The sequence below is a fragment of the Campylobacter sp. RM10537 genome (assembly GCF_022369435.1).
Classification (GTDB): Bacteria; Campylobacterota; Campylobacteria; order Campylobacterales; family Campylobacteraceae; genus Campylobacter_D; species Campylobacter_D molothri.
In genome coordinates, this window is record NZ_CP059597.1 from 345,212 (window position 1) to 402,882 (window position 57,671).

Annotated in this window: 51 protein-coding genes and 3 pseudogenes (1 of these 54 cut by a window edge); 38 read left to right on the forward strand and 16 right to left on the reverse strand. The window is 28.0% G+C overall.

Annotation, left to right across the window (positions count from 1 at the left end; all coding sequences use genetic code 11):
• Positions 1-9: 9 nt before the first annotated feature.
• The 11 genes and pseudogenes from CMOL_RS01795 to CMOL_RS01840 all read left to right on the forward strand — a co-directional run bounded on the left by CMOL_RS01795 (position 10) and on the right by CMOL_RS01840 (position 12,740).
• Positions 10-234 carry a DNA-directed RNA polymerase subunit omega gene (locus tag CMOL_RS01795; RefSeq protein WP_200282738.1) on the forward strand — a complete coding sequence of 75 codons (225 nt, stop codon included), beginning with the start codon at positions 10-12 and terminating at the stop codon, positions 232-234.
• Positions 218-2,413 (forward strand): RelA/SpoT family protein, encoded by a 2,196-nt coding sequence (locus tag CMOL_RS01800; RefSeq protein ID WP_200282736.1) that lies wholly within the window; start codon positions 218-220, stop codon positions 2,411-2,413. Before CMOL_RS01795 ends, CMOL_RS01800 begins: the two co-directional genes overlap by 17 nt.
• An 11-nt stretch (positions 2,414-2,424) precedes the next feature.
• Positions 2,425-3,633: a tyrosine--tRNA ligase gene (gene tyrS / locus CMOL_RS01805; RefSeq protein WP_239820487.1), complete on the forward strand. Its 1,209-nt coding sequence runs from the start codon at positions 2,425-2,427 to the stop codon at positions 3,631-3,633.
• Complete coding sequence (locus CMOL_RS01810; protein ID WP_239820488.1) at positions 3,630-4,724, forward strand: nitronate monooxygenase; 1,095 nt, start codon at positions 3,630-3,632, stop codon at positions 4,722-4,724. The genes tyrS and CMOL_RS01810 overlap by 4 nt, the downstream gene beginning before the upstream one ends.
• A pseudogene (locus tag CMOL_RS07875) lies at positions 4,721-5,920 on the forward strand (N-acetylmuramoyl-L-alanine amidase); the annotation flags it as partial. The gene CMOL_RS01810 and the pseudogene CMOL_RS07875, both read left to right, overlap by 4 nt.
• Before the next feature lie 84 nt (positions 5,921-6,004).
• Positions 6,005-6,694: pseudogene (locus CMOL_RS07880) on the forward strand (N-acetylmuramoyl-L-alanine amidase family protein); the annotation flags it as partial.
• Entirely contained in the window at positions 6,695-8,539 is a 1,845-nt protein-coding gene (gene mnmC, locus CMOL_RS01820; RefSeq protein ID WP_239820490.1) for a bifunctional tRNA (5-methylaminomethyl-2-thiouridine)(34)-methyltransferase MnmC2/FAD-dependent 5-carboxymethylaminomethyl-2-thiouridine(34) oxidoreductase MnmC1, read from the forward strand. It begins immediately after the preceding pseudogene.
• 98 nt (positions 8,540-8,637) lie between these two features.
• On the forward strand, positions 8,638-9,777 hold the full coding sequence (locus CMOL_RS01825; RefSeq protein ID WP_239820491.1) for a hydrogenase small subunit: 1,140 nt from the start codon (positions 8,638-8,640) through the stop codon (positions 9,775-9,777).
• 2 nt (positions 9,778-9,779) lie between these two features.
• On the forward strand, positions 9,780-11,507 hold the full coding sequence (locus CMOL_RS01830; protein WP_239820492.1) for a nickel-dependent hydrogenase large subunit: 1,728 nt from the start codon (positions 9,780-9,782) through the stop codon (positions 11,505-11,507).
• Between the two features lie 10 nt (positions 11,508-11,517).
• Positions 11,518-12,210 (forward strand): Ni/Fe-hydrogenase, b-type cytochrome subunit, encoded by a 693-nt coding sequence (gene cybH / locus CMOL_RS01835; protein WP_239820493.1) that lies wholly within the window; start codon positions 11,518-11,520, stop codon positions 12,208-12,210.
• Positions 12,207-12,740, forward strand: a complete 534-nt coding sequence (locus CMOL_RS01840) for a HyaD/HybD family hydrogenase maturation endopeptidase (RefSeq protein WP_200282715.1) — start codon at positions 12,207-12,209, stop codon at positions 12,738-12,740. The genes cybH and CMOL_RS01840 overlap by 4 nt, the downstream gene beginning before the upstream one ends.
• Here the strand turns inward: CMOL_RS01840 and recR are convergent.
• Genes recR through CMOL_RS01855 form a run of 3 tightly spaced genes read right to left on the reverse strand, consistent with a single transcriptional unit; the run spans position 12,737 to position 15,223 of the window.
• Complete coding sequence (recR, locus tag CMOL_RS01845) at positions 12,737-13,321, reverse strand: recombination mediator RecR (protein WP_239820494.1); 585 nt, start codon at positions 13,319-13,321, stop codon at positions 12,737-12,739. The genes CMOL_RS01840 and recR overlap by 4 nt on opposite strands.
• Positions 13,311-14,552 carry an ArsS family sensor histidine kinase gene (locus tag CMOL_RS01850; RefSeq protein ID WP_239820742.1) on the reverse strand — a complete coding sequence of 414 codons (1,242 nt, stop codon included), beginning with the start codon at positions 14,550-14,552 and terminating at the stop codon, positions 13,311-13,313. The genes recR and CMOL_RS01850 overlap by 11 nt, the downstream gene beginning before the upstream one ends.
• Positions 14,552-15,223 (reverse strand): response regulator transcription factor, encoded by a 672-nt coding sequence (locus CMOL_RS01855; RefSeq protein ID WP_200282712.1) that lies wholly within the window; start codon positions 15,221-15,223, stop codon positions 14,552-14,554. The genes CMOL_RS01850 and CMOL_RS01855 overlap by 1 nt, the downstream gene beginning before the upstream one ends.
• A gap of 143 nt (positions 15,224-15,366) precedes the next feature.
• Between CMOL_RS01855 and dnaJ the strand changes: the two genes are divergently transcribed.
• Positions 15,367-16,479 (forward strand): molecular chaperone DnaJ, encoded by a 1,113-nt coding sequence (gene dnaJ, locus CMOL_RS01860; protein WP_239820495.1) that lies wholly within the window; start codon positions 15,367-15,369, stop codon positions 16,477-16,479.
• Between the two features lie 129 nt (positions 16,480-16,608).
• Here dnaJ and CMOL_RS01865 read toward each other — a convergent pair whose 3' ends face one another.
• Positions 16,609-17,883 (reverse strand): major outer membrane protein, encoded by a 1,275-nt coding sequence (locus CMOL_RS01865; RefSeq protein WP_239820496.1) that lies wholly within the window; start codon positions 17,881-17,883, stop codon positions 16,609-16,611.
• Between the two features lie 259 nt (positions 17,884-18,142).
• Entirely contained in the window at positions 18,143-19,843 is a 1,701-nt protein-coding gene (locus CMOL_RS01870; RefSeq protein WP_239820497.1) for a protein-disulfide reductase DsbD family protein, read from the reverse strand.
• A gap of 198 nt (positions 19,844-20,041) precedes the next feature.
• Here CMOL_RS01870 and CMOL_RS01875 point away from each other — a divergent pair, with 198 nt between their 5' ends.
• The 3 genes from CMOL_RS01875 to CMOL_RS01885 are packed head-to-tail and all read left to right on the forward strand — an operon-like array spanning position 20,042 to position 24,484.
• Complete coding sequence (locus tag CMOL_RS01875) at positions 20,042-21,202, forward strand: efflux RND transporter periplasmic adaptor subunit (protein WP_239820498.1); 1,161 nt, start codon at positions 20,042-20,044, stop codon at positions 21,200-21,202.
• Positions 21,202-23,133 carry an ABC transporter permease gene (locus tag CMOL_RS01880; protein ID WP_239820499.1) on the forward strand — a complete coding sequence of 644 codons (1,932 nt, stop codon included), beginning with the start codon at positions 21,202-21,204 and terminating at the stop codon, positions 23,131-23,133. The genes CMOL_RS01875 and CMOL_RS01880 overlap by 1 nt, the downstream gene beginning before the upstream one ends.
• Position 23,134: 1 nt before the next feature.
• Complete coding sequence (locus CMOL_RS01885) at positions 23,135-24,484, forward strand: TolC family protein (RefSeq protein ID WP_239820500.1); 1,350 nt, start codon at positions 23,135-23,137, stop codon at positions 24,482-24,484.
• Between the two features lie 184 nt (positions 24,485-24,668).
• Here the strand turns inward: CMOL_RS01885 and CMOL_RS01890 are convergent, their stop codons facing one another.
• Genes CMOL_RS01890 through ftnA form a run of 4 tightly spaced genes read right to left on the reverse strand, consistent with a single transcriptional unit; the run spans position 24,669 to position 28,739 of the window.
• The gene (locus tag CMOL_RS01890) at positions 24,669-25,835 is read right to left on the reverse strand and encodes a GDSL-type esterase/lipase family protein (protein WP_239820501.1); all 1,167 of its coding nucleotides are present in this window, start codon (positions 25,833-25,835) and stop codon (positions 24,669-24,671) included.
• Positions 25,822-26,826, reverse strand: a complete 1,005-nt coding sequence (locus CMOL_RS01895; RefSeq protein WP_239820502.1) for an SGNH/GDSL hydrolase family protein — start codon at positions 26,824-26,826, stop codon at positions 25,822-25,824. Before CMOL_RS01895 ends, CMOL_RS01890 begins: the two co-directional genes overlap by 14 nt.
• Positions 26,826-28,202 carry an MBOAT family O-acyltransferase gene (locus CMOL_RS01900; RefSeq protein ID WP_239820503.1) on the reverse strand — a complete coding sequence of 459 codons (1,377 nt, stop codon included), beginning with the start codon at positions 28,200-28,202 and terminating at the stop codon, positions 26,826-26,828. The genes CMOL_RS01895 and CMOL_RS01900 overlap by 1 nt, the downstream gene beginning before the upstream one ends.
• Before the next feature lie 39 nt (positions 28,203-28,241).
• Entirely contained in the window at positions 28,242-28,739 is a 498-nt protein-coding gene (ftnA, locus tag CMOL_RS01905) for a non-heme ferritin (RefSeq protein ID WP_200283263.1), read from the reverse strand.
• Positions 28,740-28,903: 164 nt separating this feature from the next.
• Between ftnA and CMOL_RS01910 the strand changes: the two genes are divergently transcribed.
• The 9 genes from CMOL_RS01910 to CMOL_RS01950 all read left to right on the forward strand — a co-directional run bounded on the left by CMOL_RS01910 (position 28,904) and on the right by CMOL_RS01950 (position 38,061).
• Positions 28,904-30,220 (forward strand): MATE family efflux transporter, encoded by a 1,317-nt coding sequence (locus tag CMOL_RS01910; protein ID WP_239820504.1) that lies wholly within the window; start codon positions 28,904-28,906, stop codon positions 30,218-30,220.
• On the forward strand, positions 30,196-30,843 hold the full coding sequence (locus tag CMOL_RS01915; protein ID WP_239820505.1) for a M48 family metallopeptidase: 648 nt from the start codon (positions 30,196-30,198) through the stop codon (positions 30,841-30,843). Before CMOL_RS01910 ends, CMOL_RS01915 begins: the two co-directional genes overlap by 25 nt.
• A 52-nt stretch (positions 30,844-30,895) precedes the next feature.
• Positions 30,896-32,416: a hypothetical protein gene (locus CMOL_RS01920; RefSeq protein WP_239820506.1), complete on the forward strand. Its 1,521-nt coding sequence runs from the start codon at positions 30,896-30,898 to the stop codon at positions 32,414-32,416.
• On the forward strand, positions 32,397-34,583 hold the full coding sequence (hypF, locus tag CMOL_RS01925) for a carbamoyltransferase HypF (RefSeq protein WP_239820507.1): 2,187 nt from the start codon (positions 32,397-32,399) through the stop codon (positions 34,581-34,583). The genes CMOL_RS01920 and hypF overlap by 20 nt, the downstream gene beginning before the upstream one ends.
• Positions 34,584-34,655: 72 nt before the next feature.
• The gene (gene hypB, locus CMOL_RS01930) at positions 34,656-35,390 is read left to right on the forward strand and encodes a hydrogenase nickel incorporation protein HypB (RefSeq protein WP_200283280.1); all 735 of its coding nucleotides are present in this window, start codon (positions 34,656-34,658) and stop codon (positions 35,388-35,390) included.
• Positions 35,390-35,671 carry a HypC/HybG/HupF family hydrogenase formation chaperone gene (locus tag CMOL_RS01935; RefSeq protein WP_200283283.1) on the forward strand — a complete coding sequence of 94 codons (282 nt, stop codon included), beginning with the start codon at positions 35,390-35,392 and terminating at the stop codon, positions 35,669-35,671. The genes hypB and CMOL_RS01935 overlap by 1 nt, the downstream gene beginning before the upstream one ends.
• Entirely contained in the window at positions 35,655-36,746 is a 1,092-nt protein-coding gene (gene hypD / locus CMOL_RS01940) for a hydrogenase formation protein HypD (protein ID WP_239820508.1), read from the forward strand. Before CMOL_RS01935 ends, hypD begins: the two co-directional genes overlap by 17 nt.
• The gene (hypE, locus tag CMOL_RS01945) at positions 36,743-37,717 is read left to right on the forward strand and encodes a hydrogenase expression/formation protein HypE (RefSeq protein ID WP_239820509.1); all 975 of its coding nucleotides are present in this window, start codon (positions 36,743-36,745) and stop codon (positions 37,715-37,717) included. The genes hypD and hypE overlap by 4 nt, the downstream gene beginning before the upstream one ends.
• Positions 37,717-38,061: a hydrogenase maturation nickel metallochaperone HypA/HybF gene (locus CMOL_RS01950; RefSeq protein WP_239820510.1), complete on the forward strand. Its 345-nt coding sequence runs from the start codon at positions 37,717-37,719 to the stop codon at positions 38,059-38,061. The genes hypE and CMOL_RS01950 overlap by 1 nt, the downstream gene beginning before the upstream one ends.
• On the opposite strand, the gene CMOL_RS01955 is transcribed toward CMOL_RS01950, so the two are convergent.
• Both CMOL_RS01955 and CMOL_RS01960 read right to left on the reverse strand, forming a co-directional pair.
• On the reverse strand, positions 38,062-39,027 hold the full coding sequence (locus tag CMOL_RS01955) for a DNA polymerase III subunit delta (protein ID WP_239820511.1): 966 nt from the start codon (positions 39,025-39,027) through the stop codon (positions 38,062-38,064).
• Between the two features lie 2 nt (positions 39,028-39,029).
• The gene (locus CMOL_RS01960; protein WP_239820512.1) at positions 39,030-40,955 is read right to left on the reverse strand and encodes an RNB domain-containing ribonuclease; all 1,926 of its coding nucleotides are present in this window, start codon (positions 40,953-40,955) and stop codon (positions 39,030-39,032) included.
• A 215-nt stretch (positions 40,956-41,170) separates the two neighbouring features.
• Between CMOL_RS01960 and CMOL_RS01965 the strand changes: the two genes are divergently transcribed.
• Genes CMOL_RS01965 through CMOL_RS01980 form a run of 4 tightly spaced genes read left to right on the forward strand, consistent with a single transcriptional unit; the run spans position 41,171 to position 44,297 of the window.
• The gene (locus tag CMOL_RS01965) at positions 41,171-42,286 is read left to right on the forward strand and encodes a divergent polysaccharide deacetylase family protein (RefSeq protein WP_239820513.1); all 1,116 of its coding nucleotides are present in this window, start codon (positions 41,171-41,173) and stop codon (positions 42,284-42,286) included.
• On the forward strand, positions 42,276-43,052 hold the full coding sequence (locus tag CMOL_RS01970; protein ID WP_239820514.1) for a DNA-processing protein DprA: 777 nt from the start codon (positions 42,276-42,278) through the stop codon (positions 43,050-43,052). The genes CMOL_RS01965 and CMOL_RS01970 overlap by 11 nt, the downstream gene beginning before the upstream one ends.
• Positions 43,049-43,429 carry a Holliday junction resolvase RuvX gene (ruvX, locus tag CMOL_RS01975; protein WP_239820515.1) on the forward strand — a complete coding sequence of 127 codons (381 nt, stop codon included), beginning with the start codon at positions 43,049-43,051 and terminating at the stop codon, positions 43,427-43,429. The genes CMOL_RS01970 and ruvX overlap by 4 nt, the downstream gene beginning before the upstream one ends.
• Positions 43,419-44,297, forward strand: coding sequence for an RsmB/NOP family class I SAM-dependent RNA methyltransferase (locus CMOL_RS01980; protein ID WP_239820516.1), 879 nt, complete (start codon positions 43,419-43,421; stop codon positions 44,295-44,297). Before ruvX ends, CMOL_RS01980 begins: the two co-directional genes overlap by 11 nt.
• Here the strand turns inward: CMOL_RS01980 and CMOL_RS01985 are convergent.
• The 5 genes and pseudogenes from CMOL_RS01985 to aspS all read right to left on the reverse strand — a co-directional run bounded on the left by CMOL_RS01985 (position 44,294) and on the right by aspS (position 49,267).
• Positions 44,294-45,615: pseudogene (locus CMOL_RS01985) on the reverse strand (Cj0814 family flagellar-dependent secreted protein). The gene CMOL_RS01980 and the pseudogene CMOL_RS01985 sit on opposite strands and share 4 nt — an antisense overlap.
• 259 nt (positions 45,616-45,874) lie before the next feature.
• Positions 45,875-46,378 carry a peptide-methionine (S)-S-oxide reductase MsrA gene (msrA, locus tag CMOL_RS01990; protein ID WP_239820517.1) on the reverse strand — a complete coding sequence of 168 codons (504 nt, stop codon included), beginning with the start codon at positions 46,376-46,378 and terminating at the stop codon, positions 45,875-45,877.
• A 31-nt stretch (positions 46,379-46,409) separates the two neighbouring features.
• A complete protein-coding gene (gene ppa, locus CMOL_RS01995) occupies positions 46,410-46,928 on the reverse strand; it encodes an inorganic diphosphatase (protein ID WP_239820518.1) in 519 nt (172 codons plus the stop codon).
• A gap of 15 nt (positions 46,929-46,943) precedes the next feature.
• Entirely contained in the window at positions 46,944-47,519 is a 576-nt protein-coding gene (locus tag CMOL_RS02000) for an adenylate kinase (protein WP_200283384.1), read from the reverse strand.
• Positions 47,516-49,267, reverse strand: coding sequence for an aspartate--tRNA ligase (gene aspS / locus CMOL_RS02005; RefSeq protein ID WP_239820519.1), 1,752 nt, complete (start codon positions 49,265-49,267; stop codon positions 47,516-47,518). Before aspS ends, CMOL_RS02000 begins: the two co-directional genes overlap by 4 nt.
• An 85-nt stretch (positions 49,268-49,352) precedes the next feature.
• Between aspS and CMOL_RS02010 the strand changes: the two genes are divergently transcribed.
• The 10 genes from CMOL_RS02010 to yihA form a co-directional block, all read left to right on the forward strand.
• A complete protein-coding gene (locus CMOL_RS02010; RefSeq protein WP_200283388.1) occupies positions 49,353-50,210 on the forward strand; it encodes an NAD(+) kinase in 858 nt (285 codons plus the stop codon).
• Positions 50,210-51,733, forward strand: coding sequence for an AAA family ATPase (locus CMOL_RS02015; protein WP_239820520.1), 1,524 nt, complete (start codon positions 50,210-50,212; stop codon positions 51,731-51,733). The genes CMOL_RS02010 and CMOL_RS02015 overlap by 1 nt, the downstream gene beginning before the upstream one ends.
• A 79-nt stretch (positions 51,734-51,812) precedes the next feature.
• A complete protein-coding gene (cbrR, locus tag CMOL_RS02020) occupies positions 51,813-53,057 on the forward strand; it encodes a bile resistance response regulator CbrR (RefSeq protein ID WP_239820521.1) in 1,245 nt (414 codons plus the stop codon).
• Positions 53,048-53,866, forward strand: a complete 819-nt coding sequence (locus CMOL_RS02025; protein ID WP_239820522.1) for a TatD family hydrolase — start codon at positions 53,048-53,050, stop codon at positions 53,864-53,866. The genes cbrR and CMOL_RS02025 overlap by 10 nt, the downstream gene beginning before the upstream one ends.
• Positions 53,863-54,996: a lytic transglycosylase domain-containing protein gene (locus tag CMOL_RS02030; RefSeq protein ID WP_200283414.1), complete on the forward strand. Its 1,134-nt coding sequence runs from the start codon at positions 53,863-53,865 to the stop codon at positions 54,994-54,996. The genes CMOL_RS02025 and CMOL_RS02030 overlap by 4 nt, the downstream gene beginning before the upstream one ends.
• On the forward strand, positions 54,935-55,774 hold the full coding sequence (locus tag CMOL_RS02035; RefSeq protein ID WP_200283431.1) for a septal ring lytic transglycosylase RlpA family protein: 840 nt from the start codon (positions 54,935-54,937) through the stop codon (positions 55,772-55,774). Before CMOL_RS02030 ends, CMOL_RS02035 begins: the two co-directional genes overlap by 62 nt.
• A gap of 2 nt (positions 55,775-55,776) precedes the next feature.
• Complete coding sequence (locus CMOL_RS02040; protein ID WP_239820523.1) at positions 55,777-56,265, forward strand: HAD-IIIA family hydrolase; 489 nt, start codon at positions 55,777-55,779, stop codon at positions 56,263-56,265.
• The gene (locus CMOL_RS02045; RefSeq protein ID WP_200283436.1) at positions 56,256-56,771 is read left to right on the forward strand and encodes a hypothetical protein; all 516 of its coding nucleotides are present in this window, start codon (positions 56,256-56,258) and stop codon (positions 56,769-56,771) included. Before CMOL_RS02040 ends, CMOL_RS02045 begins: the two co-directional genes overlap by 10 nt.
• On the forward strand, positions 56,753-57,214 hold the full coding sequence (locus tag CMOL_RS02050; protein ID WP_239820524.1) for an LptA/OstA family protein: 462 nt from the start codon (positions 56,753-56,755) through the stop codon (positions 57,212-57,214). The genes CMOL_RS02045 and CMOL_RS02050 overlap by 19 nt, the downstream gene beginning before the upstream one ends.
• Positions 57,211-57,671, forward strand: partial view of a ribosome biogenesis GTP-binding protein YihA/YsxC gene (gene yihA / locus CMOL_RS02055; RefSeq protein WP_200283442.1) — the 5' portion only. Its footprint extends 130 nt past the window's final position; the window shows 461 of its 591 coding nt (coding positions 1-461); it begins with the start codon at positions 57,211-57,213; its stop codon lies off the right edge, out of view. Before CMOL_RS02050 ends, yihA begins: the two co-directional genes overlap by 4 nt.

The window sequence follows — 57,671 nt, forward strand, 5'->3', positions numbered from 1 at the left end:
AGAAAATAAATGGATTGTAGAATAGAAGAGATAGCAGCAAAAGCTTTAAGAAAAATGGGAGATGATCGCTATCGTTTGTCTTTAGTGGTAGCAAAAAGAGCAGAGCAATTAGCTGATGGAGCCACACCTTTAGTTGATATTGATAAAAATAAATTAAAATTTGCTGATATTGCTTTATTTGAAATAGCAGAAGATAAAATTACTTTAGAGGGTTTAGGTGAGACCGATCGATGAGGATTTATTATTAGAAAAACTCATTGATGATGTTAAAAATTGCAAGGATTTAACAAGAGCAAAAGAGCTTCTTTTTTGCATTTGTGAAAGCGATTCTACTTTAGAGAAAGCAGTAGAATATTGTATATTTTATCATGAAGGACAGACGAGAAAAAGCGGCGAACCTTATGCTATACATCCTATTTTAGTAGCTACCTTAGTAGGGTTTTTAAGTGATAATAAAGCTGCTATTTTGGCTGCTCTTTTGCATGATGTTATTGAAGATACAGAATGTACAGAAGAAGAACTAAATAAAGCCTTTGGACATGATGTTTTAAAATTAGTTTTAGGATTAACTAAAATAATAGAAATTAGAGAAGATAATCTCATTTCTTCTAAATCAAAAAAAAATTTAACTAAATCTGCTTTAACATTTAGAAATATGCTTTTGGCCAGTACTCAAGACGTAGGTGTTTTAATTGTTAAGCTTTGTGATAGATTACATAATATGTTAACCTTAGATGCCTTAAGAGAAGATAAACAAAAAAGAATTAGTGAAGAAACTTTGGTTGTTTATGCTCCTATAGCTCATAGACTGGGTATTTCTAGTATTAAAAATTATTTAGAGGATCTAAGTTTTAAATATTTGATGCCTGATGAATATAATATAATAGATAATTATATAAATTCTAATGATCAGCAAATGCAATTAGGACTTAATGAATTCATTTCAAAAATAGAAATTTTATTTTTAAGCAATGGTTTTAGGCAAGGAAGTTTTAAAATTCAAAAGCGTATTAAGCATAGCTATTCTATTTATCTTAAAATGCAAAGAAAAGGCATAGGTATAGAAGAAGTGCTTGATTTATTAGGTGTAAGAATTTTAGTTGAAAAGGTAAGCGATTGTTATTTAGCTTTGGGAATTTTGCATACAAATTTTAATCCTTTAATTTCCCGTTTTAAAGATTATATAGCTTTACCAAAACAGAATGGATATCAAACGATACATACAACACTTTTTGATACAAAAAATATTATTGAAGCACAAATTAGAACTTTTGATATGCATAAAATCGCAGAATTTGGAATCGCTGCTCATTGGAAATATAAAGAAGATGGTAGTGTTGTTGCACCAAATTTAGATTGGTTGACCGATATTTCAATACAAAGTGCCAATAATCCTCAAAATGCTGAAGATTATAATGCTATTGAGCTTTATGAATATGCTAAAGATAGCCTTTATGTAGAAGATATAGCTGTATATTCTCCAAAAGGAGAAATTTTTACTTTACCTAGAGGCGCTACAGTTCTTGATTTTGCCTATGAAGTGCATACTAAAATTGGACTTCATGCAAAAAGTGCTTATGTTAATCGCATTAGAGTTCCTTTACTTACAGAATTAAAAAACGGAGATATTGTTCGCGTTGTTACTAGCGAAGATAAATTTTATCGTTGTTCTTGGATTGATAGTGTTAAAACAGGAAAAGCAAAAGCTAGTATTAGAGAATTTTGTAAGCAAAAAATAAGAGAAATTAATCTTGCAAGCGCTATTAATATGCTTAGTTTTGTTTTTAGTGTAGATAAAAATAAAATAGAAGCTTGGATAGAAAAAGAAAATTTAGGAAGACGCATACGAGAAGTAGCTAATGATAATATCTATTTTAAAGATATTGTTAATGGGCTTAAAAAATATGCAAAAAAATCTTATTGGTTTGATAAATATGAAATTCAAGAATATAATATAGGAAATTTTTTAATTTACTCCAATCATAAGATAGCAAATGTAGATTTTGACTATTGTTGCCATCCTAAAAGAGGCGATGCAGTAGTTGCTTTTGTAGAGGGTGGAAACGCTATAGTGCATCATAAGCTTTGTGATAGAGCGGAAAAAATGATAGAAAAAAAAAGAGATATGGTTTTTATAAAATGGGATTCTAATATACCGAAATCTTATAAACTTATTTTTTCTTTGGAAAATAAAAAAGGGGTTTTAGCAGAGTTTTTGGCAGTTTTAGCTAAAATGCAAATTAATTTATTAACAATCAATTTAGCAAAAGATATAAATTCAACTGTGGATTATTTTGAAATAACAATGGAAATACCAGAAAATATAAATCCTGATAGTGTTCGTGAGAGATTAAAAATTCATTGTAAAATCTTAGATTTTGTATCTTTAAATGATGCCTATAAAGAAAGTTAAAGGGATAGATAATGAATATAAAAGATATTTTAGCCGAAATTAAAAGAGGATGCGCAGAGATTATTGATGAAGAAAAAATAGAATCATTAATAAAAAATTATTATGAAAAGGGTGAAAATTTTTTCGTTAAAGCAGGTTTTGATCCTACAGCTCCTGATTTACATTTAGGGCATAGTGTGGTTTTAAACAAGATGGCTTTTTTGCAAAAACATGGAGCGATAGTACAATTTTTAATTGGTGATTTTACAGGTCAAATTGGCGATCCAAGCGGTAAGAATGCTACAAGAAAAAAACTAGATAAAGAGCAGGTTTTAATTAATGCAAAAACTTATGAAAAACAGGTTTTTAAAATTTTAGATAAGGAAAAAACTCAGATTAAATTTAATTCTGTATGGCTTAATGAACTTGGAGCTAGTGGTTTAGTGGAACTTACTTCAACTTTTAGTGTAGCTAGAATGCTTGAACGAGATGATTTTACAAAGCGTTTTAAAGAACAAAGTTCTATTAGTATTTGTGAATTTTTATATCCCTTGCTTCAGGGTTATGATAGTGTTTTTTTAAAAAGCGATATAGAAATGGGAGGGACTGATCAAAAATTTAATCTTTTAATGGGTAGACATCTTCAAAGAATTTATAATGTAGGTAAAGAACAAGCAGTGATGATGATGCCTCTTTTAGAAGGATTAGACGGTGTTAATAAAATGAGCAAAAGTTTAAATAATTACATAGGTGTTACAGAAAAACCTAATGATATGTATGCTAAAATTCTAAGCATTAGTGATGAGTTAATGTTTAGATATTATGAACTTTTGAGTCAAAAAACTTTACAAGAACTTGAAGTTATAAAAAATGATATAAAAAATGCTAAATTGCATCCTAAAAAAGCTAAAGAAAATTTAGCTTTAGAAATTGTTGAGCGTTTTTATACAAAAGAAGATGCAATATTTGCAAAAGAAGAATTTGATAGAATTCATAGTGCTAATGCTTTGCCAAGTGAAATTAAAGAATTTGAATTTAAAGGCGAAAGTATTTGGCTGGCCAAAGCATTGGTATTGTGTGAATTAGAAAGTTCAACTTCTGCTGCAAGAAGAAGTATAAGTGCTAATGCAGTGAGTGTGAATTCTCAAAAAATTAATAATGAACAAATGCAATTAAATACTGGAGAATATATTTTACAAATGGGTAAAAGAAAATTTGCAAAATTAAAGGTTAAAGAATGAGTTTTAAATCTCTTCAAATAGGAAAACATTTAATTAAATATCCAATTTTTCAGGGAGGAATGGGTTTAGGTATTAGTTGGGATAAGCTAGCTTCAGCTGTATCTTTAAATGGTGGTCTTGGTATTATTTCATCTGTTGGAACAGGGTATTATGAAAATCGCTCCTATGTAAACAAAGAGCTTAATGCTAAACCTTATGGTAGTGAGAATTTTTATTCAAGAAAAGGTTTACAAGCTTTAATTGATAATGCTAGAAAAGTTTGTGGAGATGCACCTTTGGGGTGCAATATACTTTGTGCAAGCAATGATTATGCAAGAATTGCTAAAGATGCTTGCGAAGTCGGGTTTAATGTGATCGTTTCGGGTGCAGGTCTTCCGACAAATTTACCAGAATTTACTATGGATTTTCCAGATGTCGCTTTAGTTCCTATTGTTTCATCGGCTAAGGCTTTAAAAATTATTTGCAAAAGATGGCAAAATCGTTATAATCGTTTACCAGATGCTATAGTGCTTGAAGGGCCAAAAAGTGGTGGGCATCAAGGTTTTACTTATGAACAGTGTCTTGATCCAAATTATCAATTAGAAAAATTAATCACTCCAGTAGTTGAAGAAGCAAAAAATTGGGGTTCATTTCCAGTAATTGCAGCGGGAGGAATTTGGGATAAAAAAGATATTGAAAATGCAATCGCATTGGGTGCAAGTGGAGTACAGATGGGAACGCGTTTTATAGGTACTTTTGAGTGTGATGCCAGTGATGATTTTAAAAATGTTTTACTTTCTTGTAAAGAAGAAGATATAGAGCTTATTAAATCCCCAGTAGGATATCCTGCTAGAGGTGTAAGAACCAATTTGCTTGATTTAGTAGATAAAAGAATGGGACCTAAAATAAATTGTATTAGCAATTGTGTAGCTCCTTGTGGTCGAGGAAAAGAGGCTACAAAGGTCGGATATTGTATAGCTGATAGGCTTTTTGATGCATGGTCTGGGAAAAAAGAAACAGGATTATTTTTTACAGGGACAAATGGATATCGTTTGGATAAACTAATCAGTGTTAAAGAATTAATACATAAGCTTGTTAATGGTGAAGAATGATTAAATTTTTATTTTTCTTTTTTGTTTTTGTTAATATTTGTTTTGGAGCATATGAAAAAGAACTTGATAATTTTGATAATAATTTTATTACATCTAAAACTGATATACAAATAAAATTTCATCAGCAATTAAAAAGTCTTTATATTCAAAGCGTTATTAATGAGGATGAAAAAACCAAGATAGAAATTTTAAAAAGATTGATTATAAGTTCAAATGTTTTAAATTTAGACGATCGATCTTATGCAGAAGAGTTAAAAGAAAGTGGAGTTAGTCAATCAAGTATTAATGCTTTAAGAAAGGCTGTTATTAAAGATAAAAAAAGAAATAATTCTTTAGATAATGCTGAAATTTCTACTTTTTCACAAACTCAAAATCAAGAAAATGCTTCAAAGAATGAAAAAAAACATGATACCAATATAAAGGTAGAAAAAAAGCTACAAATACAAAATAATCTTTCAGAAGTAAAAAAAGAAAATGATAAAATTTATATTTTAAATTCAAATAAAATCAATCAAAGCATTGAACTAAGACTTAATGCAAATTTAAGTGAAAAAGATGTTAAAAGTTTTGTTTTAGATGAAAAAGGAAATTTCCGTTATATCAGTGATTTTAGCGGTATTTTAGAGGGAGGAAAAAAAGAATATAAGATGGATGATTACCGAGTAGTCATCTCGCAATTTAATCCAAAGACGATTCGTATTGTTATCTATGCTAAAGAAAGAATTCCTATTGTTTTTGATTTTAATGATAAAAAAATAAAAATTTCAAAACAGTCTAATATTGCTATAAAAAATACAAAAAAAGAAATTCAAGTAACCCAAAAAGATTTACCAAAAAAGCAGGAAATCAAACCAATTAAGGCACAAGTTTCTCAAGAAAAAAAGCCAAGACAAGATAAAAAAGATCCTTTATATGTTTTAGATGTTGATAAAATTTCAAATTCTGTTATACTTAATTTAAGTGATAATTTAAGCGATGATGAAATTTCAATTTTTAGTTCTAAGGATCAAAAATTTTTTAGACAAATTGTAAGTTTTAAGGGAGTTTTAGAGGGAAATCGCAAAAATTTTACTTTTGGTAAAAATAATATTACAGTAACGCAATATAATCCAAAAACGGTTAGAGTTGTTCTTAGTTCTCCAAAAGATTTTAATATTTTTAAAAATTTAGAGGATAAAACTTTAACTTTAGGTTTTCAAAAGGATGTTAAAAAAACATCCAATAGCGATGATAAAAAAAATAAAAATAATAACAATAAAAATATCTTAACTCATAATTTTAAATCAAAAAAAATTATTGTTATTGATGCAGGACACGGTGGAAAAGATAGTGGAGCCTTAGGCAACAAGCAAGGGACTCTCAAAGAGAAAAATGTTGTTTTAAGCACAGCCTTAAAACTTGGAAATGAACTTAAAAAAAGAGGCTATAGAGTTCTTTATACCAGAAGTACTGATCAATTTATCAATTTAAGAGATAGGACTAAATTTGCCAATGATAAAAGAGCAGATTTGTTTATTTCTGTTCATGCTAATGCAGCACCTAATGCAAAAAAAGCTAAAAGCGCTGAAGGTGTAGAAACTTTCTTTCTAAGTCCTGCTAGAAGTGAAAGAAGTAAAAAAGCAGCTGAAAAAGAGAATCAAGGAGATTTTGAAGAAATTAATTATTTTTCTAAACAGAGTATTTTGAATTTTTTAAATCGTGAAAAAATTGTAGCATCAAATAAACTTGCTATTGATGTACAAAAAAATATATTAACTCAAACAAGAAAAAAATATAAAATTGTTGATGGCGGAGTGAGAGAAGCTCCTTTTTGGGTTCTTGTGGGAGCTCAAATGCCAGCAATTTTAATTGAAATAGGATATATTACTCACCCAAATGAAGGTCAAAGAATCGCAAGTAAAACTTTTCAAGATATTTTAGCCAAAGGGATTGCTGATGGAGTTGATAGCTACTTTTATCACAATCGTTAAATGAAAAAAGCAAATATAATTTTTAAAGATAATACACCTTTTTCTCTTGATTTTGATGATTTTTATTTTAATTCACAAGATGGAATACAAGAGAGTAAATATATTTATACAGAAGCTTTTAATTGGGATAATAAAGAGCAATTTGTTATCGCTGAAACAGGTTTTGGAATAGGGCTTAATTTTTTTCTAACTTTAAAAAGGTTTCTTAAGGAACAAAATGATGAAAAAAGATTGTTTTATATCAGTGTAGAAAAATTTTATATTGATAAAGAAAAATTAAGAGAAATTTATCAAAAACTTGGGTTTTATGAGGATTTTAAAGAAGTGCTTGAGCCTTTTTTAAAATTTTATCCCCCTTGTAAAGAGGGATACTATCGATTTTATTTTAAAAATTGTTTTTTAGATCTTATATTTGATGATATTTCAATTTTAAAAAAGCTTGATTTTAAAGCCAATGTATGGTTTTTAGATGGTTTTTCTCCTAGTAAAAACTCAGCTATGTTTGATGATAATGTATTATTTGAGGTGGCAAGATTATCAAAAAAAGGAACTCAGCTTTGTACATTTTCTGCAGCTAGTTTACTGCAAAAAAATCTTCGAAAAAATGGTTTTTGCATTCGGAAAATCAAAGGATTTAGAAAAAGAGAAATGATTCAGGCTTTTTTTGAAAATGATAAAACTGAACAAGAAATGTTTCAAGAAGCATATTTTAAAAGAGTTTCTCAAAAAATAAAAAATAAAGAAGTAGCGATTATAGGTGCAGGTATTTGTGCAGCAGTTTTAGCGTATGAGCTTTTTTTAAGAGGTTTTAAAATTAGTATTTTTGAAAAAAATGCTTGTTTAGGTGAGGGTGCTAGTGGTAATGAAAGCGGAATTTTAAGTTCTTTGATTTTAAAACCAGGTGTTGCTTTAGGTGAATTTTCTCAACTTGCTTTAGTTGAGGCCAATCGTTTTTATCGCCAAATTTTGGATTTAAAATTAGAAGGAGTTATAGAAATTGCACATAATGATTTAATGCAGGAGCGTTTTTTATCTCAAAAAAATAATATTTTATTTAATATTAAAAAAAATCAAGCATTTTTACAAGATGGTGGACACATCCAACCAAAAAAACTTGTTCAAGTTTTATTTGAAAAAAGTAAAGCTAAGATTTATTTTAATCATCAATTTGAGAATTATCAATATAAAAATGGCACCTTTAAACTTTTTTTTAATGGAATGAAGGATTATTATCAGTCAGAAATCTTAATTTATGCTATGGGTGCAGATACTAAAGATTTTATATCTTATGATTTTATGAATTTAAGTAAAGTTCGTGGTCAAGTTACTCATTTAGAGCCTTTTTGCGATATTCAATATCCACTTTCATCTAAAGCTTATATTTGTCCAAAAAATCAAGGAATACAAGTTATAGGTGCGAGTTATGATCGTTTAAATTCCAGTTTTAGTCCTAACAGTGAAGACGATAGAGAAAATATTAGAAATATTAAAGAAATTTTAAAAGGTGATGAAAAATTAATTTTTAAGGGATCTAAAGTAGGATTTAGATCTTATTCTAGTGATCGATTTGCTATTATCGGTGCTGCTTATGATGAAAATTTTTATAAAGAGTGCTATAAAGATTTATTATGGACAAAAAATAAAAAGCAGAAATTGCCTCAAAATATTCCCAATCTTTATTTAAATTTTGCTCATGGATCTCGAGCTTTTTCTACATCTATATTAGCCGCACGCTATCTTTGTGCTCTAATTGGAGATGAGCCTTTGTGTATAGATAAAGATTTTATTTCTTGTATTCATCCAGCTAGATTTTTAATTAGAAAATTAAAAAAAGGTTTAAAATAATAAATATAAAAATATTTTTTTATTATTTTAATTTTATTTAATTTTAAATCGTATTGTTTTATTATTAGTATAACAATTTTATTTTTAAGGAAAATTTCATGGTCGATTATAATCAAATAGAGTCTCGTTTGGTGGCGCTTGAGAAGCTTCCTTCTTTAAATTCTAATTCTTCTATTCCTAAAGCTTTGGAAAAAGCTGGATTTAGCAGAAGGGATTTTATGAAATGGGCAGGAGCTATGACAGCTTTTTTAGCACTTCCGGCAAGTTTTACACCTATGGTAGCAAAAGCTGCTGAATTGGCCGATAGATTACCCGTTATTTGGCTACATATGGCAGAATGTACAGGTTGTAGTGAAAGTTTATTAAGAAGTGATACACCAACAATAGATAGTTTAATATTTGATTATATATCTTTAGAGTATCATGAAACTGTAATGGCTGCTGCAGGTTGGCAAGCAGAAGAAAATTTAGAAAATGCAATTGAAAAATATAAAGGTCAATATGTTTTAATGGTAGAGGGTGGTATTCCATGTGGAGATAAAGAGCACTATCTTACAATAGGACCTCATGCAAAAACTGGATATGAGCTTAGTAAAAAAGCTAGTGAAAATGCTTATGCGATTTTAGCTATTGGAACCTGTTCTTCTTTTGGAGGAATACAAGCAGCAAGACCGAATCCAAGTAACGCACAACCTTTAAGTAAAGTTACTGATAAAACAGTGATTAATGTTCCAGGTTGTCCCCCAAGTGAAAAAAATATAGTAGGTAATGTTTTGCAGCTTTTGCTTTTTAAAGAACTTCCAGCGCTTGATGTTTATAATAGACCAAAATGGGCTTATGGTTTAAGAATTCATGATCTTTGTGAAAGACGTGGACATTTTGATGCAGGAGAATTTGTGCAAAGTTTTGGCGATGAAGGTGCAAAAAATGGTTATTGTCTTTATAAGGTAGGTTGTAAAGGACCTTATACTTTTAATAATTGCTCAAGAGAAAGATTTAATCAACATACTTCTTGGCCTATTCAAGCAGGACATGGTTGCATAGGATGTTCTGAACCAAATTTCTGGGATAATATGGGGCCTTTTGAAGAACCTTTAGCAAGTCATAAATTTGATACAGTTTTTGGTTTGGGCGCTGATAGTGTTTCAGATAAAATAGGCATAGGTGTGTTAACACTCACAGGAGTTGCAATTGCTGCTCATGCAGTGATCGCTTCTATGAAAAAAAATGAGGAGTAAGAATGAGTCAAAAAATAATAGTTGATCCAATTACAAGAATTGAAGGGCATTTAAGAGTTGAAGTTGTTGTTGATGATGATAATATTGTGAAAGAAGCTTATGCAGGTTCTACCTTATGGCGAGGTATTGAAACTATTGTTAAAGGAAGAGATCCAAGAGATGCGGGTTTTATGACTCAAAGAATTTGCGGAGTATGTACATTTTCTCATTATAAAGCAGGTATTGTAGCTGTTGAAAATGCCTTAGGAATTATCCCTCCTTTAAATGCATTACTTACAAGGACTTTGATGAATGCAGCTCTTTTTTTACATGATCATATAGTGCATTTTTATCAACTTCATGGACTTGATTGGGCTGATGTAGTAAGTGCTTTAAGCGCTGATCCTAAAAAAGCGAGTGATGAGGCTTTTAAATATACCTCAAATCCTTATGCAACAGGAGCTGATAAGCTTCTTGAAGTACAACAAAGGCTTAAAATTTTTGTAGATAAAGGCAATTTGGGACCTTTTGCAAATGCTTATTATGGACATCCAACTTATCGTTTGACTCCAGAGGAAAATTTAATTGTTCTTTCTCATTATTTAGAATGCTTAAGAATTCAAAGAATTATTGCTCAATGTATGGCTATTTTTGGAGCAAAAAATCCACATCCGCAAAGTTTAACTGTTGGGGGTGTAACTTGTGTTATGGATCTTTTGAATCCTTCAAGAATGGGAGAATATATGAGTAAATTCCAAGAGGTGCAAGATTTTGTAAATCATGCTTATTATCCAGATCTTGTAATGGCAGGAAAAGCTTATGCAAATGAAGCCAGTGTTTTGAATGATATTGGAGTAAATAATCTATTTACTTTTCAAGAATTTCAACTTGGAAAAAATGAATGGTTATTTGAAAGCGGCATAATTAAAAATGGAGATTTAAGTAAAGTTTATGAAGTAGATGAAAATAAAATTACTGAAGAGGCAACTCATTCTTGGTATGTGGATAATGAACCTTTACATCCTTATGATGGTAAAACAAATCCAAATTATACGGGACTTATTGATGGTGATAGCATAGATCATCATGGAAATAAAGTTAATTCTAAAGTTTTTGATACTAAGGGAAAATATAGTTGGATTAAAGCTCCACGGTATGAAGGAAATCCAATGCAAGTTGGACCTCTTGCAAATATAGTGGTTAATTATGCTAAAGGAAATAAAAATGTTGTTGGGGTTGTTGATGAGTTTTTAAAAGAAACGGGACTTCCTTTAGACGCTGTTTTTAGCACTCTTGGAAGGACTGCTATGCGTTGTTTAGAAGCTAAAATTGTAGCCAATAATGCTTTAAGAGCTTTTGATAATTTAGTTGAGAATTTAAAAGTAGATCAAACTACTTGTGCGCCTTATACTCCAGATACAAGCAAAATGGTTAATGGTGAATATAGAGGGCGATATATGGGTCATGTGCCAAGGGGAACTTTAAGTCATTGGTGTAGAATAAAAAATGGAGTAATTGAAAATTGGCAAGCTGTAGTCCCTTCAACTTGGAATGCGAGTCCAAAGGATGCTAATGGGATAGGTGGAAGTTATGAACAATGTTTAATAGGTCTTAAAATAGCTGATGTTAAACAACCACTTGAGATTATACGCAAAATTCATTCTTACGATCCTTGTATAGCTTGTGCTGTGCATGTTATGGATACCAAAGGAAATAATTTAAGCGAATATAAAGTCAATATAAATTTATAGGAGGCTTTTTATGAGTAATAAAGAGGAAAAATTACAAAGAAAAGCTGAATATGAATTTAGTATCGGTTTACGTTTAACACATTGGATTCGAGCGATTGCTATAGTAATTTTAATAGGAACTGGATACTATATTTCTTATGTATTTCAAAGCCCTATGAGCAGTTTTGAGCCTGTAAATTTTATGCAGGCTAAATATCGTTTAGTTCATCAAGCTATAGGATTTGTTTTAATTGCTTGTATTATTTTTAAATTTTATCTTTTTTTCTGTGATAAAATCAGCCATAAAGAACGTGTTTCTATTTTAGATCTTTTTAGTGTTAAACTTTGGATTCGTCAAATTAAATTTTATATTTTTTTAGGTAAGCACCCGCATTTAAGAGGTGTTTATAATCCTTTACAATTTGTGACTTATTTTTTATTTTATCTTGTAATGTTGGGTATTATTTTAACAGGACTTATTCTTTATACTCATACTTATCATGAAGGTTTAGGTGGGATATTATATGATCTTTTAAAGCCAATTGAAGCAAAATTAGGCGGATTGGCAGAAGTTAGAATTTATCATAGAATTTTAATGTGGGTAGTGATGATTTTTATTCCTATTCATGTTTATATGGCAATTTTTAACGCTGTTAAAGGTAAAAATGGTGCCATGGATGCGATTTTTAGTGGTTATAAATATATTAAAGAGGAGAGAAATTGAATTTCCTTGTGCTTGGCATAGGGAATATTATGTTTGCGGATGAAGGCATAGGGGTTCATGTTTGTAATTTTATGAAAAAAAATTACAAATTTACTCATCCTATTCATACTATAAAATTTATAGATGGTGGAACTTTAGCTTTGCAGTTAAGTTATATCATTGCAAGTTATGATAGAGTAATTTTAATAGACTGTATTGATGCTGATAATGCAAACATAGGAGATGTATTTTTCTTTCCCTATGAAGCAATGCCAAAAAATCTTAATTGGAGCGGAAGCGCCCATGAAGTTGAAATGCTTCAAACTCTTCAATATATGGAATTAGCAGGTGATTTGCCCCAAATTCAAATTTTAGCTTGTATCCCTAAACGTATCAAGCCAATGAGCTTTCAACTTTCTAGTGAAATTGTAAAATCAAGTAAAATTATGGAAAAAACTTTACTTGATTATTTAAAAAAAGAAGGCTTTGAATATAAAAAAATTGGGAATTATTCTTTACAAGAATTAGCAGATAATGCTTATAAAGGTTAAATTTCAATTTTAGTACGGTATTGAATAGCTTTATTTAAAGAAATAGTATCAACATTTTCAAGGTTAACTCCGCTTGGAATACCTTGGGCAATTTTGCTAAATTTTAGATTTAAATTTTTAAATTTATCTTCAATAAAAAAAATAGTTGCATCTGAGTTAATACTATGAGGTAGAGCAAAAATTAATTCTTTGCTATTTTGCCTTAGTATCATTTCTTCTAGCTTTGATATTTTTTCATTATCTAGCCCATCTAGTACAAAATATAAACCTTGATAGCTTTTGCTTTCCTCTATAATAAGAATATCTTTAGGGGTTTCAACGATACATAAAGTGTCTTTATTTCTTTCTTCATCAGTACAAATTCCGCATAGTTCGTTTTCACTTAAAGATCCGCATTGCTGGCAGGGTTTGATAAAGCGTAAAGCATTTTCAATATTGTGTGCAAGTTTCATGCCTTCAAGTTGATTATTTATGCATATATAATAAGCAAGGCGAATAGCAGTTTTTTTGCCTATGGTAGGCAAATTTGAAAAACTTTCAATTAAATTATTAAATTTTTCTAAATCATTTTTATGTTTCATTATGTTTTTTTTCTCCAAAAAAAACTTTAAAACAATGCTTGTTATTTTCATAATAATAAATAATATCAAAATTATGTAGTTTGCATACTTCAAAGACGATATAAAGACCCAATCCCATTCCCTTTACTTTTTCATCTTTTTCCCGAGTGAAAGCTTCAAAATAGTATTCTATAGGTTCGCTTAATTTTCGTCCTGGATTTTGTATAATAAAATATTGATGATGAGAGTATATTTCACAAGTTCCATTACTTGAATATTTTAAAGCATTGTCGATTAAATTTTTTAATATTAAAGGAAAAATTTCCATATCAACATTAATCAAAGCATCGCTTTTTAAATAAATTTTGACAATTTTATTAAAATCATCTCTCATTAAATAATTTTTAGCTTCTTCTAGTATAGTGCTAAAATGGACAGGTTTGAAATGCAAATTATAGTTTTTTGAAAAAAGATTTTCTATCTTTGCAAATTCATTAATTAAAGAATCCATGCGTGAGAATATATCAATAAGTCTTTCTTTTTGCTTGATTTCTCTAACCATTTCTGCAATGATTCTCCCTTTACCTATAGGAGTTTTTAATTCATGCATAATCGTGCGTAAAAAAAGTTGTCTTGATTGTATTAACTCTTGATTTCTTATAAAAGCCTTTTTAAATTCAAAGGCAATTTTTCCTATTTCATCTTCTTGATAATCAATAAAATCAGGTTTTTTTCCATTTGCTGCTTCTGCAACTTGTTTTCTAAGTTTTTTAAGAGGTTCTAAGGATTTTAAAACCGAAAAATACATAAAAACAACTAAAAAAGAAAAAAAGAAAAATCCTATCAATAAAAGATTATAAATTCTGTCATTAATATTTTCTTTATAAAGTTTTTTAAAATCGCCACATTGAATATCAACATAAAGATTATTATGATATTTTAAAGATAAAAAATGACATATTTCATTATTGCTATCATAAAAAAGAATTTCACCATTTTCTTTAATGGCATTTATTAAATCTAAATTTTTTACAATAGAAAAATTATTATTATTAAAGTAAGCATCTATATTAAAATTTGAATTGTAAGAATTTATCATATTCTTAACAAGATTTTTTTGTCTTAAAACCCCTTCTTCGGCGTAAGCATTTTCTTCAATTTTTAATAAAACAATAAAAAGAATACAAACCAAAAGAAAGGTTACAACAAATAAAACAACTAATTTAGTATAAATAGAATATTTTTTTTGAATCATCCTATAAGTTTATATCCTATTCCCCTAACAGAAAAAATATGTTTTGGAGATTTAGAACTATCATTTATTTTAGTTCTTAATCGACCAATAATTACATCTAAACTTTTAGAATCTTTATCTTTAAGATTTTTACAACGATTAACAAGTTGCTCTCTAGATACACTATAGCTGTGTTGTTGAATAAGATATTCTAAAATTTCATATTCAGCTGGAGTTAGAGTTAAAACTTTATCATTATAGCTGATTTCATGTCTTCTTTCATCTATTTTAAAGGCAGAATTGATGTTTTCATTACTAGAAGTTTCAACTCTCTTTGTGCGACGAATAAGACTTGTGATTCTTGCATACATTTCTTTAGGATCATAAGGCTTAGGAAGATAATCATCTGCACCGATTTGAAGCCCCACAACCTTATCGCTAAGATCTCCTCTTGCTGAAGAAATGATAATAGGGATATTGTTTTTTTGTCTGATTTCTCTACAGACTTCAAGTCCATCTATCCCAGGTAAAGTTAAGTCTAAAATCAAACAATCATAGCCTTGCATCCCCATATTTAAAGCCTCTTTAGGTGTTTGAAAATTTGTAATTTTTATGTTAAATTGAGCTAGATATTCGGATAAAAGTTGTGCAAAATCAGGATCATCTTCTATCATTAATACATTAATCATTATAATATTTTCCTTACATTATTATTGTACTGTTTTAATAATATTTACATAATTTTATTTAAATTTTGATAAATTATTGAGCTTATTTTTGCTAAAATTAGCTTTTTTTGATATTTTTTATTACAAAAATTAAGGATTTGGTTATGGAATTAGATTATTATGAGATTTTAGAAATTACACGAAATGCCGACAAAGACGGAATAAAAAAGGCTTATAGAAAAATGGCTTTGAAATATCATCCAGATAGAAATCAAGGAGATAAAGAAGCTGAAAATAAATTTAAATTAGTTAATGAAGCTTATGAAGTTTTAAGTGATGATGAAAAACGTGCTATCTATGATAGATATGGTAAGGATGGGTTAAAAGGGGGAAGCTTTGGAAGCACTTCTGGTTTTGGGGGTTTTGATGACTTAGGAGATATTTTTTCTAGCTTTTTTGGAGATAGTTTTTCAAAACGTCAAAAAAAAACAAGTGATGAAAAATTTGCAAGCGATTTAATTGTTAATTTAAGATTAAATTTTAAAGAAGCTGTATTTGGATGTAAAAAGAATATAGATTTTGCTTATAAAAATTCTTGTAAAACTTGTCAGGGAACAGGATCTAAAGATGGAAAACTTCAAACTTGTCCTAAATGTAAGGGAAGTGGACAGGTAGGAATTTCTCAAGGATTTATAACTTTTGCGCAAACTTGTCCAGAGTGTCAAGGTAGTGGAGAAAGCATCCGTGAAAAATGTAATGATTGCAAGGGTAAAGGTTATGAAGAAATTAAAGATCAGGTTGAAATTAATATTCCAGAAGGCATAGATAGCGGAATGAATTTAAGAGTTAATTCTAAAGGAAATATGATCAAAAGTGGGTCTAGAGGAGATTTATATGTTAAAATTATTGTTGATGAGGATAGAACCTTTATAAGGGATGAGAATGATATATATATAGAATATCCAGTATTTTTTACTCAAGCCATTTTAGGCCAGAGTGTCAAAGTTCCTACTATACGAGGAGAAGCGGTTTTAAATTTACCTAAAGGTGCTAAAGATGGTCAAAGATTTGTTCTTGAGAAAGAAGGAGTAAAAGATGTGCATAGCTCTTACATAGGTAATCAAATTGTCCAAATTTCTATTAAATTTCCCCATTCTTTAAATGATGAGCAAAAAGAACTTTTAGAAAAACTTAGTGAAAGTTTTGGAATTAAAGATGGTATGCATCAAGAGCAAAAAGGATTTTTTGAAAAAATAGCTGATTGGTTTAAATCTTAAAGCCAATCACAAAAAACATTTTATAAATAAAATTAAAAGTGTTTTTTATAAAAATTCAAAATTTTTTAGACATAAAAAAAGCTAGGTTTTATAAAACCTAGCTTTAAAGAATTTAATTCTAAGTGATTTTTAGAATTTGTAAAGAGCTTGAAGTCTCACAGCGTTGTGATCACTTTTACCATTTTTATCTGCATCTATATTTACATAAGAATAGAATGCTGAGAAGTCAAGTTTTGGAGAATATTTATAATCTACTCTTGCAACTGCTTCTAATTTTTTACCACCTGTGTGATCATCTGTTTTAGTTCCACCATATACGAAATCACCACCTACGCGAACTGTTTCGTTGAAAGTGTAACCAGCTGTTACATAACCGAAGATATTTCTACCAAGATCACCATTAAGATTTGATCCTTCAGTATAGAAAATTTCTTGACCAGCTAATACAGATCCAAGATTTCCTTGATCTTCAATTGTAGTCATAGTTGCTTTATTTTTATCACCGTAGTATAAACCACCAAGGCTAGCATCCCAACCATTTAATTCAATGCTACCTTTTAAAGCAAAGAAATTACCATTTCCAGCTCCGTTTTTAGTTTCGTTATCTAAAGAGTTTCCTAAATAAGTACCTTCAAGTGTCCAGTTGATGCCATCAAAAATAGTTGTACTATAAGCTCCGTCTAAAGCATAGAAGAAACCTACTTTATCCCAGTAAGCTAACCATAATTGTGGATTAAGTTGACCGCCAAGAGTTTCATAAGAACCTACAGCAGCAGCACCATACATATTGCCGATTGAATCACCAGCGATATTGGTCAGGAATCCGCCCATATCTCCTGTATAATATTTAACTTTACCATTGTCTATCACAGCATTTGATTGTTCGCTTGTCATAAAGCTATCTACAGCAAAAGCAGCTAGAGTTAAACCATCGATGCTATTATTTACTACTTTAACACCTGTTCCAACTAAACCATCGATTTCATTGTCAGTCCAGATAGTGTTAAGTTGTTGTTTACCAGCAATTACGCTTGTAGCTACATCTTCATTTGTATAAGTTAAATATAATTGGCGAACTGCAAAACCTTTTTTATCATTTTGAGTTTCTTGAACTCCGTATCCACCATCAGTAGCAGCATAATCAAATTGAACAAAAGCTTTAAAATTATCAGCTATAGCAGCGCTGAAATTAACTTGAGCTCTGTATTTGTGTGCTTGGCGATCTTGTATTAAGAAATCTCTATCGCTTTTAAATTTTTTATCAAAAGAACCTGATTCATATCTATATCTTAATACTCCAGATACATCGATATTTTTGATAGCTTCTTCTACTGGAGTAGCACTAGCTACAGAAAAAGCACTTGCAGTAAGAGCTGCAACTAAACTAAGTTTAACTAGTTTCATGAGAATTCTCCTTCTTAAAATTAAAATTAAAACGATGTAATTGTAGCATAAAAAATAAGAGTTTATCTTAAAAAATACTTAAAGTTTATTTTAGGTTTAATTTTGAAGTTTTAAAATAAAGCAAATTCTAGCTAAGCCTAAAGCCTAGCTAGAGTATAATTTTAAGGAGTTTTCTTATGAATGTTTGTATTCATTTGTAAGTATAAAAATTAAAAGTAAATGATAAGTAATTGTAAAAATTTTTACAAAAATTTATTTTTTATGATTTTAACTTTTTCAATAAATCATCAGCATTTATAAAGCCTGTAATTTTTAATTGTTCTTTACCATTTTCAAAAAAAATCAAAACTGGTGGTCCAAAAACATTAAATTGTTTCATGATTTTTATATCTTCATTGTTATTTTGACTGACATCAACCTTGATTAATTTGTATTTTTTAACTTGATCAATAACTCTTTTATCACTGAAAGTAAGTTCATCTAAGAGCTTACAATTTTCACACCAAGATGCTGTAAAATCAAGCATTAAAGCTTGATTGTTTTTTATTTCTTGATTGATTTGATCTAGATTGTTTATAAAATGATAATTTAAAGCTTGATTTTTTTCTTTTGCGCTAAAATTTAAAGGATTTAAAAAATCTTTTGATCCAAAAAGTCCACCTAAAAATAAGCAAATAGAATAGCTTAAAACTAAAATTAAAATGCTTTTTTTTATCTTGGCAAAAGCATTGAAAGCTTTTTCAAAAATTCCCATAAAAACACTAAAAAATATACCTAAAATTCCAAAAGCCATTAAAACATAATGTGTTGCTATAATGCGAGAGAGTATCCAAATGGTCATTGCAAACATAATAAAGCCAAAAAATACTTTTACTTTTTCCATCCAAACACCTGGTTTTAAGAATCCTAATCCTAAGCCAATAAAAAGCAAAGGAATTCCCATGCCAAAACTCATTATAAAAAGCGCACTTCCGCCAAGCAAGGCATCTTTTGTATTTGCTATATATATCAAGGCTCCAGCTAAAGGAGCTGCAACGCAAGGTCCTACAATTAAAGCAGATAAAAAGCCCATAATGGCTATCCCTATAATGCCTTTTTTGTTACCACTTTTTTTGTGAATGAAATTTTGAAATTTCAAAGGTACTTCAAAACGTAAAATATCAAACATTGCAAGTGCAAAAAGAATAAAAATCAGTGCAAAAATAATTAAAACACTAGGTTTTTGCAAAATTCCTTGAACACTTGCGCCCAAAAAACTAGCAATAATTCCAGCAATAGCGTATGCTAAAGACATAAAAAACACATAAACAAATGAAAGAAAAAAGCTATGTTTTTTAGAATTTTTATTTCCACTTTTTGCAATTAATAAAGAAGATAAAATAGGAATCATAGGTAAAATACAAGGAGTGAGAGAAAGTAAAATTCCATAGCCAAAAAAACTAAGTAAAATCCAAAAAAGATTATTTGTAGCTAGAAAATTAGCAATTATTCCTTCTTCGGATTGAGAATTGAAATTTTCTTTAGATTTTTTATTTTGTTTATAAGGTTTTGAAATTGAAAATTGATTGTTTTTATGTGTAAGATTTAGATACCAAATTTGAGGATTGTAGCATAAACCTTGTTTAGAGCAACCTTGAAATTCAAATTTTATTTGATTGAGATTTTTTTTAGCATAATGTTCTAAAAGCAAATTTGGTAAGGCTAAATTTAATTCTTTAAAATACACTTTTTCATTATTTTCTTCAACACTTGGAGGTAAATTTAAAAAAGATGTTATATCTTTGTCGTTAATGTAAAGTTTGATTTTATTTGCATATAGATAAATATCTTGTCCTAATTTAACATTGATAATAATAGAGCTATCATATTTTTTTGAATCAACGTGAAAAGCATCATTTAAAGATAAAATAGAAGCAAATGAAATGCAAAAATTAAGTAAAAGTATTGTGATAAAACGCAATTATTTTTCCTTTTTAGAAAGTATTTTTTTGATTAAAAATTATATTTTTTTGTAGTAAATTAAAAAAGCTTTTTTATTAAAAAATAAAAAATTATAGTATTTTAACTTATGTTTAAATATTAAAAATTTACAATAATTCACAAAAAATTCACTTTCAAGCTATAAAATTGATTTAAAATGATTAATTTAAGGTTTTTAATGAAAAAAAAGATTATTTTTATCATAATATTTTTAATTGTTATTATTAGTGGAGTTTATTATTGGTTTTTTTATAATACAGAAAAAGTGACCTATCTTACTCAAAAAATACAAAGAGAAAATATATCCCAATCCATAGAAGCTATTGGAAAAGTTTATGCTAAAGATCAAGTTGATGTTGGAGCTCAGGTTAGTGGACAAATTGTGAAGCGCTATGTAGATGTAGGATCACGAGTAAAACAAGGAGATTTGATTGCTCAAATTGATAAAGATAAGCAGCAAAATGATTTGGATATTACAAAAGCACAACTTCAAAGTGCTAAAGCAAATTTAGAAAGTAAAAAAATTGCTCTAGATATTGCTTTAAGGCAGTATGAAAGAGAAAAGAAGCTTTATGCTGTGAAGGCAACTTCTTTAGAGAATTTAGAGAGTCAAAAAAATAATTATTATACGCTTAGGGCTAATGTTGCTGATCTTAATGCACAGGTTGTTCAACTTGAAATCACACTTAAAAATGCTCAAAAAGATTTAGACTATACTACAATAACAGCTCCCATTAATGGAGTGATTATCAATGTAGCAGTAGATGAAGGGCAAACTGTTAATGCAAATCAAAATACACCAACTATAGTTCGTATAGCTAATTTAGATGAGATGGAAGTAAGAATGGAAATTGCAGAAGCGGATGTGAGTAAAATAAAAATAGGTACAGAGCTTAATTTTTCTTTATTGAGCGATCCTCAAAAGACTTACCATGCTAAAATAGAAAGCATTGATCCAGCTGATACTGAGGTAAGTGATTCTAGTTCAAATTCAAATTCAAGCTCTTCTAGCTCAAGTTCTAATGCCATATATTATTATGCTAAATTTTACGTTCCTAATAAAGATAATTTTTTGCGTATAGGTATGAGTGTTGAAAATGAAATTATCGTTGCAAGTGCTAAAAATGCGATTGTTGTTCCAAATTATGCGATTAAAAACGATGATAAGGGTTATTATGTTGAGGTTTTAGAAAATGATGAAGTCATTAAAAAATACGTAAAACTTGGGATTAAAGATGCTATTAATACTGAAATTTTAAAAGGTGTAAATGAAGGTGAGAATTTAATACTTAGTTCTAGTGCTGATGGACTTGCATCAAAAATTAAGTTGAGATTTTAATGATTTATTTGAGAAATATCTATAAAAATATAGGTGAAAACACTATTTTAAAAAATATCAACCTTGATATAGAAAAAGGTGAATTTGTAGCTATTATCGGTCAAAGCGGGAGTGGTAAAACTTCTTTGCTTAATATTATAGGTACTTTAGATAGTCCAAGCAGTGGAAATTATTTATTGGATGGATATGAGGTTACAAAGCTTAATAATGATGAAAAAGCAAGACTAAGACGTGAAAAAATAGGTTTCATTTTTCAACGTTACAATCTTTTAAATTTATTCAATTCTAGTGAAAATGTTTCTTTACCTGCTATTTATGCGGGCAAAAATGTACAAGAGAGAAGGCAAAGATCTAAGGAATTGTTAAGCGATCTTGGTCTTGAACATAAGCTTTATTCTAAGCCTAATGAATTAAGTGGTGGCCAGCAACAACGTGTTTCCATAGCAAGGGCTTTGATGAATGGTGGAGAATTGATTTTAGCTGATGAGCCAACTGGGGCTTTGGATAGTAAAAGTGGAATTATGGTGCTTGAAATTTTACAAAAATTAAATAAGCAGGGTCATACTATTGTTTTAGTTACCCATGATCCAAAAATCGCACAACAAGCTAAAAGAGTGATTGAAATAAAAGATGGTGAAATTTTAAGTGATACTAAAGAAAAAAATATTGTCAATAGTCAAGAAATTATTTCCAAGATGATGACAAAAGAAAAAAAAACCTTATCTTTACTTAAAAATCAAGCTTTTGAATGTTTTAAAATTGCTTATTCTTCTATAATCGCACATAAGCTACGTTCAATTTTAACTATGCTTGGTATTATTATAGGAATTGCTTCTGTAGTTTGTGTAGTGGCTTTAGGGCTTGGTTCTCAAGCTAAGGTTTTGCAATCCATTTCTGATCTTGGTACTAGTAGTATAGAAATCTTTCCTGGTAAAGGTTTTGGAGATTTGCGTTCGGGTAAAACAAGACTTAATTTTAGCGATTTAAAAACTTTAAAAAGCTTAAATTTTTTAGAAGCAGTAGATGCTTATACTAGCTCTTCAGGCGTGGCAACTTATAGTAATATTTCTTTAAATGCTAAGGCTGAAGGAGTTGGAGTTAATAATTTTGCTATTGATGGCTTAAAGATTGATACAGGAAGAATTTTAAGCGAAGATGAGGTGCAACATAGTTCAAATGTTGTTGTTCTTGATTTTAATGCTAAAAAGAATTTATTTCCAGAATTAAATAATGAAGATGTTTTAGGGCGCGTGGTAATCTTTGATTCTCAACCTTTTAAGATTATAGGAATTTTAAAAAAAGATCAAAATAAAATATTTGATGATAATGTTGTGCGTCTTTATATTCCTTATACAACGCTTATGAATAAAATCACTGGCGATAAAAAATTACGTGAAATCATAGTAAAGGTTAAAGATGATATGGACTCTACTTTAGCTGAAAATGCGATTATACGTGTTTTAACCCTTAAAAGAGGACAAAAAGATTTTTTTACTTTTAATTCTGATACTTTTAGAAAAACCTTTACAGCCAATAAAAGAACAACGACTATACTTACAATTTGTGTAGCAGTTATTGCTCTTGTAGTTGGAGGAATTGGCGTGATGAATATCATGCTTGTTTCGGTAAGTGAAAGAACAAGAGAAATTGGAATTCGTATGGCAATAGGCGCTAGAAGAGAAGATATTATGATGCAATTTTTAATTGAAGCAATTATGATATGTACTATAGGAGCGATTTTAGGGGTTGTTTTATCTGTATTTGTCATCTTTGCTTTTAATCATTTAAGTACCGATTTTCCAATGATTTTAAATGCATATTCTATATTTTTAGGACTTTTAAGTTCAATTTTAATCGGAGTGATTTTTGGATTTTTTCCTGCAAAAAATGCAGCAAATTTAAATCCTATTCATGCTTTATCAAAGGAATAAAATGAAAATCTTCATCAGTTTTTTAATTGGTTTTTTCATAACAGCTTGTGGAACAAAATTGGTTTTACCTAAAGAACCTTTAATAAAACAGAACGATTTAAAAGATTTAAATATAAGCTATGAATGGTATAAAGCTTACGACAATAAGCATTTAAATGAATTTATAAATTATGTTTTGAAAAACAATAGCGATGTTAAGGTAGCGAGCTTAAATTTATTAAGTGCTTTAGCTAGAGCTGATTTGATTGATTATGATTTATATCCAAGTTTAAGCGGTAATTTAGATTTTACAAAGAACAAAAATTTAAATTCAGGATTAGAGAGTAAAAATTTTAATAATGCCTTAAATTTAAGTTATGAACTGGATATTTATGGAAAGATAAGAGATAGTGCAAAAGCAAGTGAATTTAGTGCAAAAGCAAGTGAATATGATTTGCAAAATTTAAAAATCAGTATGGTTAATACAGCTTTAAATGATGTTTTTGAACTTGCTTATTTTAATGATATGCAAAATTTACTTGAGCAATATTTTCAAAATCTAACTCAAATGAAAGAACTTTATACTTATAAATATAAGCTTGGAAAGATAGAAGAACTTGATTTACTTAATTTGGAGCAAAATACTTTAAAAGCTAAGCAAAATCTTTTAAGTAATGAACAAAATAGAAATTTATTAATTAAAAATTTGCAAGATTTATTGGGCAAAAAAGAGGGATTTTCTTATATAGAATATTTTAAAACCTTGTCTTTATCTGATTTTAAAGAATTAAAACCCAAATTTAACATTCCTTTAAAAACACTTGCTTATCGTCCGGATGTGCAAGCTAAGATTAACAATCTAAAGTCTGCTTTTAAAGATTATACTTCCATGCAAAAATCTATATTGCCAAATATTTCCTTGGGTGGAATTTTAAATGGTAGTGATGAAAATTTTAACGATAGTTTTAAATTTGAAATATTAAGCGGAAATATTAAAATTTCTCTTCCTTTTCTTGATTATGGTAGAGTGCGTCAAAATATTAAAATTTCGGAATTTGAATACGATAAGCTTTTAGTAGAATACGAGCAAATTTTGCAAAGTGCAATCAATGAATATGAACTCAATTATAAGGATTACCAAAGCAATATTTCACTTTTAAAAAATTTAGAAATTATTAATGCAAAACAAAAATTAATCAAAAATGCTTATTATGAAAAGTATAATTTAGGAAAAAGTGAATTAAAAGATTATTTAGATGCCTCTAATGCTTTAAATTCCAGCGAAGAAGAACTTTTAAGAGCAAAATTTAATCTTTATAAAATCATTAATTTATATTATCAAATTACTGCTATAGGGGAAATTCCTTTTTAATTTATCTTGATAATAAAAATCTATAGCTAAATAATTAACAAAGAAATGGAATTAAGCAAGATGAAAATAAAACTAACAAAACTATTGTTAACGAAGATGAGAATTTTAGAAAAATATAGGTTGGGATTGTTTAGATGCATTCTTCAATAAATAAATTTTTTTATTATTTTTTTAAAGAAACAATTTAATAACGGATATATTGTTTTAGATCTTCTAGCATTTTTTTAGCCATTAAGTCATAACCTTTTATAGTTAAATGAACATCTTTTAAGGAGAGTTTTTGCTTAATCCATTTATCTTTACCCCCTGTATCTTGCATAAATTTATACATGTCGAAAATGAGGGTTTTTTCTTCTTTTGCAACCTCATAGAGTGCTTCTCTTACGGCAAAAAAATTAGGTGCTAATTCATAAGTTCGATTTTTTTTATAGGTTACAATAGGGGGAGATATTAGCATAATAATAGTATTTTTATTATAGCTTTTAAGTATTTCTATCCAATGTTTAAGATTGTTTTTAAATTTTTGTTTTTCAAAACCTTGAAAAAGTGCATCATTTGATCCGTAGGAAAGTATGATTAGATCATTATGTAAAAGTTTTAATTCATTTTTAACTACTAAAGGATTCCAAGAAAGCCAAATATCACTTTTTGCACCATTTATGGCGACAGTATCTAAGAAATTGTTATCATTTTTATTAGTTATAAAATATCCTCCAAGTTCAGCATTTTTTTGTAAAGCTGTTATTTCTAAAGGGAAAGTTGCTTCAAGTTTTTTATATGACCATTTATTGCTTTGAAAAGAACGTAATTTGAAATTTTTACCTTGTGCGTCTTTGATATTAAAGGCATTATTATCATCTTTGGCTTTAAATAAAAAACCTATTTCAAATTTTTTTTTGTTTAAAGTCGTATCGATATTAATTTTTGCATTTTTGTCTTTAGCTTTTGCTATGATACCGCCTAATGGGAAATTTAGTTTTATATTTTTTGGATTTTTAGAATTTAAAATTTCAAAATTTTTATAAGAATATTTAAGATTTAAATTTTGTTGATATTTGGGCTGAAGAGCATGGGCAAATCCTATAGAGTTTGATTTTATAAGATATCCCCTAAGTACTCTTGGAAAAAAATCGGCTGCGATATGAGAATCTCCAAAAATTCTAATGCCTAGATTGTTTTGACTTTTTAGTTTTTTTTCAAATCTTTTTAAATCTTTTTTTAGAACATAACTTGTTAGAGCAGAGTGATTTTTACTTTGTATAAGAATTTTATCTATAGGATCATTGGCAAAAGCAAATAAATTAGTGAATAAAAATAAAAATAAAAATAATTTTATTTTATTCGCTAACATTTTGATCCTTAATAATTAAATGATTTAGCAAAAGTTTAGACATGATCTTGGCACCATTCATTGTAAAATGAATACCATCATCAGTTCTTACTTTTATGGTTTTATTGTTTTCATTTTTAATATAAGTAGAATATTGATTATTGAGAGTAAAAGATGATTTTGTATCAATAAAAATTTCTTTATTTTTAAGAACTTCTTGACGATAAATTTCATTTAAAATTTGAATTTTATCATTAAGACTATCTTTTTTCATCGGTGGAACTTCAAACCATAAAATTTTAACTTGATATTTTTGAGCTATTTGTATAATCTCATCTACTCTAGTCTTATAAAATTCTTTCCAAGCCGAAGAGCCAAAACGAAGATAATTTTTACCTTTTTTAATGTCCCAAGGATCATTTGGGCCTAATAAAATGACAAGATATTTGATATTTGAATTTGATAAAAATGCATCTTCTATGGTTTTTGCCCAATTAAAATAAGATTTATAAGAAAGTCCTGTATTTTGCCTACTTAAATCTTCTGATTTGATGCCTAAAATATTTAAATTTTTGTTAAGATTGATTGCGACCCCTTGCATTAATGAATCGCCAATAAAAAGAAATTCTTTACTTGGATTAATTGTTAATTTTCCATTATCGGTTAAAATAGTTGAATTTTTATCTTTAAAAGAGCTTGCATTTTCTTCTTGTTGCACTTGTACTAAAGATTGATTTTTTATTTTTGTATCGTTACTAAGATTTGCATCTTCAATATCTTTTATAATTTGATAGTTAGAATGGGTAGTTTTAGTGGTATTTTCTGTGCTTAAAACGGTATGAATTTGTTCTAATTTTATCTTTAATTTATTACCTTCTTTTAAAATAGTATTTTGTGGATAAAAGCTAAGATGATATCTTTGTTCTATATATGAACTAATACTTTCATTCATAACAATTATGACTAAGATAAATACAGCCATTAGAATAAATAAGAATTTAATTATCTTCATTAAAAACTCGAATAAATGAAATTAGGAATACCATCTGGCATAAATGTAAATACCAATAATAAAATAAAAGTAATAATAAAGGGTTTTAATAAAAAAGGAGTTAAATCTAAAATTTTTACACAATAAGTTCTAAAGTTGATAAATAAAGGATAAATAAGAAAAATAACACCAAAACTTGCAAGAATATAAATATCTTGATAGCTTGGAATTTGTGAAAAATTATTATAGCAAGCTTTAAAATATTCTATAGCATCATCTAAACTTTTATTATAATAAAAGAAAATCCAAGTAAAGCATACAAATTGAAAAGTTAAAAATCTTCCAAGTGTTGGAATTTTTTGTAAATTTATTTTTGTTAAGGCGAATATATGCAAGAAGGCAACGCCTATACCGTGTAATAAACCCCAAATTAAGAATGTTAAAGTATTGCCATGCCACATTCCAGAAAGTATAAAAGCAATAAGAAGATTTAAAATAGTCCTAGTTTTACCTTTTTTACTTCCACCCAAAGGGATATAGATATAATCTTTTATAAAGGTTGAAAGGCTAATGTGCCATCTTGACCAAAATTCTTTGAGATTTTTAGACAAATAAGGCATATTAAAATTTGGAGGAAGATGAAAGCCTAACATCAAAGAAAAAGCACATACTAAATCAATATATCCACTAAAATCACAATAAATTTGTATAGCATAGGCATAAATAGCACTTAAAAGCTGTATAAAATTATAAGATTGTGGAAAATCAAGAATATGTTCAGCATAATTACCTAAATAATTAGCTATAAGGACTTTTTTTACAATTCCAAAAATCAACAAAGTAATAATTAAATTTTCATTTTTAAATTCTCGTTTACGATGACTTTGCTCAAAGAAAAAAGAGCTTCGCATAATTGGACCTGAAAGCAAGGTAGGAAAAAAAGATAAAAATAGGGCCAAATTGAAAAAGCTTTCTAGACGACGTTTTTTATAAACTTCTAAAAGATAAGTAATCGAAGTAAAGGTATAAAAACTAATTCCCATAGGAAATAAAACATCTAAATTAATAAAATCAAGACCAAAAAATTCCATAATAGAATCAAAACTCGTCTTAATGCTTGCAAAATATTTAAAAAAACATAAATTTAAAATAACAAAGGTGATACAAGTCATGAAAACATAACGTTTTTTTCGAATAAAAATAAGTAGAGAAAAATAATGTATAAAAAAGGTATATACAAATAAAATTAAAGCAAAATAGGGATTAAACAGAAAATAAATCAGATAAGAAAAGATTAAAATTAAAATATTTTGTATTTTATAATTATCGTGAAATAACCAATAGATGGCAAAAAATGCCATCATCAAAATGCTAAATTCTAAAGAAAAGTAAGTCATTTATGTAAAATTGGTTTAGATCTTTATCTTAAATAAAAACTATTTTTTAAGAGCAATGCTTTTAATATATTGATCGGCCAAATATAAACCATTTCCATTTTCACCAATAAGTTTGATTTTATCCACTATACCACGGAAAAGCGCTTCTTCTTCGTGTTGTTCACTTACATACCATTGTAAAAAATTAAAAGTAGAATAATCTTTATTAACGAGCATATGTTCTACAAGTTCATTGATTGATTTTGTAATACTTTGTTCATGGGCATATGTTTTTTCAAAAACATCAAGCAAGGAATTAAAATTTTGTTCAGGTTGCTTAACTTCTTTAAGTTCAACATGAGAATCTGTTTCATTAAGATAAGTGATAAGTTTTTTTGCATGTTCACTTTCTTCGCTTGCATGAGCAAATAAAAATGCTCCAGCACCATCAAAGCTATTTTCATAGCACCAAGAACTCATGCTTAAATATAAATTAGCCGCATACATTTCTTTATTAACTTGTTCATTAAGTAATCTTACTACTTCTTTTGAAAGCATTAGATCTCCTTTGTCTATATATTTTTATTTTAATGGGAAAAATATACCCTAATTTGGCAAAAAAATAAATAAAATAATATGAAATTTTATATTTTTTAATAAAAACAATTTTAAAAATTTAAGAAATATTTTGATAGAATTTTTAGTTTTTTAAGGTGCAATTTATGGCAAAAAAAAGACTTTCTTTATCAAGACTTAGCATTCCTATTTTTTGGGATTTATTTTTTAGATTTTTAAGTATTATTGCTAATACTGCTATGGTCTCTCATTATTCTAATGATTTAGTTGGAGCAATGGGAGCTGGTAATGAAATTATTGATTTATTTATCACTATTTTTAGTTTTTTAAGTGTGGGGTGTAGTGTCGTTATTGCTCAAGCTATTGGAGCTAAAGATACCATACTAGCTAGAAAAGTGATTCATCAAAGTTTGTTTTTAAATTTGCTTTTTGGTTTGATTTGTGGGAGTTTTATTTTATGGCAAAGTGAACTTCTGCTCAATCTTTTAAATATACCTAAAGAATTACTCAAAGATAGTCAAATTTATCTTGATATGCTTGCAATCTGTCTTATTTTTGATGCGATTGGTTTAATATTATCAGCGATTATGAGAGTTTATAATATAGCCTATTGGGTTATGATGGTGGGTATTATGATGAATTTAATTATCGTTGTTGGAAATTTTTATGTGCTTCATTTTACAGAGCTAGGACTTTTTGGAGTAGGGGTTAGCAATATTATAGCAAGAATTGTTGCTGTAGTTGCTATGTTTTTAATCATAACTTATAAGCTTAAAATTCATTTAAAAATAAAAGAAATGCTTAATTTTGAAAAAGAGGTGTTAAAAAAAGTTTTTAGCATAGGAGGTTTTTCCGCGGGAGAAAATCTAATTTGGATTAGTCAATATATTATTAGTTTTAGTTTTGTGGCTAGTCTTGGAAAAGAAAATCTTAGCGTTCAAACGATTTATTTTCAATTGTCTTTATTTATTATGATGGTGGGAATTGCTATGAGTGTTGCTAATGAGATTATTATAGGAAAATTAGTTGGCGCAAAATACGAAAATATAGCTTATAAGCATACTTGGAAGGCGCTTTATTTTAGCGTTATGGTTACGATTGTAGTCGTGCTGTGCCATTATTTTTTAAAAGATGTTACTATGAATCTTTTAGATTTAAAAGAAGATCTTAGAGAAATTATGCTCCCTTTATTTACTCTTTCTATTTTTCTTGAAATTTCAAGAACTTTTAATATAGTAATGGTCAATGCTTTAAGAGCAAGTGGAGATGCTAAATTTCCATTTTTTAGCGGTATGATATTTATGTTAGGAGTGTCTTTACCTGTAGGATATATACTTTGTTTTTATTGCAACCTTGGAATTTTAGGAATTTGGATAGGTTATTGTGCAGATGAATCTTTAAGAGGACTTGTTAATGCCTATAGATGGAAGAGTAAAAAATGGCAAGGAAAAGCTGTAATATAAAGGAATTTTCTTGGAATAATTGGGTATTTTTTTATCAAAAAAAATCCATTAAAAATGTATATTTAAGATTAAATGAAAAGGGTAAATTTTATTTAAGTTTGCCTTATTTTTACACTTTAGACGATATTGAAAAATTTTTAATCAAGCATGAAGATTGGATTAAAAAAACGTGGCTTAATTTTAAAAATAAAACTAATGAAGCGGATCAAGTTTATTTTTTAGGTAAAAAATATCGATTAGTTTTAAAAGAAAACCTTTTTAAAACAAAAATTTTAAAAACCGAAATTCATACTCCTTCTAGAATAGAATTTGAGTCTTTTTTAAGAAAAAATTCTAAAATTATTTTTCTTTTTTATCTTAAAAAATGGACTCAAAGGACCAAGCTTAATTATACACATTTAAGTATTAAGAAAATGAAAACACGTTGGGGTTCTTGTAATCATAAAAAAGGTTATATTAATTTAAATTTAAAGCTTTTAGAAAAAAGTTTAAAAGCTATAGAATATGTTATTTTACATGAAATAGCCCATTTAAAATATCCCAATCATAGTCAAGATTTTTATAATTTTTTAGCATTTTACATGAAAGATTTTAGAGTAAGGGAAAAAGAATTTAAACTTTGATAAATAAGATTGATTTTTTTTGATATAATTTTTTATATTTGAAGGATGAAAATTGATTTTAGAATTTGAATTTGAGTATTTTGGAAATAATGATTATTTTACTTATCTTTTAAATTTTTATGCTAAGAATTATAAATATAGTTTAAATCGAAAAAAAAATAAGATTTTATTGCAAATAGAAGGCGATGAAAAAGAATTATCTGATTTTTGTGAAAATCTAAAAGGTATAAGCAATAGTGTTTTTTTGAAAAAATTTGATGTAAGGATAACTGAAAGATTAAATGATTTTAATCAAAGTTTTGATTATTGTGAAAAGTTTTTCTATCTTACTCATTTAAATTCTAGTGCATATGTGGAAAAAAAAGAGCTTTCGAATAACGAATGGGGTGTATTTTGCGAGAATGAAATTTCACTCGATGGACTGTATTTTGAAAAAATAAATCAGGTCAATTTTGATACATTTTTACAAAAAGCTCTTGAAAAATTGGTTAATAAAGAAGAAATTTACTTAAAAAATCATAAAGGAAGTTATAAAATCAGCCTCTTTAATGAGAATTTTGAATGCGATTTTTTGATACCCTGTGATATAAAAACCATACAGACGATTTTTGTTTGTTCTCAAGAAAATTTAAAACTTCTTGCAAGCTTAGAGAAACCTTTAATTAAATTAAGATTAAATGCCATATTTAGAAAAAAATATAATTTAAAATTTAGTGATTTTAAATTAGTTTTAGCACAAGATCTTTTCATATTTGCTTTATGTTATCAGCTTTATAAACAGGATTTTTCTTTTTTGAGTGTTTTAAAAATTGATGAAAAAGAAGAAGATTTTGAAGTGATGAATTTAGATGAAAAAGTTGTAATTTTGCAAGGTTTAGAATTTATAGATCGTAAAGCAAGAGAACTTATTTTTTCCAAAGAAGATAAAAATATGGCTAGAATTTCTTACATTTTAAGTAGTTTTAAACAAGAAGTTTTTCTTTTAGAATTAAGTAAAAAATATGACGATATTTTGCTTATTAATAAGGAGCTAAATTTATTAAAACTTGATTTGCCTAAAAGTTTTAAAAAGCTTTATGAGGAAATTGAAAAAGATGAGATTGGTGCTAAGCTTTTATCTAATTTCTCAAAAGAATTTCCACTTTTAGATGAAGATTTTACCTTAAAAAATAATTTTTATTCTTTATTTTGTATTTTAGGTAGAATTTTAAACTTAGATAAAGAAATTTATAGTGCTGGAGAAAAACTCTTAAAAATGGCTGATGAAAGTAAAATGCCACGTGGAGTGAAAATAGATTATCGTTTAAAAAAAGATAAAAGTTTTGACCATGTAAGAACTTTGCGATCTGTTATGAGTTTTATGCTTGCTGGGGTTGATAGTGTTAATATTGCTTATGGGATTGTTGAGAGTTTAAGTTATTTTTTACGTGATATATATGATGAATTAAGATCAAAAAGACAAGCTGAAATAGCTATTGTTAGCGGTGCTTTATTTGAACATAAATCTCTACTTAAAAATACTTTAAAACATTTAAAAGATTGCAAACTAAGCGATGCGCCACTTAGGATTTAAAATCAAAATTTCAGGCTTGGTCCAAGGTGTAGGATTTCGCCCTTTTATATATGAAATAGCTTTAAAACTTCAACTTTTAGGAGAAGTAAAAAATGATGGTTTTGGGGTAGAAATTTTACTTTCTTGCTCTTATAAAAAATGTTTGGAATTTATAGAGCAATTAAAAAGTAACCATCCTCCTCTTGCAAGAATAGACAAAATTGAAATTTTAAAATGTAGGCCAAAAGTTTATCATAACTTTTGCATCGCTTCTTCAAAACAAAGTATAAAAACAACCCCTATATTAAGCGATTTTGCTTTATGTCAAGAATGCAAAAATGAATTTTATGACTTAAACAATAAGCGTTTTCATTATCCTTTTATCACTTGTACTCACTGTGGACCTCGTTTTAGCATCATAAAAAATTTACCCTATGATAGAGATAATACTACGATGGATAAATTTAAGATGTGTGATTTTTGTGAGAAAGAATATAAAAATCCTTCAAATCGCCGCTTTCATGCTCAACCTATTAGTTGTTCTAAATGCAAAATTTCAGTGTATTTAAAAAACAAGCAAGGTGAAATTTTATTTACGGATGAAAATGCTTTTATAGAATGTGCAAAACTTTTAAAACAAGGAAATATTCTTGCTATTAAGGGAATGGGCGGATTTCATTTAATGTGTGATGCTTTTAATGAAAAAGCTTTAAAAGAATTAAGAATAAGAAAAAACCGTCCTAAAAAACCTTTTGCTTTAATGTGTAAGGATATTAAAGATATTAAAAAACTTGCATTTTTAAGCGACGAAGAGGAAAGATTGATAGGTAGCTCATTAGCGCCTATTGTAATTTTAAAAGCGAAAAAGAACTTTGATTTAATTGCTCCAGATATTGATAAAATAGGTATTATGATGGCTTATACCCCTTTGCATCTTTTGATTTTTGAATATTTTAAAGGTATTCTTGTAGCAACAAGTGCAAATTTAAGTGGCGAAAGTATTATTAAAGATGAGGATAATTTAAGATTTAAACTTGATAGAGTTTTTGATTATTATTTAGACTATGATAGAGCGATTTTTAACTCTAGTGACGATAGTATCGCTCAATTAATAAATAATCAAGCTATGTTTTTACGTACTTCAAGGGGCTTAAATCCTTATTATATAGAAACAAATTTAAATTTCAATCAAACTTATCTAGCTTTAGGATCAGAGCTTAAAAATGAATTTGTGATTTTTTATCAAAATAAAATATTAATCTCCCCTTATATAGGAGATTTAAAAAGTGTTGATACTTATGAAAGATTTTTAAGGCTTTTGGATTTTTTTAAAAAAAGTTATGATTTAAAATTTGATACTATACTTTGTGATAAACATCCTCATTTTTTATATACAAAAGACTTTAAGCAAACAATTAAAATTCAACATCATTATGCACATTTTTGTGCAGCTTATTTTGAATACCAAGAAGAATTTATCAAAGATGAGAAGGCTTTAGGTTTTATTTGGGATGGAACGGGTTATGGTGATGATGGCAGTATTTGGGGTGGAGAGATTTTTATAGCTAATTTAAAAGAATATGAAAGAATTGCTCATTTTGATGATTTTAAATTGATTAATGCTGATATAAAAAATATATATAATTTGGCTTTAAGTGTAATTTGGCATTATAATTTAGAAAATTTAGCTCAAGATTTTTTAGATAAAATTTCAAAAGTTAAACTTGAAAATCTTAAAAAAATTTATACTAATTCTACTCTTAAAACAAGCTCTTTAGGACGTATTATCGATGCTTTTGGTGCTATTGTTTTTGACTTAGATCAAAGTTCTTATGAAGCACAAATTGGTCTTATGTGTGAAAGTTTTTATCAAAGAGATTTAAATTTTTCTTATAAACTTTATGTTGAAAATGGCAAAATTAATTTTAAAGAATTGATTTTGGGGGCTTTAAGAGATGAAAAAAGTAAAGCTATTACAGGTATGCTTAATGGCTTGGCTGATTTCATTATAAAATATAGTCAAAATTATAATTTTAAAGTATTGCTTAGTGGTGGAGTTTTTCAAAATAAAACTTTACTTGAAATTCTAAAAGCTAAAAATTTAGATTTTTTTGTGCCTTTAAAATATCCTTGTAATGATAGCTCAATAGCTTTAGGGCAAATGATACATTTTTTAAATAAAAATTAACCCAAAAACTCATTAAAATTTAATGCTTTTAAGGATACAATGAAATAATTATTTAATTTTTAAGGAATGAAAATGTGTAAAGATTGTGGTTGTTCGATAAATTCTAAAGAGGACTCTTTTTTTCATCATCATGAAAATCCAAGTTTAAAAGAGAGTAAGACTGTAGAGGTAATTTCTAAAATTTTAAGTAAAAATGATGAACAAGCCTTGCATAATAGAAATCATTTTAATGAATCACATACACTTTGTATTAATTTAATGAGTTCTCCAGGAAGTGGCAAAACCACTCTTTTAGAAAATACAATTAAAGCTTTAAAAGATGAGATAAAAATTGCAGTCATTGAGGGGGATCTAGAAACCAATAATGACGCACAAAGAATTAAAAATATTGGTGCTAAAGCATACCAAATTACTACAGGACAAAGTTGCCATTTAGATGCTTTTATGGTGCATGAAGCTTTGCATCACTTAGCGATTAATGATATAGATTTACTTTTTATAGAAAATGTAGGTAATTTAGTTTGCCCTGCAAGCTATGATTTAGGAGAACATTTAAATATTGTTTTACTTTCAGTTACCGAAGGAAGTGATAAGCCACAAAAATATCCAGTTATGTTTAAAAAAGCTGATGTTGTGCTTATTAGTAAAGCTGATTTAGCACATCATTTTGATTTTGATATCAAGGAAGCAAGCAAATTGATTAAAGAATTAAATCCAAAAGCAGATATTATAGTTTTAGATGCTAAAAATGGAAGCAATATGGAACTTTGGTATAAATTTTTAAGACTAAAAAAGGAGCTTTTTTAATGTGTTTATCTATTCCATCTGAAATTTTAGAAATCGATGAATTAAACAATGCCATCGTGCAAACCTTAGGTGTTAAAAGAAAAGTGAATTTAGATTTGATTGATGAACCCTTGCAAAAGGGAGATTTTGTTTTAATACATGTAGGTGTTGCTATGGAAAAAATCGATAAAGAATCTGCTTTGGAGAGTATAAAAACTTATAGAGAAATTGTAGATAAAATGAATAGTGGAGAAATTAATACCAATGAAGGGGATTTGGGTTTAAATGAATTTAATCGATGAATTTAGAGATAAACAAAGTATTTTAGCCTTAAAAAAATTGATAGAAAAAGAGATTAAAAACCCTATTAATATTATGGAAATTTGTGGCGGACATACCCACAGTATTATGAAATATGCCTTGCCTTCTATTTTACCTAAAGAGATTAATTTTATTCACGGACCAGGTTGTCCTGTATGTGTTATGCCTAGAAATCGTATTGATATAGCTATTAAATTAGCTTCTATGAAGGATAATATTTTTTGCACACTAGGTGATCTTTTAAGAGTGCCAGGGAGTGATTTTTCTTTAATTGATCTAAGAGCAAAAGGAGCTGATATTAGAGCACTTTATTCTCCGCTTGAAATTTTAGAAATTGCTAAGGAAAATCCAAATAAAAATATCATTTTTTTTGCTATAGGTTTTGAAACAACAACTCCTATGAGTGCTCTTTTGCTTGAAAAGGTGATAGAGTTAAATTTGAAAAATATTTTTTTTCATATCAATCATATTACCGTTCCAGCGCCTATTGAAGCAATTATGGATGATGAAAATGTACAAATCAATGCTTTTTTAGGACCTTCTCATGTTAGTGTGATAACAGGTTTTGAAATTTATAAACCTATAGCAGCTAAACATAAAACCCCTATAGCAGTGAGTGGTTTTGAACCAGTAGATATTATGGAGAGTATTTTAAATATAGTAAGACAAAGTAATAAAGGAACATTTGAAGTATACAATCAATACAAAAGAGCTGTAAGTAAAAAAGGCAATATTAAAGCACAAAATTTAGTTGCAAAATATTTTGAACCTTGTGATTTTGAATTTCGTGGCTTAGGAGTTATTAAAAATGGTGGCTTAAAATTAAGAGAGGAATTTGGTGATTTTGATGCAAGTAAGCAATTTGATTGTATGGTTTTAAGTAAAAATGAAAACAAAGCTTGTATTTGTGGGAAAATTTTAAGAGGCCTAGCTAAACCTTATGATTGTAAAGTTTTTGCTAAAGCTTGTACTCCAAGAAACCCTATAGGCAGTTGCATGGTTTCAAGTGAAGGAGCATGTGCTGCTTATTATAGATATTCAAAGGTAAATGTATGAAAAATATTTCTTTAGCTCATGGTGGTGGCGGAGAAGAAATGAATGAGCTTTTAGATGGAATTTTTAAAATTTTTAATAATGATATTTTAAATGCTGCAAATGATGCTGCAATTTTGGGAAATATAGCTTTTAGCACAGATTCTTTTGTGTTAAATCCTATATTTTTAGATGATGAGATAAATATAGGTAAGCTTTGCGTTTGTGGTTCGATAAATGATATTTTAATGGTTGGAGCTAAGCCAAAATATCTTAGTTTAGCTTTTATTTTAGAAGAAGGTTTTAAGATAAAAAAACTCAATAAAATTTTACAAAGCATACAAAAAGAGTGTTTTAAAGCTGGGGTTTTAGTTGTATGTGGCGATACTAAAGTGGTCCCAAAAGGCAAAGGTGATGAAATTTATATTAATACTACAGCCTTAGGAGAAATCATTGCTAAAAAAGAAACTAAAAATATAAAAGCAGGACTCAGTGTCTTAGTTTCTGGTGATATTGGCAGACACGGTGCGAGTGTTTTAATCAAAAGAAATCAATTAGAAGCTGATATAAAAAGCGATTGTAAGATTTTAAATAAAGAGGTTTTAGAGCTTTTAGAAAATAATGTAAAAGTTATAGCTATGCGTGATGCAACCAGAGGGGGTTTAAGTGCGGTTTTAAATGAATGGGCAAAGCAAAGTGGAAATGATTTTTTAATTTTTGAAGAAAAAATTATCATACAAGATGAAGTTTTAGGGCTTTGTGAACTTTTTGGTTATGAAGCATATGAGCTTGCAAATGAAGGCACTTTTGTTCTTTGTGTAGAAAAGGAAGACGAACAAAAAGCTTTAGAAATTTTAAGAAAGTATAACAAAAATGCAAATATTATAGGGGAAGTTTTAAAGGAAAAAGCATCTCGTGTGATTTTGCAAAATTCTTTTGGAGCAAAGCGTTTTTTAGAAGTTCCAAAAGGTGAACTTTTGCCAAGAATTTGCTAATGCACGAACTTAGTATTGTAGAATCTTTAATTGATCTGTGTGAAGAAAATGCTTTAGCCAATAATGCTAAAGATATACAAGAAATTTATATAAATATTGGACGTTTAAGTGGGGTTGAAGTAGATCTTTTTAAGCGTTGTTTTGAAACATTTAAAGAAAATTCTCAATTTTGCAAAAATGCAAAACTTTTTATAGAAATTACTCCACTTGAGATCTTATGTTTAAAGTGTGATCAAAAAAGTATTTTAAAAGAAAATATTTTTAAGTGCCCATGTTGCTCAAGTATTGATTATAAGATTATACAGGGTGAAGATTTGCATTTAATGCGATTAATAATGCAATGATTATATTTTTATAATTCTTCCAAGCTCTAATAAATTTGAAATCAAAAATTCTTTTTTGGCGAGTTTAGAATTAGTTTTTAATTCATGTTCGCTTTTAAGCAATAAGGTAAAAATATTTTTATATTGTTCTATTTTGATGCTAAAAGCCTGCTGGCTTAATTTTTGTGCGATTAAAGGAGGAGGGGAATAACCTAATAATTCTTTCAAATCTACTTTTCCATAAATTTTTGCATAAATGGCGATTTTAAAAAGACGATAAAAAGCAGCGCTTAGATAATTAAGCAATGCAATTTCATTATAATTTTCTATAATTTTTTCAAGCTCGTTTTTAAAATCTAATTTTTTCAAAATTAGTTCAAAAAAATTTTCAAAACTTCCAGAACTAAGGCTATGGCAGTATTGATCTATATCTTGTTCGCTTACGGTTAAATTTGTAAATTTGTTTAATTCGCTTGCTGCTAAGTATAGATTTTCATTAAAATTTGTAAATAGCATAAATAAGGCATTTTGGGTAATTTCTATATTAAGTTCTTTTGCCTTTATAGCTAAAAGTTCTATACCTTCTTTTGCATTATTAGGTTGAAAAAATCGTGCAAAATTATTTCCAAAAATTTTTTCTATATCGCTTTGTTTGGAACTTTCATCATAAAATTCTAAAAGAAAAAAATTATTTTGATTATTGTGACAGAGTTCTACTAGAGTTTTTAATTCTTTTGCGGGAATTTTTTTATTGATTTTTAATTCTAAAAGCTTATTATTACTAAAAAGAGATCCTCCGCTTAAAAAATCACTAGCTTGATTAAAATGATATTCTTCAAAAAACAATTTTAAATTTTCATCATAAGTCCATTTTTTTTTAATAAAATTGGCATATAATTCTATTTGAAAGTTGTCAGCTCCATATAAAAAGAAAATATTAGGAAAATTATTTTTCAAAAGTAGTGTTTGCAGTTCTTTTCTATACATTTTTACCTCAAGTAGTCTTTGATAATTTTTCCATAAATTTTAGCCATGACAATATCTGCTTCTATAATTTGAATTTCAACTCTTTGTAAAAGATTGGCCTGGGTGTCATAAAGGATAATATCTGCTCCTTTAATTTCATCATCAAGCTTAGCAATGCATATCCCTTCATTTTGAATAATTAAAGCTTGAAAACATTTTCCTATATTTTTAAGCGCCCATCTGGCAAATTTTCTATCCATAAAATCAAAAGCAACCTTATCAGCTTCTCTTTCTAAGGTGCTAAGGTTTTCACAAGTACTTTGTATATTTAAAAGTAAATAATTAAAAAGCTTTTCATCCTTTTTTTGTCTGGCTTTTAATAAGCGATGCAAAATAAGATCAGAATATCTTCTAATAGGACTTGTAAAATGAGAATATTTTTCGAATCCTAAGCCAAAATGACCTTGATTTTTACTTGAGTATTCCGCTTTTTTTTGTGCTTTGATAATAAGTTTATCAACCTCTGCTCTTAAATTTAATTCATCTGCTAAAGATTGGATATCGCGTATGAGTTCTGGAAGATTAGGTTTTAATTTAACATCAATTCCAAGCTCGATTAATTCATTAAGAAGCTTATCGATTTTTTTGGCATCGGCACTTAAATGGTTTCTAAAAATTCCTATATCTTCTAAGATTTTTGCTGCTGCTTTATTAGCTAAAAGCATGCAATCTTCGATTAGATTATGAGAAAAGGTATCTTTTTCTATAAAAGTGCTTTCAAGGCTTAAATTTTTATCTAAAACCATTCTTAGTTCTTCAGTGCGAAATTCAAAGGCATTTTTAAGACGTTTTTTTCTTAGAATTTGGGTAATTTCAAAAAGTTTATAAAGCCAATTATGTTCTTTTAAATCAGGTTTTTTTAATAAAATTTCATCTACTTCATCGTAATTAAAACGACGTTTTGAGTTAATAATTGCTTCAAAAAGTTCTTCTTTGATAACTTCATTTTTTTCGTTTAAAATGATTTTAAAACAATACGCTAGACGATCTTCATAAGGTTTTAAAGAGCAAATATTTTCACTTAAAGCCCGAGGTAGCATAGGAATAGCAATATGTGGAAAATATATTGAAAATCCACGATTTCTAGCTTCTTTATCTATAGCACTATAAGCATAGACATATTCGCTAACATCTGCAATGGCTATATAAATTTCTCGTTTTTTTTCATCAAAATAAATAGCATCATCAAAATCTTTAGCATGTATAGGATCTATAGTACAAAATGGTAAAGATCTTAAATCAATCCTATTTTCATACATACTCGCATCAACGCTATCGCCATTAGCTAAAGATTCTTTGATGCAAGTGTCGCTAAATTTGCTATTTTTATTAAAAAGAGCAAGAGAAATTTTTTCATCTACACTTTCATCATCAATATGCCCTAGAACTTCAATGATATTGTTATTTTCATTTTCTATTTTTAATACAGTTCCCAAAGGTAAAGCTTTTAATGATTTTTGTGAAGCTTTTAAAGCAAGGTTTAGCCCTGTTTTTATATTCATTCCAAGTATAGCTTCTCCATATCTTTTAGTAATAACTATTGAGGTTTCATTGGCACGTTTTAATACTAAAATTACTTTAGCACTAGGTCGTTTTCTCTTTAAAGGGAGGAGTTTAACAGCGACAATATCTTTATAATTCGCACCTTTTAAATTTTTATTTTCAATAAGCAAATCTTTTTTAAAACTTTCATCAAAAGATTCTAAAAATCCTGTGCCTTTACTTGTAATATCAAGAATTCCAAAAGTAAAACCATTGTTAAGATAAAATTTATTTTTATATTCTTTAATAATTTGATTTGCTAGAAGTTCTCTTATAATTTGTTTGTGTTCGTTATTAATTTGGTTAATATTTATTCCATAATTTAGGCTATTTAAAAATTCTTTCATTATAAATATACTTTTGTAATTTTTTGATAAATTTTACATAAAGTTTATAAAAAAAATATGAATTTTAGACTTTAATTGTTATAATACTTGCCATTGATATTTTAGAATAAATAGGATAAATTAAAATGAATATTTTTTTTACCGAAGCTTATCAAATTAAATACAATATTAAAAAAAGTAATTTTTATCAAAATATTTTATTATAAGATTTTATTTTGCTTAAGAAAAAAATAATACAAATACAACGATTTTTAATTATAGCTATACTTTTTTTATTGTGTATAGCTTTAGCTTTAGGAATTTTATTAAAATATCAAGAACTTAAAAATGTCACAAATCATTTGGCTAAAAGTAAGGATAATCAGCAAGAAAATTTAGTTTTATTAGATGATAAAAACCAAAATAAAATAGAAATATTTGAAGATTTTTACAATCAAGATAAAAATCAAAGTTTAGCTATTTTAGAACAAGAAGCACAAAAGATTGATAATGATATCAATTTAACAAAAATGATTGAACAAAATGTAAGCCTTGAAAAAAATAGCACTTTAGAGAGCAATTTGAGTTTAAATAATGATAATAATTTAAGTCCAAAAAATGTAAGTATTTTAGAAAATAATTCAAGTTATATGGAGCAAAATTTAAGTACAAATATTCAAACGATACAAAAAAAAGACAAATATCTTCCAAAACTTGCTATTATTATTGATGATATGGCAAATGCAAGTCAAGTAAGAAATCTTAAAGCTTTAAATTTAAAGCTCAATCCTTCTTTTTTTCCACCAGATAAAAACCATCCAAATACTCCAAAATTAGCCTCTGATTTTAATTTTTATATGGTGCATTTGCCTTTGGCTGCTATTCACTACAATAAACCAGAACTTGATACTTTAAATCCAAACGATAGCGAGGAAAGAATTTTTAAAAAAATTGCGCAGATTAAAAAAGATTTTAAAAATTTAAAATATATTAATAATCATACAGGAAGCTTATTTACAAGCAATGAAAAAGCTATGAAACATCTTTATAAGGCTTTAAAAAGTCAAAATTTACTTTTTGTAGATTCTAAAACTATAGGAAATTCTAAAGCTTTAAAGGTGTCTAAAGAAATGGCTATGATTTATATACAAAGAGATATTTTTTTAGATAATGAAGATAATGTAGCCTATGTTAAGAAACAGCTTGAAAGTGCTGTAAAATTGGCACAAAAAAAAAGATTTGCTATTGCAATTGGTCATCCAAGGAAAAATACTTTAAAGGCTTTAGAGCAAAGCAAAAATTTACTTGATAAGGTAGAGTTGGTTTATTTGAGTGAAATTTATGGAAAGTAAAATTTTAAGCGACGATTTTCTAGACTTTTTTAAAGATTTAAAAAAACCTCCAAAAAAACTCTACTACAGAGGAAATTTAGAGCTTTTAAGAAAACGCAAAATTGCAATCATTGGTTCAAGAAAAATGAGTATTTATACAAAAAATTGTGTTTTTTCTTTAGCCAGCATGCTTAAAAATTCAGGAATTTGTGTTGTAAGTGGTGGAGCTTTGGGGGTTGATATTAATGCAAGTATCGCTGCTATGCCCTATACAATAGGAATTTTTGCAAATGGCTTAAATCAAATTTATCCAAAGAGTAATGAAAAAATTATTAAGCAAATGTATCAAGAAGCCTTAGCTCTAAGCGAATATGAAGAAGATTATATTCCTAAAAAGTATGATTTTTTACTTAGAAATCGTTTGATTATTGCTTTAAGTGAGGCTGTTGTAGTTGCTCAAGCTGATATTAACAGTGGCTCTATGCAAAGTGCTAAACTTGCTTTAGAATTAAAAAAACCTTTGTATGTTTTACCTCATAGGATTAATGAAAGTAGCGGAACGAATTTATTTTTAAAAGAAAAAAAAGCGGAATTAATTTATGACTTTAAGGAATTTGTTGGTCAGTTTGCAAAAGTTTGTGAGGATGTGCAAGATGAATTTTTAGATTTTTGCAAAAAAGGTGTTAGTATTGATGAAGCTTTGGCAATTTATGGTGAAAAAGTCTATGAATATGAACTTGAGGGTAAAATTTCCGTTGAGGGATTATTAATAAGAGTTTTAAAATGAGAGCGCTAGCATTAGACATAGGTTTAAAGCGTATTGGAGTGGCGCTTTGTATCGATAAAATAGCACTCCCGCTTAATGCTGTTTTAAGAAAAAATCGTAACCAAGCTGCCATAGAAATAAAAAAAATTTTACAAGAGTATCATATTTCTTTATTGATCGTAGGTATTCCAAAAGGGGGTTCAAGTGAGGATGAAATGAAAAAGCGTATCCAACATTTTGTATCTTTGCTTGAATTTGAAAAAGAAGTGGTTTATGTAGATGAGAGTGGCACAAGCAAAGAGGCTTTGAAATTTCAAAGAGCAAATACTCGAAAAAAAGACGGAAAATTAGATTCTTTAGCAGCTTTTATTATGATAAAGGATTATTTTGCTCTCTAAAATTAAAGCACTTTACACGGAAAAAGAATTTATTCAAATTTTAAATTCTTTTGAAAAGAAAAAAAATATTTGCATTTTTTTAAATACTCTAAAATGTAATTTTAAAGAATTGGAAAATGATTTTTTAAATGCTAATTTAGAATGGAAAAAAATCAATGAATATTGTTATTTGTTTAAAGCTGAGGATAAAAATATCTTAAGCTCTATGAAATCTTTTAATGAATTTAAATTTTATATACAAAATTATTCCTCTTATTTATGTGCTTTAAATTTAGATGTAAAAGAGGGGCAAAATGTTTTAGATATGTGTGCTGCTCCAGGTGGAAAAAGTATTAATTTGGCAAATTTTATGAAAAATACAGGCTATTTAGCTTGTAATGAAATCAGTAAAGATCGTTTTTTTGTTTTGCAAAAAAATCTTCAAAATTATGGTATAAATGCAAAATGCTTTATGAAGGATGGTAAAACAATAGGAAAATTATGTCCTTTAAAATTTGATAAAATTTTGCTTGATGCTCCTTGCTCCACTTTTGCAAAAATAGGTTTTAATTTGGAAAAAAGCTATAAAGAAATAAAAAATATAGCCAAAATACAAAAAAAACTTTTGCATTCCGCTTTAAAAGCTTTAAAAGTTGGCGGAGAGCTTGTTTATAGCACTTGCACATTTACCAAGGAAGAAAATGAAGAAGTCATAGAAAATGCTTTGAAAAGCGAATTTAAACTTGAAATTTTGGATATCAATTTAGAGCATGCTATAGCAAAAGATGCACAAAGTGAATTTTTTAAAGAAATTTCAAAATGTAAGAGAATTATTCCAAATTTGGATTATGATGGATTTTTTATAGCTAAACTTAGAAAACTAGCCTAAACCCTAGTTTGTCCTATAAGATTATTTAATCTATCCATTATAGATCCAACATAAGAATTTATACTTTCACTGCTTGCTTTCCAGCCATTAGCTTTTGCTTGATGAAACTGATTATCAAACCAAGCTCCACCATAACCTATGCTTGTATTTTGCCAAGCAACTCCTTTTTCCATTGCATATATATCTGCATCAAGCTAGCCATCTTGTGCATAACCTTTTAATAAACTTGCAAAATCCACTTTGCCTGTCATAATGTCATCGAAATCTACATTAGAGTATTTTGGGATACTTTGTTTGGCAACATTAAGATTATAATTCATTGCTTGCGGTGCAATAGTTGTATTTTTTCCTGCAACCATATAACCACCTTCTGATTTTAAAAAGCTCATAAACAAAGCTTCTTTAGAATAACTTCCATCTTCATTTTGTGGATAAACTGACATATCAGGATTAAATCCACCTTCCATTAAAGCTCCTTGTGATCAACTTTGAGTTGATATATTTAATTTTTGCGGATAAAAATCAATACCTGTCATTCCCATTTGTATTGCTTGAGCTTCATGAAATTCATCATCTGTTTTAAAAACATTAGTTACTTTTGTGTTAGAATGATTAACTAGTCCTAATGCATTATAAGGATTGGATTGATCTGAAAAATCTAAACCTTTATAGCCAACAGAAATATAACCCTTAGGCATAGAATTTATATCTGCTTCAGTGAAACTTGTTTTATTGGTATCATTAAAAGTATGATTAACAATTTGATTAAATTGATTATAATATTGTTTTATGGTATCAGCCATATCGATATTAGTAAAATAGCGAGAAATTCCTAGCTGTTCTTTTATATCTTGATATTGTGCTTCATTAAAGTTATATATCTCATCCAAAGTAGATTTATGTATCTTAAAATCTTCAGGAAGTCCCGCAGCTTTGTTAAAATCACTTCCCATATAACCATCTTTATCTACACTATAACCATAGGCTGTATTATTACTTATATCTGCTTGTTTATATTTTAGAGTATAAATAGAGTTTTTAAATTCACTTGATATATTATAATTAGGAGAACTTGTCTTACTACTTATACTAAAATTAGTATTATTGCTAGTATTTGTTGTATTAGTAGAATTTAATACTTCACTTCTTATTAAAGTTTGTGAATTTGCACTTTGAATTTCATTTAACTTACTAGCATTTTGTTTTAAAAAGCATTAGCAAAACTTATTTTAGAATTTTCTTTACTTTCTTTATTAGCTTTTGCTTGTGAAAGTATAGAATTATAGTTTGAGTTATCATTGATACTAAAGATACTCATATTAATTCCTTAATTTAGATTTTTTTGCCTTCAATCTAAATATCTTAAAATAATATAAGCAAGAAGTGTTCCTAAAAATAATTTTAACAATGATTTTGAATTAAACTTTTCACATATAATTTTAAATTCACAAAAAAACTTAAAAAACAATAAATATTTTTTTTATTTTTTTAGGCTTGAAATACTATTTTATAGATATTTAGTAAGAAAATCACATTGTGAAAACTTTGTGAATAAAATATATTTATAAAAAAGTTAATTATATGAATTCGTTTTTTACAAATTGTAATTTTGGAGCAATAACAAATCGACAATATCCTTGATTGGGATTTTTTGTGAAATAATTTTGATGATAAGATTCCGCAGGATAGTATTTGTTTAATTTATAAATTTGAGTGACTATTGGTGAAGAGTAATTGTTTTTTATCTTTTCAATAAATTTTTTAATTATAACTTCATCATTTTCGTTTTCATAAAAAATTGCAGATCTATATTGAATTCCTACATCGGCGCCTTGTTTATCTAAAGAAGTAGGGTCATGAATTTTAAAAAAAATATCCAAAATTTTTATAAGAGAAATTTCTTTATCGTTGTAGTTTAATTTAATGACTTCAATATTACCATCGCCAGAACATACACTTTCGTAGGTTGGATTTTCGGCTCCACCCGTGTATCCAACCTCACTATCTACAATCCCTTTAATTTTTTCAAATACAGCTTGTATGCACCAAAAACATCCACCACCTAAAATAATGCTTTTCATATTTTCCTTAACAGCAAAAAAGACTAATGACTTATTTGTAATTCTTACTTGCTTTTTCTAAAATTTCAATTGCAACATTTGTATCTTTGAAATCTTGTACTTTTACCCATTTATTTGGTTCAAGAATTTTATAGGTTTCAAAGAAATTTTTAATTTTATTTAAAGTTGCTTGAGGTAGATCGGTATAGGATTTGATATTATCGTATCTTGCATCAATTTTTGAACTTGGGACAGCTAAAAGTTTTTCATCCATTCCGCTTTCATCTTCCATGATTAAAACACCGATTAAACGGCAAGGAATGACAGCCCCAGCTTGAATAGGATATTCATTTAAAACTAAAATATCAACAGGATCACCATCATCAGCTAAGGTATTTGCAATAAAACCATAATTTGCAGGATAAAACATTGCACTTGCCATTACACGATCAACCATAATAGCACCACTATCTTTATCAATTTCATATTTAATATTTGACCCATAAGGAATTTCAATTACGGCGTTAATTTTATTTGGAATATCTCCAATTTTGATTTTGCTTAAATCCATATTTATTCTCCTTTTTTAAATACTTTGAATTTTTTTAATCAATTCTTTCATATCTGCAACAATAGGTTCTATTGTGCGTTCTCCATCAATAATAAAATGAAGTTTTTTATTTTGATAAAATTTTTGAATTTCTTCTAATGGTTCTGTATAAACTTTCATTCTATTATAAAAAACTTCTTCATTATCATCAGCTCCACGATTTCTACCTAAAACTCTATCTTTGGCTACTTGTTCGCTTACGCGTACTTCAATCACGCCTTTAAGTTCTATTTCATTTTGAGAGCTTAAAACCTTATCAAATTCTGTCATTTGTTCAATACTTCTTGGATAACCATCGATAATGATTGTTTGAGTTGGTGCATTTTTAAGTGCTGAGACTATAGTATTTATAACTACATCCAAAGGTACTAAATTTCCTTTAGAGATAAAACTATCAATTGTTTTTCCAAGCTCACTGCCGCTAGCAACCTCTTCTCTTAATAAATCACCTGTTGAATAATGAGTAATGTTAATATCTGATTGAGCTATAAGACTTGCATCTGTTGTTTTTCCACTCCCAGGTGCTCCTATGATTAAAAACAATTCTTTCATTTTATATTCTCCCTTAATTTAATTCCTAATTCTCTTAAAGCTTCATTGTTTGGCTCTGATGGCGCATCTGTCATGAGACATTGTGCTCTTTGTGTTTTTGGAAAAGCAATAACTTCTCTTATACTTTTTGAACCAGTAACTAGCATGATAAGCCTATCTAATCCTATAGCAATGCCGCCATGAGGTGGAGCTCCAAAACTTAAAGCATCTAGCAAAAATCCAAATTTATTTTTTTGTTCACTTTCGTCAATATTTAATTTTTTGAAAACTTTTTGCTGAATATCATTTTTATGAATTCTAATACTTCCACCACCTAATTCCACACCATTTAAAACAACATCATAGGCAATGGAGTAAATTTCTTCAATATCTTCTTCATCAATATTTTTTGGCATAGTAAAAGGATGATGCATAGCCGAATAAGTTCCATCGTCGTTTTGTTCAAACATAGGAAAATCAACAACCCATAAAAATTCCAATGCATCTGGATTGATTAATTTTAATTCTTCTGCAAGGAAAATTCTAAATCTTCCCATATAATCAAGAACAGTTTTTTTAGCTCCAGCACCGAAAAATACAACATCTCCAACTTCCAAATTGCAACGTTTGCTAAGTTCTTGTAAATCAGATTCATTAAAAAATTTGCAAAGTGGACCTTTAAGGCCATCTTCTTTAACTTGTATAAAGGCTAAGCCTTGTGCTCCAAATTTGCGAACAAATTCTTCAAATCTTTGCATTTGTCTTTTTGAAAAGATGGTGTCTCCTTGTGGAACACGTATAGCTTTAATGCGGTTTTTCTTTGTGTCTTTAGCAATATTTGAAAAAATTTCATTATTAGATTTGGCGAAGATATCAATTACATCTATAAACTTAAGATCAAATCTTAAGTCGGGTTTATCACTTCCATAAAGTTCCATAGCTTCTTTATATTGCATAATCCTAAAAGGAGTTTTAATTTCTTTACCACAAGCTTTAAAAATATCTTTTAAAAAAGTTTCAGCAACTACCATAACATCTTTTTGTTCACAAAAACTCATTTCGACATCAATTTGGGTAAATTCTGGTTGACGATCCGCTCTTAAGTCTTCATCTCTAAAGCATTTTGCGATTTGAAAATAACGATCAAAACCACTACACATTAGAAGTTGTTTAAATAACTGCGGACTTTGAGGTAAGGCGTAAAATTCACCTTGATGAACGCGAGAAGGAACAAGATAATCTCTTGCTCCTTCGGGTGTAGCTTTAGTTAAAATAGGGGTTTCAACTTCTAAAAATCCCATAGCAGCTAGGGAATTTCTAGCTGCTATACAAGCTTTTGAACGTAAAGAAAAATTTTCATAAAGCTTAGGATTTCTTAAATCTAAAAACCTATATTTTAATCTTAATTCCTCATTAACACTTTCATCAGCAATTGCAAAAGGAGGAACTGCACTTTCGTTTTCTATAATAAGTTTACTAACCACAACTTCAATTTCACCAGTTTTTAATTTATTATTAGCAAGTCCTTCTACACGAGGACGAATTTTTCCTTCAGCAATAAGAACAAATTCATTTCTAGCACGCGAAGCAATTTCATGAGATTCTTTGCTATCATTTGGATCGCAAACAAGTTGTATAATACCACTACGGTCTCTTAAGTCTATAAAAATGACTCCTCCATGATCGCGGTAGCTATTGACCCAACCACAGAGTCTAACTGTTTCTCCAACATTGGAAATTCCTAAGTCTGTATTATAATGACTACGCAATTTTTTTCCTTGAAATTAAAATAATTATTTTAAAATTATAGTATTTTTATTCTTTTGCTTAGCTAAGTTTTGTTATAATTTTTTTATGCAGAATAAAATAGATTATAAAAATATTAAGAAAGTAGGACTTGTTGTTCGTTTTAATTCGAATTTTGATGAGGAAATATCTACTTTAGAAAACATTTTAAAGAAATATAATGTTGAACTTTTGTTTTTAAAAAACTTTAAAAAGCCAAATTTATCACATTATGATATTGATGATTTATTTAAAATTTCAGATTTTATTATTTCTTTAGGTGGAGATGGGACATTAATTTCTGTATGTCGTAAAGCTTGGGAATATGATCGAGCCGTTTTGGGAATTCATGCTGGACATTTGGGTTTTTTAACAGATTTTAAAATGGATCAAGCAGAAGATTTTTTTCAATCTTTTTTTTGCGGTCATTTTAAAACAGAAAATCCCTTTTTACTTAGTGTTCATTTAAAGCAAAAGAATGGCCAAAAAATGAAAGATTATGCTTTTAATGATATTATAATAAAAAGAGAAGATCAAACCTCTATGGCATATATTGAGGTGTATCATCAGGATAAAAAATTTAATGAATATTTCGGAGATGGATTAATTGTTTCTACTCCTGCTGGATCAACTGCTTATAATTTAAGCGCTAATGGTCCTATAGTTTATACTTTAGCTCAAGCATTTATTCTTACTCCAATTTGTTCTCATTCTTTAACACAAAGACCTATAGTTTTGCCTAAGGGGTTTGAATTAGAAATTAGAGCCAAGGGATGCATGTTTTCTATAGATGGACAAAAAAATTACAAAATGGATGATTTTAAAAGTATTAAAGTAGGTTTAAGTCACAAGAGTGTTACTTTAATTCGTCCAGAGAATCGAGATTATTTTCAAATTCTAAAAGAAAAATTAAATTGGGGAAGTTGATGATTAATAGAATTTTTATAAAAGAAAATCTAGGTTTTAAAGAAGCTAAGCTTGAAATTTCAAAAGGACTTACTGTTTTTACTGGACTTAGTGGAGCTGGAAAATCAATATTATTTAAAGGAATTTTATCTGCTTTTGCTATAAGCGATAGCGAAGCAAGAATTGTAGAATTAGGGCTTGATGATAAATTGAATTTGGAAGAATATGGAATAGAAAGCGAAGAAGAAAATGTTTTTAAGCTTTTAAAAGAAAAAAATACAAAATACTTTATTAATAATCAAAGCATTGCTAAAAAAAGTTTGCAAAATTTAAGTAAAAGTTTTATTAAATATCTTAGCGCTAAGGAAAATAATGAATTTAGTAATGAAAAATTTTTAAGAATTTTAGATGCTTTGGAGATACAAAATAATCCCCAATTTGAAAATTTCTTAAGTGAATTTAAAGAAGATTTTAATAATTATACTCGATTATCTGAAGAATTAAATCAAATTTTAGATGAAGAAAGAAAAATCGAAGAATTAAAAGAAGTGGCTAAAATTCAAATTGAAAAGATTCAAAGTATCAATCCAAAAATAGGGGAATATGAGGAATTATTAATACTTAAGAAAAAACTTTCTAAAAAAGATAAATTAGATGAAGCTTGGCAAAAAGCTAGTGTAATTTTTGATTTAGAAAAAATTGTAATTGATGCTTTAAATTTAAGTGAGAAAGATCCAACTTTTTTTAGCGAATGTTTAAATGAATTACGTTTGATTTTAGAGAGTCAAAAAATAGAAGATTTTGATTTTGATATTGAAAAAATACTTGATAGGATAGAAAATTTATCTTTTTTAATGAAACGTTACGGGAGTATCGAAAATGCATTAGAAATTTTAAAGCAAAAAAAACAAGAGCTTGAACATTATGAGAATTTAAGTTTTGAGAAAAAAGAACTTGAGAAAAAATTTGAAAAAGCAAAAGACAAACTAGAAAAAAGTACAAAAATTTTAACTCAAACAAGGATAAATAACTTAGAAAAATTACAAAATTGTTTGAATGAGTATTTAAAAAATCTTTATATGAAAGATGCTATTTTAAGTTTAGATGAAAGCGAAGTAATATCCTCCATGGGTAAAGATGAGATTAATTTAAATATTAACTTTGCTAATTTAAAAAATTTAAGCTCCGGAGAGCTTAATCGTTTAAGACTTGCATTTATAGCAACAGAATGTAAAATTTTAGGTCAAGGTAGCGGGATATTGTTTTTAGATGAAATTGATGCCAACTTAAGCGGCAAAGAAGCGATGAGTATTGCTATGGTTTTAGACGAACTTTCAAATTTTTATCAAATTTTTGCTATTTCGCACTTGCCTCAACTTTCTTCTAGGGCACACAATCATTTCTTGGTTGAAAAAAAAGGTGATGAAAGCTTTGTAAAAAAGTTAAACCAAGAAGAGAGGATTAAAGAACTTGCTAGAATGGTAAGCGGAGAAAAGATTAATGAAGAGGCTATAGAATTTGCTAAAACTTTGTTTAAATCTTAAGCGGATTTTTCATTTAAACATGTTATAATTTTATTCTTACATTAGAATTAGCTTTTAATTTTTAAGGTGTGTTAAATTTATGAATAAAAAAATTTTAATTGTTGATCATAATAAAATGCTTGGAAAACTTTTGGCTAAAAAAATTCAATCAACTTTAAATTACGAAGTTGATATAGTTTTTAGTTATACAGAAGCAAAAGAATTATCTGTTAATAATTATTTTTTAGTTTTTGCAGAATTATATTTACCCGATGCTCCAAATGGAGAGGTAGTTGAGTTTCTTTTAGAGAAAAAATTACCCGTGATTGTTTTAACTGCCAATAATGATAAAGAAGTAAGAGATGATTTTTTAAAAAAAGATATATTAGGTTATATTTTTAAAGAAAGTAGTACTTGTATCGATGATATTATAAATTCAATATCCAAGTTAGAACACTATTCTGGAATTAAAATCATTTTAGCTTTAAGTAAACTTCCTGAGCGTAATGAGATTAAAAAAATTCTTACGCAAAGACGTTTTAATGTTTTGGCTGCTGCCCATGGAGAAGAGGCTATGAGTTATTTAAATGATAATGATGATATACGCCTTATTATTGCCGATGTTAATATGCCAGTCATTAGTGGAAGCGAACTTTTGGATGAAGTTAGAACTCGTTTTAGTGAAGAAGAGCTAGGAGTGATACTTTTAGGTGATAAAAATGATACTTTAGAGGCTGATTTATTTAAAAATGGCGCTAATGAGTATTTGATAAAACCGATTAAAAGAGATAGTTTTAATTCTCGATTAGATCGATGTTTAACTTATATGGAAAATATGAAATTTTTAAATACTTATAATAATCTTGATCCTATTTCAGGTGTGAAAAACTATGAAGCCTTAATGGATGATATTGAGTTATATTTTAATGAAATTATGACTAAAGAAGAAGATTTTGCTTTGGCTTTTTTAAATATTGATGACTTAAGATCTGTAAATGAAAGATATGGTTTTGATGTAGGTAATGAGGTTATTAAAATTTGTGCCAATGAAATTGTAAATGAGATCAAAGGTAGGGACATAGTAGGAAGATTTAGTCCTGAAAAATTTTGCATTTTATTAAAAAATATTTCTCATGAAAAAGCTGTTAAAATTTTATCTCGTATTCGTGTTAATATCAAAAAAGTTGGAGTTTTAATTAATTTAGATGAAGTATTTTTTACCGCTTCTATTGGAGTGGCTTTTGGTAAAAACAAAGATAAATTTGATCACTTGAGCAAGCAAGCATCTAATGCCCTTGAGCAAGCAAAAATTAATGGAAAAGATCGAGTGGAAGTATGTTCTTAGAACTTGAATTTAAAGATAATTTAAAAATAATCGATACCCATTGTCATATTGATAGCGATGTTTTTAAGGAGGATTTGGATGCACTTTTAAAACATTCTTTTAACAATGGAATTGAAAAAATAATCATACCTGGTGCACACATTAAAGATTTGCCTTATGCTGCAGAGCTATCAAAAAAATATGATAGAGTATATTTTGCAGCTGGAATACATCCTTATGAAATTGATAATTTTGATGAAAATATTTTAAGACAATATTTAAAACAAGAAAAATGCATAGCTGTGGGTGAGTGTGGGTTGGATTATTTTCGTTTTCAAAGTGATGATTTAAAAGAGATAGAGTATCAAAAAAATCTTCAAAAACATTTTTTTAAAATTCAACTTGAATTGGCAAAAGAATTTAAAAAACCTGTAATTATTCATTCACGAGAAGCTAATAATGATACCTACGAAATTTTACATCAATATTCCAAAGAACTTGTTGGAGGGGTTTTGCATTGTTTTAATGCAAGTGAACATTTACTTCGTCTTAGTAACGAGGGTTTTTATTTTGGAATAGGTGGAATTTTAACGTTTAAAAATGCTAAAAAATTAGTAGAGATTTTACCTAGAATTCCAAAGGATAAATTGCTTATTGAAACTGATGCACCTTATTTAACCCCAGAGCCTTATCGTGGAAAAAGGAATGAACCTTTATTAACTCAATTGGTAGCCAATAAAATGAGTGAAATTCTAAATTTATCAAGAGAAGAGCTTTTGAAAATTTGTTTAGATAATTCCAAAAAATTATTTTTTCAAGGGGCTTTATGAGAAAAATATTATTATTGCTGTCTTTTAATTTTCTTTTTGCGCAAATTAATACTCCCGAATTTTACGAAAGACAAATAAAAATTTTAAGAGATTTAGATATTGAATCAAATTTTATTAGTAATTTAGTTTTTGTTCAAAGCCAGCAAGATATAAAATCAAAACATACTAAAACTTTAATCGATGGGATACAAAATTTTTCTAAAATAACGCCTATGATCCGAAAAATATTATCCGAACAGGAAGTTCCTGAAGAAATTTTATACCTAGCTATGGTTGAATCCGGCTTAAAAGTTAATAGTGTTTCTAATGCTAAAGCTGTTGGGATTTGGCAGTTTATGAAGCCTACAGCTAAAAATTTAGGACTTAGGGTGGATGCTTATGTTGATGAAAGACGAGATCCGGTCAAGTCAACTTATGCCGCAATTGATTATTTAAAGAGAATGAAAGCAGAGTTTGGTAAGTGGTATTTGGCTATTTTAGCTTATAATTGTGGAAATGGAAAATTGCATCAAGCTATTGAAGAAGCTGGGAGTGATGATTTAAATGTTTTGCTTGATTCAAATAAGAAATATCTTTCTTTAGAAACTAGAAATTTTTTGCGTAAAATTTTAACACTTTCATTTTTGGCAAATGATAGAGATTTTTTATTAACCAAAGATGCATCTTTAGTTAATTATACTTTAAGTAATGATTTTATTAAGGTGGATGCTCCATCTTCGGTTTCTTTAAAAGATATAGCTAAAAATTTAAATATAAGTTTTGCTACTTTTAAAAAGTATAACCCTCATTTTAAACATAATTTTACACCTCCGGGAAAAGGTTATTATATGTATATTCCTTTAAATAAAGTAGCTTTTTTTGATAAACATTTTAAAGAAAATAAACTTGCAAAAGTTGATACAACTATACCTATGACTAAAGTTTATATTGTAAAAGCAGGTGATTCTTTATATAAAATAGCTAAAAATCATCGTGTGAGTGTAGATAGTATTAAAGAATTAAACCGTATTTATAAAAATCGTTTAAGTATCAATCAAAAAATTATAATACCAATAAAGGAGAATAAAAATGCAAATATTAAAACAGCTCAAAGCGACTCTAAAAATTATTCCAATTTTATCCATAATTAGTGTTTTTACAGGTTGTGGAATAGGAAATTTACTTTCAGAATCAAGCGGTAGTGCTCAGGTTTATTATCCAAGTAACGATTTTAAAAGTAATCCTAGCTCTTCAGGAGGAAAAGGCACTATGAAGCCTTATACCATAAATGGAAAAACTTATTATCCAACTGTAGTATCTGTTGGAGAAACTGCTGATGGTATTGCTAGTTGGTATGGGCCAGGTTTTCATGGTAAAAAAACTTCAAATGGTGAAATTTATGATCAAAATGCATTTACGGCAGCTCATAAGACTTTACCTATGAATACAATTTTAAAAGTTACAAATTTAAATAATAATCGTCAAGTTACTGTTCGTATAAATGATCGTGGTCCTTTTGTAAATAATCGTATTATTGATTTGTCTAATGCGGCCGCAAAGCAAATTGATATGATACATAGCGGAACGGCACCTGTTAGACTTGAAGTTATAGGATTTGGTTCTTCTAATTCTGGTAATAATATTGTTCATTCTAATATAAATTATGGAAATGGCGGAGAAATTTCAGGTAATGGCCAAATTTATGAAGGTGGAAATTTTATGGTTCAAATTGGTGCATTTAAAAATCCAGAAGGAGCAAGAACTATAGCCTCAAGATATAAAACTTATAGAACTTATTCTTCTACTATACGTACAAGCGCAGTAGATGGTTTAAACCGAGTTTTTTTAACTGGGTTTAGAAGTGAAGAGGAAGCACGTGATTTTGCTGCAAGTGGAGCATTTGCCGGAGCTTTTATAGTAAGAGAATAAAAATGATAGAATTAATTTTTTTAGATGTAGATGGTTGTTTAACAGATGGAAAAATCATCTATACTTCAGAAGGTAATTTTATCAAAGAATTTAATGTTAAAGATGGTGCGGCGATTGAGGCTTGGTTAAGACTTGGCAAAAAAATCGCTATTATTACAGGTAGAAATTGCCCTTGTGTGGATAAAAGATCTAAAGATTTAAAAATAGATCTTTTATTTCAAGGAGTTAAAGATAAATTAACTTGTGCTAAAACAATTTTACAAAAATTAAATCTCGATTTTTCTCAGTGTGCAGCTATAGGGGATTATTTTAATGATAAAAATCTTCTTGAAAATGTAGGGTTGAGTTTTAAACCAAAAGATGCTCATAAGGATTTAAAAGTTGATATAGTTTTAGAGCATAAAGGTGGAGAGGCTGCTGTAGCAGAAATGATAGAATATATTGTGAAAGAGAATAATATGCAACAAGATTGGAATAAGATTTGGCTATAAAAAGTTTTGGTATTCTTATCGCTCTTTTTGTAATTACTTTTGTGGTTTTGTGGCTTCAAGATCCTTATTCTTTAGATGCTAAATCTTATTCTTTAAATTTTAAAAATATTGAGGCAAGTCATTTAAAAGCTTATGATGTGAATCAAACAGCAATTAAATCTTATTATAAGGCTAATTCTTGGGTAAGATATGCTAATAGAGATGAATTTGATAATTTTACAAATTATAATTTGGATTTTAATTTAAGTGCTAATAAATTAGAACTTTTGGGTCAAAATATGGATCAAATAAAATTTGAAGGAAATGTTACCTATTTGGGATCTAATAATGTTAAATTTATTGCCGATGAGGTAGAGTATCAACCAAAAAGCAAAATTCTAAGCACAGATACAGGTTTTAAGGGTTTAATTAATGGAAATATTGTTAATGGAAAAAGTTTACAATATGATACAAAAAATAAAATTTTGCAAATTCAAGAGGTAAATGCATGTTTGCAAGAAAAATAATTTTATTATTCTTTTGTATTAGCATATCTTTAGCAACTAAAATTGAAGTAAAAGCTTTAAATTTTTATTCCGATGAAAATAAGGGAGAAAGCACACTTAGTGGCGATGTTGAGGTTAAAAGAGGGGAAGATATTTTAAATGCTGGAAAGTTGATTATCTATACAGACAAAAATCGCAAACCAATACGCTATGAAGCTACACAAAATCCAAAATTTAAAATTAATTTAAAAGGCAAAATTTATAAAGGAGAAGGAGATAAATTAATTTATAATGTTATTGACGATACTTATGAGATTGATGGAAATGCGTATATTAACGAACCTATTAATCATCAAAAACTTTGCGGAAATAAAATTTTTATAGATAGAAAAAAAAATATTTATAAAATACAAAGCAAAGATAATAAGCCCGCACGCTTTGTATTTGATTTGAAACAAAAATGATTATTAATGCCCGTTTTATTACCTCTTTGGCAAAATTTGATATCAATTTTGCATCTCATTTTAGCGAAGTGGCTTTTTTGGGAAGATCAAATGTTGGAAAAAGTTCTTTAATTAATTCTTTATGCAAACAAAAAAACCTCGCTAAAAGCTCCTCAACTCCTGGAAAAACGCAATTAATAAATTTTTTTGAAGTTTTGTGTCAAAAAAATGAAGATAAATTTAATATTTATTTCGTGGATTTGCCTGGTTTTGGTTATGCTAAGGTTTCAAAAAATTTAAAAGAAGAATGGAATATTCATTTAGATGAGTTTTTAAAGCTAAGAACTTCTATAAAATTATTTATTCATTTAATTGATGCAAGACATATTAACTTAGAAATTGATAAAGAATTGGATGATTATTTAAAAGGTTTCATAAGACCAGATCAAAAAATTTTAAAAGTTTTTACAAAATGTGA

What these genes read in the sequence shown, in the direction of transcription:
- CMOL_RS01935 (WP_200283283.1), top strand. Translation starts at nt 35,390, where the DNA reads ATGTGTTTATCTATTCCATCTGAAATTTTAGAAATCGATGAATTAAAC.
- CMOL_RS01890 (WP_239820501.1), bottom strand. Translation starts at nt 25,835, where the DNA reads ATGTTAGCGAATAAAATAAAATTATTTTTATTTTTATTTTTATTCACT.
- cybH (WP_239820493.1), top strand. Translation starts at nt 11,518, where the DNA reads ATGAGTAATAAAGAGGAAAAATTACAAAGAAAAGCTGAATATGAATTT.
- CMOL_RS01900 (WP_239820503.1), bottom strand. Translation starts at nt 28,202, where the DNA reads ATGACTTACTTTTCTTTAGAATTTAGCATTTTGATGATGGCATTTTTT.
- CMOL_RS02035 (WP_200283431.1), top strand. Translation starts at nt 54,935, where the DNA reads ATGCAAATATTAAAACAGCTCAAAGCGACTCTAAAAATTATTCCAATT.
- hypD (WP_239820508.1), top strand. Translation starts at nt 35,655, where the DNA reads ATGAATTTAATCGATGAATTTAGAGATAAACAAAGTATTTTAGCCTTA.
- cbrR (WP_239820521.1), top strand. Translation starts at nt 51,813, where the DNA reads ATGAATAAAAAAATTTTAATTGTTGATCATAATAAAATGCTTGGAAAA.
- CMOL_RS01970 (WP_239820514.1), top strand. Translation starts at nt 42,276, where the DNA reads ATGGAAAGTAAAATTTTAAGCGACGATTTTCTAGACTTTTTTAAAGAT.
- CMOL_RS01880 (WP_239820499.1), top strand. Translation starts at nt 21,202, where the DNA reads ATGATTTATTTGAGAAATATCTATAAAAATATAGGTGAAAACACTATT.
- CMOL_RS01950 (WP_239820510.1), top strand. Translation starts at nt 37,717, where the DNA reads ATGCACGAACTTAGTATTGTAGAATCTTTAATTGATCTGTGTGAAGAA.
- CMOL_RS01795 (WP_200282738.1), top strand. Translation starts at nt 10, where the DNA reads ATGGATTGTAGAATAGAAGAGATAGCAGCAAAAGCTTTAAGAAAAATG.
- ppa (WP_239820518.1), bottom strand. Translation starts at nt 46,928, where the DNA reads ATGGATTTAAGCAAAATCAAAATTGGAGATATTCCAAATAAAATTAAC.
- CMOL_RS01910 (WP_239820504.1), top strand. Translation starts at nt 28,904, where the DNA reads ATGGCAAAAAAAAGACTTTCTTTATCAAGACTTAGCATTCCTATTTTT.
- CMOL_RS02010 (WP_200283388.1), top strand. Translation starts at nt 49,353, where the DNA reads ATGCAGAATAAAATAGATTATAAAAATATTAAGAAAGTAGGACTTGTT.
- CMOL_RS01885 (WP_239820500.1), top strand. Translation starts at nt 23,135, where the DNA reads ATGAAAATCTTCATCAGTTTTTTAATTGGTTTTTTCATAACAGCTTGT.
- CMOL_RS01895 (WP_239820502.1), bottom strand. Translation starts at nt 26,826, where the DNA reads ATGAAGATAATTAAATTCTTATTTATTCTAATGGCTGTATTTATCTTA.
- ftnA (WP_200283263.1), bottom strand. Translation starts at nt 28,739, where the DNA reads ATGCTTTCAAAAGAAGTAGTAAGATTACTTAATGAACAAGTTAATAAA.
- CMOL_RS01875 (WP_239820498.1), top strand. Translation starts at nt 20,042, where the DNA reads ATGAAAAAAAAGATTATTTTTATCATAATATTTTTAATTGTTATTATT.
- dnaJ (WP_239820495.1), top strand. Translation starts at nt 15,367, where the DNA reads ATGGAATTAGATTATTATGAGATTTTAGAAATTACACGAAATGCCGAC.
- CMOL_RS01915 (WP_239820505.1), top strand. Translation starts at nt 30,196, where the DNA reads ATGGCAAGGAAAAGCTGTAATATAAAGGAATTTTCTTGGAATAATTGG.
- recR (WP_239820494.1), bottom strand. Translation starts at nt 13,321, where the DNA reads ATGAAACATAAAAATGATTTAGAAAAATTTAATAATTTAATTGAAAGT.
- hypB (WP_200283280.1), top strand. Translation starts at nt 34,656, where the DNA reads ATGTGTAAAGATTGTGGTTGTTCGATAAATTCTAAAGAGGACTCTTTT.
- hypF (WP_239820507.1), top strand. Translation starts at nt 32,397, where the DNA reads ATGCGCCACTTAGGATTTAAAATCAAAATTTCAGGCTTGGTCCAAGGT.
- CMOL_RS01830 (WP_239820492.1), top strand. Translation starts at nt 9,780, where the DNA reads ATGAGTCAAAAAATAATAGTTGATCCAATTACAAGAATTGAAGGGCAT.
- CMOL_RS01810 (WP_239820488.1), top strand. Translation starts at nt 3,630, where the DNA reads ATGAGTTTTAAATCTCTTCAAATAGGAAAACATTTAATTAAATATCCA.
- CMOL_RS02000 (WP_200283384.1), bottom strand. Translation starts at nt 47,519, where the DNA reads ATGAAAGAATTGTTTTTAATCATAGGAGCACCTGGGAGTGGAAAAACA.
- CMOL_RS02025 (WP_239820522.1), top strand. Translation starts at nt 53,048, where the DNA reads ATGTTCTTAGAACTTGAATTTAAAGATAATTTAAAAATAATCGATACC.
- CMOL_RS01825 (WP_239820491.1), top strand. Translation starts at nt 8,638, where the DNA reads ATGGTCGATTATAATCAAATAGAGTCTCGTTTGGTGGCGCTTGAGAAG.
- mnmC (WP_239820490.1), top strand. Translation starts at nt 6,695, where the DNA reads ATGAAAAAAGCAAATATAATTTTTAAAGATAATACACCTTTTTCTCTT.
- tyrS (WP_239820487.1), top strand. Translation starts at nt 2,425, where the DNA reads ATGAATATAAAAGATATTTTAGCCGAAATTAAAAGAGGATGCGCAGAG.
- hypE (WP_239820509.1), top strand. Translation starts at nt 36,743, where the DNA reads ATGAAAAATATTTCTTTAGCTCATGGTGGTGGCGGAGAAGAAATGAAT.
- CMOL_RS02050 (WP_239820524.1), top strand. Translation starts at nt 56,753, where the DNA reads ATGTTTGCAAGAAAAATAATTTTATTATTCTTTTGTATTAGCATATCT.
- CMOL_RS02040 (WP_239820523.1), top strand. Translation starts at nt 55,777, where the DNA reads ATGATAGAATTAATTTTTTTAGATGTAGATGGTTGTTTAACAGATGGA.
- msrA (WP_239820517.1), bottom strand. Translation starts at nt 46,378, where the DNA reads ATGAAAAGCATTATTTTAGGTGGTGGATGTTTTTGGTGCATACAAGCT.
- ruvX (WP_239820515.1), top strand. Translation starts at nt 43,049, where the DNA reads ATGAGAGCGCTAGCATTAGACATAGGTTTAAAGCGTATTGGAGTGGCG.
- CMOL_RS01855 (WP_200282712.1), bottom strand. Translation starts at nt 15,223, where the DNA reads ATGATTAATGTATTAATGATAGAAGATGATCCTGATTTTGCACAACTT.
- CMOL_RS01955 (WP_239820511.1), bottom strand. Translation starts at nt 39,027, where the DNA reads ATGTATAGAAAAGAACTGCAAACACTACTTTTGAAAAATAATTTTCCT.
- CMOL_RS02015 (WP_239820520.1), top strand. Translation starts at nt 50,210, where the DNA reads ATGATTAATAGAATTTTTATAAAAGAAAATCTAGGTTTTAAAGAAGCT.
- CMOL_RS01960 (WP_239820512.1), bottom strand. Translation starts at nt 40,955, where the DNA reads ATGAAAGAATTTTTAAATAGCCTAAATTATGGAATAAATATTAACCAA.
- CMOL_RS02030 (WP_200283414.1), top strand. Translation starts at nt 53,863, where the DNA reads ATGAGAAAAATATTATTATTGCTGTCTTTTAATTTTCTTTTTGCGCAA.
- CMOL_RS01865 (WP_239820496.1), bottom strand. Translation starts at nt 17,883, where the DNA reads ATGAAACTAGTTAAACTTAGTTTAGTTGCAGCTCTTACTGCAAGTGCT.